Annotated in this window: 38 protein-coding genes; 18 read left to right on the forward strand and 20 right to left on the reverse strand. The window is 36.8% G+C overall.

What is annotated here, in order from left to right:
• The 6 genes from JEM65_RS00990 to JEM65_RS01015 form a co-directional block, all read left to right on the forward strand.
• Positions 1 to 2240: DUF7507 domain-containing protein (locus tag JEM65_RS00990; RefSeq protein ID WP_199596683.1), on the forward strand; the 2240-nt coding region annotated here is incomplete at its 5' end.
• 419 nt (positions 2241 to 2659) lie between these two features.
• On the forward strand, positions 2660 to 4567 hold the full coding sequence (locus JEM65_RS00995) for a S9 family peptidase (protein ID WP_199596684.1): 1908 nt from the start codon (positions 2660 to 2662) through the stop codon (positions 4565 to 4567).
• 186 nt (positions 4568 to 4753) lie between these two features.
• Complete coding sequence (locus JEM65_RS01000) at positions 4754 to 5047, forward strand: type II toxin-antitoxin system HigB family toxin (protein WP_199596685.1); 294 nt, start codon at positions 4754 to 4756, stop codon at positions 5045 to 5047.
• Between the two features lies 1 nt (position 5048).
• Positions 5049 to 5405, forward strand: a complete 357-nt coding sequence (locus JEM65_RS01005; RefSeq protein WP_199596686.1) for a helix-turn-helix domain-containing protein — start codon at positions 5049 to 5051, stop codon at positions 5403 to 5405.
• A 167-nt stretch (positions 5406 to 5572) separates the two neighbouring features.
• Positions 5573 to 7660, forward strand: a complete 2088-nt coding sequence (locus JEM65_RS01010; protein WP_233530469.1) for a S9 family peptidase — start codon at positions 5573 to 5575, stop codon at positions 7658 to 7660.
• A 242-nt stretch (positions 7661 to 7902) separates the two neighbouring features.
• Positions 7903 to 8331 carry an FKBP-type peptidyl-prolyl cis-trans isomerase gene (locus JEM65_RS01015; protein ID WP_199596687.1) on the forward strand — a complete coding sequence of 143 codons (429 nt, stop codon included), beginning with the start codon at positions 7903 to 7905 and terminating at the stop codon, positions 8329 to 8331.
• Positions 8332 to 8443: 112 nt separating this feature from the next.
• Here JEM65_RS01015 and JEM65_RS01020 read toward each other — a convergent pair whose 3' ends face one another.
• Both JEM65_RS01020 and JEM65_RS01025 read right to left on the reverse strand, forming a co-directional pair.
• Positions 8444 to 9799 (reverse strand): UDP-N-acetylmuramate--L-alanine ligase, encoded by a 1356-nt coding sequence (locus JEM65_RS01020; RefSeq protein ID WP_199596688.1) that lies wholly within the window; start codon positions 9797 to 9799, stop codon positions 8444 to 8446.
• A gap of 141 nt (positions 9800 to 9940) precedes the next feature.
• Entirely contained in the window at positions 9941 to 10894 is a 954-nt protein-coding gene (locus JEM65_RS01025; RefSeq protein ID WP_199596689.1) for a tetratricopeptide repeat protein, read from the reverse strand.
• A gap of 178 nt (positions 10895 to 11072) precedes the next feature.
• Between JEM65_RS01025 and JEM65_RS01030 the strand changes: the two genes are divergently transcribed.
• Positions 11073 to 17132, forward strand: a complete 6060-nt coding sequence (locus JEM65_RS01030; protein ID WP_233530470.1) for an alpha-2-macroglobulin family protein — start codon at positions 11073 to 11075, stop codon at positions 17130 to 17132.
• Positions 17133 to 17296: 164 nt separating this feature from the next.
• On the opposite strand, the gene JEM65_RS01035 is transcribed toward JEM65_RS01030, so the two are convergent.
• The gene (locus JEM65_RS01035; RefSeq protein ID WP_199596690.1) at positions 17297 to 18277 is read right to left on the reverse strand and encodes a PLP-dependent cysteine synthase family protein; all 981 of its coding nucleotides are present in this window, start codon (positions 18275 to 18277) and stop codon (positions 17297 to 17299) included.
• A gap of 300 nt (positions 18278 to 18577) precedes the next feature.
• Entirely contained in the window at positions 18578 to 19813 is a 1236-nt protein-coding gene (locus tag JEM65_RS01040; RefSeq protein WP_199596691.1) for an ABC transporter permease, read from the reverse strand.
• Between the two features lie 8 nt (positions 19814 to 19821).
• Between JEM65_RS01040 and JEM65_RS01045 the strand changes: the two genes are divergently transcribed.
• Positions 19822 to 21126, forward strand: coding sequence for a DUF1343 domain-containing protein (locus tag JEM65_RS01045; RefSeq protein ID WP_199596692.1), 1305 nt, complete (start codon positions 19822 to 19824; stop codon positions 21124 to 21126).
• A gap of 16 nt (positions 21127 to 21142) precedes the next feature.
• Here JEM65_RS01045 and JEM65_RS01050 read toward each other — a convergent pair whose 3' ends face one another.
• The 3 genes from JEM65_RS01050 to JEM65_RS01060 are packed head-to-tail and all read right to left on the reverse strand — an operon-like array spanning position 21143 to position 23390.
• Positions 21143 to 21982, reverse strand: a complete 840-nt coding sequence (locus tag JEM65_RS01050) for a sterol desaturase family protein (protein ID WP_199596693.1) — start codon at positions 21980 to 21982, stop codon at positions 21143 to 21145.
• Between the two features lie 4 nt (positions 21983 to 21986).
• Complete coding sequence (locus JEM65_RS01055; protein ID WP_199596694.1) at positions 21987 to 22886, reverse strand: hypothetical protein; 900 nt, start codon at positions 22884 to 22886, stop codon at positions 21987 to 21989.
• Positions 22887 to 22895: 9 nt separating this feature from the next.
• Positions 22896 to 23390, reverse strand: coding sequence for a YkgJ family cysteine cluster protein (locus tag JEM65_RS01060; RefSeq protein WP_199596695.1), 495 nt, complete (start codon positions 23388 to 23390; stop codon positions 22896 to 22898).
• A 65-nt stretch (positions 23391 to 23455) separates the two neighbouring features.
• On the opposite strand from JEM65_RS01060, the gene JEM65_RS01065 reads away from it, so the two are divergent.
• A complete protein-coding gene (locus tag JEM65_RS01065; RefSeq protein WP_199596696.1) occupies positions 23456 to 24151 on the forward strand; it encodes a class I SAM-dependent methyltransferase in 696 nt (231 codons plus the stop codon).
• 378 nt (positions 24152 to 24529) lie between these two features.
• A complete protein-coding gene (locus tag JEM65_RS01070) occupies positions 24530 to 24904 on the forward strand; it encodes a GxxExxY protein (RefSeq protein ID WP_233530472.1) in 375 nt (124 codons plus the stop codon).
• A 4-nt stretch (positions 24905 to 24908) separates the two neighbouring features.
• On the opposite strand, the gene JEM65_RS01075 is transcribed toward JEM65_RS01070, so the two are convergent.
• The 3 genes from JEM65_RS01075 to JEM65_RS01085 form a co-directional block, all read right to left on the reverse strand.
• Positions 24909 to 26525 (reverse strand): amidohydrolase, encoded by a 1617-nt coding sequence (locus tag JEM65_RS01075; protein ID WP_199596697.1) that lies wholly within the window; start codon positions 26523 to 26525, stop codon positions 24909 to 24911.
• Positions 26526 to 26666: 141 nt separating this feature from the next.
• Complete coding sequence (locus JEM65_RS01080) at positions 26667 to 28391, reverse strand: TonB-dependent receptor (RefSeq protein ID WP_199596698.1); 1725 nt, start codon at positions 28389 to 28391, stop codon at positions 26667 to 26669.
• 89 nt (positions 28392 to 28480) lie between these two features.
• Positions 28481 to 31501, reverse strand: coding sequence for a tetratricopeptide repeat protein (locus tag JEM65_RS01085; protein ID WP_199596699.1), 3021 nt, complete (start codon positions 31499 to 31501; stop codon positions 28481 to 28483).
• Between the two features lie 729 nt (positions 31502 to 32230).
• Between JEM65_RS01085 and JEM65_RS01090 the strand changes: the two genes are divergently transcribed.
• From JEM65_RS01090 to JEM65_RS01100, 3 genes are all read left to right on the forward strand, one after another.
• Entirely contained in the window at positions 32231 to 32914 is a 684-nt protein-coding gene (locus JEM65_RS01090; protein ID WP_199596700.1) for a cell division ATP-binding protein FtsE, read from the forward strand.
• A gap of 152 nt (positions 32915 to 33066) precedes the next feature.
• Positions 33067 to 33954: a glycosyltransferase family 2 protein gene (locus JEM65_RS01095; protein ID WP_199596701.1), complete on the forward strand. Its 888-nt coding sequence runs from the start codon at positions 33067 to 33069 to the stop codon at positions 33952 to 33954.
• The gene (locus tag JEM65_RS01100) at positions 33954 to 34901 is read left to right on the forward strand and encodes a glycosyltransferase family 2 protein (protein WP_199596702.1); all 948 of its coding nucleotides are present in this window, start codon (positions 33954 to 33956) and stop codon (positions 34899 to 34901) included. Before JEM65_RS01095 ends, JEM65_RS01100 begins: the two co-directional genes overlap by 1 nt.
• Here JEM65_RS01100 and JEM65_RS01105 read toward each other — a convergent pair.
• On the reverse strand, positions 34884 to 35279 hold the full coding sequence (locus JEM65_RS01105; protein WP_199596703.1) for a sugar 3,4-ketoisomerase: 396 nt from the start codon (positions 35277 to 35279) through the stop codon (positions 34884 to 34886). The genes JEM65_RS01100 and JEM65_RS01105 overlap by 18 nt on opposite strands.
• Complete coding sequence (locus JEM65_RS01110; RefSeq protein WP_199596704.1) at positions 35269 to 36111, reverse strand: glycosyltransferase family 2 protein; 843 nt, start codon at positions 36109 to 36111, stop codon at positions 35269 to 35271. The genes JEM65_RS01105 and JEM65_RS01110 overlap by 11 nt, the downstream gene beginning before the upstream one ends.
• Positions 36112 to 36167: 56 nt before the next feature.
• Here JEM65_RS01110 and JEM65_RS01115 point away from each other — a divergent pair, with 56 nt between their 5' ends.
• Positions 36168 to 37307: a glycosyltransferase gene (locus tag JEM65_RS01115; RefSeq protein WP_199596705.1), complete on the forward strand. Its 1140-nt coding sequence runs from the start codon at positions 36168 to 36170 to the stop codon at positions 37305 to 37307.
• On the opposite strand, the gene JEM65_RS22940 is transcribed toward JEM65_RS01115, so the two are convergent.
• The 6 genes from JEM65_RS22940 to typA form a co-directional block, all read right to left on the reverse strand.
• Positions 37304 to 37879, reverse strand: coding sequence for an acyltransferase (locus JEM65_RS22940; protein ID WP_306465073.1), 576 nt, complete (start codon positions 37877 to 37879; stop codon positions 37304 to 37306). The two genes, JEM65_RS01115 and JEM65_RS22940, sit on opposite strands and share 4 nt — an antisense overlap.
• Entirely contained in the window at positions 37876 to 39174 is a 1299-nt protein-coding gene (locus tag JEM65_RS01125) for an O-antigen translocase (protein ID WP_199596706.1), read from the reverse strand. Before JEM65_RS01125 ends, JEM65_RS22940 begins: the two co-directional genes overlap by 4 nt.
• A gap of 24 nt (positions 39175 to 39198) precedes the next feature.
• The gene (locus JEM65_RS01130; protein ID WP_199596707.1) at positions 39199 to 40503 is read right to left on the reverse strand and encodes an O-antigen translocase; all 1305 of its coding nucleotides are present in this window, start codon (positions 40501 to 40503) and stop codon (positions 39199 to 39201) included.
• On the reverse strand, positions 40503 to 41606 hold the full coding sequence (locus JEM65_RS01135; protein ID WP_199596708.1) for a DegT/DnrJ/EryC1/StrS family aminotransferase: 1104 nt from the start codon (positions 41604 to 41606) through the stop codon (positions 40503 to 40505). The genes JEM65_RS01130 and JEM65_RS01135 overlap by 1 nt, the downstream gene beginning before the upstream one ends.
• Positions 41603 to 42580, reverse strand: coding sequence for a GNAT family N-acetyltransferase (locus JEM65_RS01140; protein WP_199596709.1), 978 nt, complete (start codon positions 42578 to 42580; stop codon positions 41603 to 41605). Before JEM65_RS01140 ends, JEM65_RS01135 begins: the two co-directional genes overlap by 4 nt.
• Positions 42581 to 42771: 191 nt before the next feature.
• Positions 42772 to 44571 (reverse strand): translational GTPase TypA, encoded by a 1800-nt coding sequence (gene typA / locus JEM65_RS01145; protein WP_199596710.1) that lies wholly within the window; start codon positions 44569 to 44571, stop codon positions 42772 to 42774.
• A 436-nt stretch (positions 44572 to 45007) separates the two neighbouring features.
• On the opposite strand from typA, the gene kdsA reads away from it, so the two are divergent.
• The 4 genes from kdsA to JEM65_RS01165 all read left to right on the forward strand — a co-directional run bounded on the left by kdsA (position 45008) and on the right by JEM65_RS01165 (position 49299).
• The gene (gene kdsA / locus JEM65_RS01150; protein WP_199596711.1) at positions 45008 to 45826 is read left to right on the forward strand and encodes a 3-deoxy-8-phosphooctulonate synthase; all 819 of its coding nucleotides are present in this window, start codon (positions 45008 to 45010) and stop codon (positions 45824 to 45826) included.
• Positions 45827 to 45871: 45 nt separating this feature from the next.
• Positions 45872 to 46339 carry a GNAT family N-acetyltransferase gene (locus JEM65_RS01155; protein ID WP_199596712.1) on the forward strand — a complete coding sequence of 156 codons (468 nt, stop codon included), beginning with the start codon at positions 45872 to 45874 and terminating at the stop codon, positions 46337 to 46339.
• A 201-nt stretch (positions 46340 to 46540) separates the two neighbouring features.
• Entirely contained in the window at positions 46541 to 47095 is a 555-nt protein-coding gene (locus JEM65_RS01160; protein ID WP_233530473.1) for a SanA/YdcF family protein, read from the forward strand.
• A gap of 299 nt (positions 47096 to 47394) precedes the next feature.
• On the forward strand, positions 47395 to 49299 hold the full coding sequence (locus JEM65_RS01165; protein ID WP_199596714.1) for a TlpA disulfide reductase family protein: 1905 nt from the start codon (positions 47395 to 47397) through the stop codon (positions 49297 to 49299).
• Positions 49300 to 49350: 51 nt separating this feature from the next.
• Here the strand turns inward: JEM65_RS01165 and JEM65_RS01170 are convergent, their stop codons facing one another.
• Together JEM65_RS01170 and JEM65_RS01175 are read right to left on the reverse strand one after the other, a co-directional pair.
• Positions 49351 to 50553, reverse strand: a complete 1203-nt coding sequence (locus JEM65_RS01170) for an NAD(P)-dependent oxidoreductase (RefSeq protein ID WP_199596715.1) — start codon at positions 50551 to 50553, stop codon at positions 49351 to 49353.
• A gap of 255 nt (positions 50554 to 50808) precedes the next feature.
• Complete coding sequence (locus tag JEM65_RS01175) at positions 50809 to 51678, reverse strand: DMT family transporter (RefSeq protein WP_199596716.1); 870 nt, start codon at positions 51676 to 51678, stop codon at positions 50809 to 50811.
• Positions 51679 to 51857 lie beyond the last annotated feature (179 nt).

The following is a 51857-nucleotide window of genomic DNA, read 5'->3' on the forward strand; positions in this document are numbered from 1 at the left end:
CAGGCGGCAATGTGAGTAATAATGTGACAGCTAGTTCTGATGAGGCACCAGATGCAACAGATGACTTAGACATCCCAGTTACTCAGAATCCATTGATGACTGTGGTTAAGACTTCAACCACTACTGAAGTAACAGTAGCCGGTCAGGTAATACCGTATTCTTACTTAGTAACCAATACAGGAAATGTTACTTTAAACAACATCAGTTTAGTTGATGATAATGTAGATGCTCAACCAACAGGTGGAGTTACGACATTAGCTCCTGGAGCATCGACAACTTTTACTGCAGATTATACCGTAACCCAGGATGATATCGATGCAGGCGGCAATGTGAGTAATAATGTGACAGCTAGTTCTGATGAGGCACCAGATGCAACAGATGATCTGGACATCCCAGTGGTTCAGAACCCGGCGATCAGCATCGTGAAGACATTCGCAGATGATACCGTAACTGCCGGTGGAAACAGCAGTTTTTTTACCCTCGTTGTGACCAACGAAGGCAACGTGACGCTCAGTGATGCGTTGATCGAGGATGCGGTTGATGCACGACTTACAGTTATTAATGTTACCGGTACAGCTGGGGCCAATAATGACAGCGACGCGAACGCTCAAACAGTAGAGTGGCTTATTACGTCATTAGCACCAAACGCTTCCGAAACCATTACGGTTAGCTTTGAAGTTGACTCGGCAGTTGAAGAAGCAAACGGTGTCGGAGCACTAAATGACGAAGACAATGTACCGAACGATGTAACGGTTGTTGCTGAAGCGCCACAGGGTGATCCTACCGAATTGGATGATGATATCAAGGACGCGAGCGAAGACAATATTAATATTGTGGTCGACATCAACCTATCAATTGTCAAGACCTTCGATCCAACAGCGGTATCTCAAGGTACATTACAAAGCTTCACCATAGAAGTCAGCAATAATGGCCCATCAGATGCGGTTGACGTGTCGGTAACAGATATGGTCAATACTTCACTTAATGTTACTAGCGTCAATATAACTTCTGGTAGCGGAGACTGTTCGGCAAGTGCTGATCAGGATGTAGACTGTACAGTTCAAATCCCGACCGGTGAGTCAGCCACAATCACGGTTGAATACTTAACGGCGCCATTCTTTGATGATAGTAGCTCACCCTATGGAACAGTAACTGGGGACGACTTTTATTTCGTATTTGTGAACGGCAGCGTTCTCGAAGGTTCGACAGATGGTGGCCCAGTATATCTAGACGGTGTCGATATCACGACCGATGTTACCATCATTACCAGTTTAACTAAAAATGACATCGTATTTGACCCACCAGGATCCGATCCCGCATTTGAACTACATCTTTCATGTTCTGACCCTTTTACGGGCGGTTGGGGTCAGTCCGGTGGACCAATAAAAGATGTCGATACCAACTGGCAGATAGCATTCTTCAGGGTCAGTCGCTATAATAGTAAAGGCTTCTTAAAATCTTGCGGTAATGTGGTAAATGATTTTGATATTTCAAATACAGCATACGCAATGGGTGAAGACTCGTTCGAAACGCAAAATATATCTGATGATGCCATTGTAACCATTGGTCCAGGTATTACATTAGACCGCCTTCAAATTAAAGGTAAGCGCGTAACTGCAAGATTAAATAACTTGACAGGAGCTGATAAGATTATTGAAGATATCTCCGTAATATGGCCAAGTAATAACGGCAATATGACCACAATTCGACTTTCGGCCAATAATACAAGTACAACTATTTGGGAAGGAAATGCCAATCCTGTTGATGCTAATCTTAATGCAAGTAATCCAGGTTGGAACGGAGGCACGATTCAAACTGGCGAAGCCATCTTGAGATTCGATTTCAAGAATAAAATCACAGCGACTGGTTATACCATAAGGGTGAACTTTACAGATGGAACATTTCTAGATATAAACGTGCCCTTAGTGTTAGAAAAAGGCCAAGAATCACAGCTTGAAATAGTTAAGGAGGAAGAATTTATTGGAGAACCAAGGATGAAGATATATCCTAATCCTGCACAGTTTAGTTTCAAAGTGAGGTTAGAAGGCTTTCGCAGCGAGTTCGCAGATATCGTAATGTATGATGTTACGGGGCGTGAAGTTTTTAAAGTTAAGAAACGCTATCTTGCTAATAGGGATATATTGATTGACCTTCCTTCAAGTATGGATGCCGGAATGTATTTTGTACAATTATTAAATAATATTGAAGTGAAATCTGTTCCTGTCATTATAACGAAATAATATAATAATAACTTTTAATTTTAAAATAAAGAGGTTATCTGGTTAATTTCAGATAACCTCTTTATTTATAAACAAATCCTTATTTGAATTTTAGTCTAAAATCAGATTTATAATTTTATAATTATTGATTTTATAGAGAGGACAATCTTACTTTCCCTAAAGTTGTTAACTATGATGGCATGACAAGTTGTTTATAGGCTTAATTTTGAAACAGGAGTCAAGGCTTAACACTTATCTATTTATCCAATTTCTGCCATCATGATTTTATAGACCAACAATGCTCGTAATAAGCTTCAGTTCTCTCCCCAAACTCAAAGGAATTTTATAAATTTAGCATCTTTATGAAAATCTTATTTCCTGAAACACACCATAACGGTTTTCATACAGCAGTAACGACTCCAATTATAAACAAAACAATTATGAAAAAGGTACTCCTAATTATGAGCTTAATAGTAAGTGGTAGCACGGTGCATGCGCAACAAACAATGTCACCTGAATTATTATGGAAAGTTGAACGCATTAGCGTCAAGGGACTTGACAAAGAAGGTTCGAATATCCTTATAGAGGTTAAAACCCCTAATATTGAAGAAAACAACTTCGATTCTAAATTCTATAAACTACCGGTCAATGGCGGCGATTTAATTGCAATAAGCAAAGACGAGCTTAATGCAAAAGATAAAAACGTGTCGCCCGATGGCAACTACACCCTATTTCATGATGAAGTAGCTATTGAGAACATAAAAGGAAGTGACGTTTATAAAAACTTAGATAAATCTGAGGCTTATATTTTTTCAGATCTAGACATTCGTCATTGGGACACTTGGCAAGACGGCAAATATAATCATGTGTTCTATAAAAAAGTAGGCACGGAAAACACAGATGGCACTGACCTCATGCCAAATGAACCACACCACACCCCACAGCGTCCTTTTGGTGGCGACGAAGATTACATTTGGTCTCCAGATGGTAAGGACATCTATTATGTAAGCAAGAAATTAAAAGGAAAAGCCTATGCTACCAGCACCAATACGGACATATACAAATATAACCTCGCGTCTAAGACCACTACCAACATTACTGAAGACAATAAGGGCTATGATACCCATCCTGCTTTATCATCACAAGGTGCTTTGGCATGGTTGCAAATGAAAACTGATGGTTATGAAGCGGATAAAAACGATATTGTTGTACTAAACAATGGCGTCAAACAAAATTTAACCGATAGATGGGATGGTACCGTCAACAGTTTTTTATGGAGTAATGACGGCAACGATATTTACTTTACCGCCCCAATAGATGGCACAGTTCAAATTTTTAAAGTGAATTATCCTGATAAAAAACGTATCGCCCCTGTAGTGGAACAACTTTCAGAAGGCCAATTTGATATTACCAGCATTATTGTCCAAAAAGACCATACCCTGTTGGTGACACGAACTGATATGAACCATGCCGCTGAAATTTTCAGTTTCAATTTAAAGGACAACAGTTTTAAAGCATTGACAAACATTAACCAGAAATTATATGACAGTATTGAATTACCTAAAGTTGAAAAGCGCTACGTAACCACCACTGATGGTAAGCAAATGTTAGTATGGGTGATTTTGCCACCCAACTTCGATGCCTCTAAAAAATATCCGACCTTATTATACGCGCAAGGAGGTCCACAATCTGCACTATCACAGTTTTATTCTTACCGTTGGAATTTCCAATTAATGGCGTCTCATGGCTATATTGTTGTTGCACCAAACCGTCGTGGCATGCCCGGTCATGGTGTAGAATGGAATGAAGCTATCAGCAAGGACTGGGGTGGCCAAGTGATGGACGATTACCTTTCAGCTATTGATGCCATTGCTAAAGAACCGTATGTAGATAATGATAGATTGGGTGCCGTTGGCGCGAGCTATGGTGGTTACTCTGTGTTTTATTTGGCGGGAATTCACAACAAACGCTTTAAGACCTTCATCTCACATGATGGTGTCTTTGATACCAGAACTATGTATGGTACAACTGAGGAATTATTTTTTGTAAACCACGATTTTGGAGCACCGTACTGGGATAAAAACAACAAGGCCGCACAAAAAGTCTACAACGAATTCAATCCGATCACCAAGGTATCAGCATGGGACACTCCTATTTTGATCATTCAAGGCGGAAAGGATTATCGCGTACCGATTGAACAAGGTTTAAGTGCTTATCAAGCGGCGCAATTGTTAGGTATAAAAAGCAAATTATTGTATTTCCCTGAGGAAAATCACTGGGTGCTAAAACCACAAAATGCTTTGGTATGGCAAAATGAATTTTTTAAATGGTTGAAGGAAACCTTGTAAGCTTAATCAACAATAAATATGTATATTGATAAATTAAACAAACAGCGTTCCTCTATAAGAGCGCTTGGGACAATTGATTTAGGATAGCAATGTTTATCAGTTTGTTGCCCTTAATGCAAAAAAAAGAAACGATAGAAGTTATCATTTTGGTAACTTTTATGTTATCTTTGCGTCAAATCATTTAACGTGAAAATATTTTCGAGAGGGACCTTGCGGGATTTTTGGGAAAAGCACGGCGATTGTGAACTTCAATTGAAAACTTGGTATCGAGAAACTGAAAAATCGAATTGGACATCGATCAACGACCTGAAAAAAGAATATCCCAGCGCGAGTATTTTAAAAGACAACCGAATTGTATTTAACATTAAAGGTAACGATTATCGACTGATTGTTAAGTTTAATTTTGAATATCAACTCGCGTGGATACGCTTTATCGGAACTCATGGGGAATATGATAAAATTAACACAAACGAAATTTAAGATGAAAATAAAACCAATTAGAAACGAAGCAGATTACCAAAATGCACTTGAGCGTTTGGAAGTTATTTTCGATGCTAAAAGAGGAACCGAAGAAGGCGACGAGTTGGAGATTTTGGCAATGGTAATAGACAATTACGAAAAGGAGAATTTTCCAATTGATATGCCCGACCCGATTTCCGCAATTAATTTCCGAATGGAACAAATGGGCCTAAAACAGAAAGATTTGGTCAAAATGATTGGTTTCAAAAGTCGAGTGAGCGAAATAATGAACAAAAAGCGAAAATTAACTTTAGAAATGATTAGAAAACTGAACGCTGATTTAAACATCCCAACAGAAATATTGATACAAGATTATTGAGCAAGTTTCCCGGAGCACTAAGGCATCACGGTATAAACACATCTTTGTTCTTTATTCTTTGTTCCTTGTTCTTGGTTGGTTCGTAAATCTAAAAGCGCAGCGGTCTTAATTCTTTTATCTAAGCATATTTAATTATAAAATAAACTTTCAAATTAAAATATATTCAAATGAAGCTTAACCTTTTAAAAGCATGCATGCCCTTGTGCTTCCTGACACTATCATTAATAGGTTCGGTTAGCAAAAGTTACGCTCAAGGAAAAATCAAGAACATGCCAGGATACGATCAGTATCAAAAAATGGCTCCACAATTATATAGTTCGGTGCAAAGAATCTCACCAAATATAGTGTGGAGTGATGACGGTAAAAGTTTTACCTATCAAGAGAATGATATTGTGCACACCTTTGATGTCAAGAAAAATAAGGTTACTAAATCTGAAGCTTATAAACCAACACCAAGAACATCAAATAGCCGACAGCAAAGACCAGATAGAGGGCGGCAATATGCATCTGCAGTCTCGCCAGACTCTACTTTAATGGCGTTTACTAAAGATAGAAACATGTATCTGAGCAATCCTGATGGGTCTAATGCTGTCGACATTACCAAAGATGGAAATGACGAAAATCTGATAAAATACGGGATTGCAACTTGGGTTTATGGTGAAGAACTCGGTCAGAATACTGCCATGTGGTGGTCTCCTGACAGTAAAAAAGTGGCCTTTTACAAATTTGACGAGAAGGATACACTCATGTATTACGTACTGTATCATCAAACCAAAATCCAAGATTCGCTGGAAGTGGAAGCCTATCCAAAAGTGGGGGCTAAAAACCTACCGGTCGATTTAATGGTGTACGACTTAGAAACGAAAAAAACCATCACACTCGATACGCGTAACGGCAAACCCTTTAACGATGGTGCGCTTGGCACCTATTTATATGGGATAGAATGGTCACCTGACGGCAAAGAATTACTTTTTCATAGCACCAATCGGAAACAAGATATCATGGAATTTAAAGCGGCGAATCCGATAACGGGTAAAACTCGCGTCGTAGTTAGGGAAGAATGGCTTCCAAGTTTTACAGAGAATTCGCCAGAAATTTATAAGCTAAAAGACAAAATCCATTTTATTTGGGCTTCGGAAAGAAGCGGATTTAAAAACTATTACCTCTACAATTTTAATGGCACCTTGGTCAACCAATTGACCAATCATGATTTTGAAGTTCAGCGTATTGTTGACGTTGATGAAGCTAAAAATCAGGTCTATTATATGGCAGCAAGTGGAGACAATCATATGAAAATGCAATTACACCGCGTTAATTTTGATGGGACTAATGACATTCGCTTAACAGATCCTGCATACAATCATAACGTCAACTTATCGCCTTCGGGCAAGCACTTTATTGATATTGCCCAAACCCATAACTCACCTCCTGTGATGAGCCTAGTGGATGATAAAGGAAATGTTAAGAAGGAGCTTTTAAAAACCGACTTGACAAACTTTAAGGAACTAGGGTTCAAAACGGTGGATGTGTTTGAATTCACTTCTGCAGATGGCGAAACCCAATTACACGGTATGATTCATTTTCCATCAAATTTTGATCCTTCAAAAAAGTATCCTTTAATTTTAAGTAATTATGGTGGCCCTGGAGTCAATGCTTTTAGAGAAACATTTCAACTTCCAAATGTCATTACTGAATTCGGATTTTTAGTGGTCAATATTGACGGCAGAAATGTTGGTGGGAGAGGTAAGAACATGCTCGATAAATTATACGGTAATTTAGGGATTGTGGAAATGGACGATTTTGCCGCAGGCGTCAAATCGTTATACAGTCGCCCGTATTTTGACACAACAAGAGTTGGTGTGTATGGCACATCTTACGGCGGAACCGTAGCAGCGATGAGTCTGTTAAGATTCCCTGATGTCTATCATGCGGCGGTTGCCAATTCTGCGGTAACGGACTGGAGAAATTACGACAACATTTACACGGAGCGCTATATGAATCTTATTGAGAATAATCCAAAAGGCTACGAAGCTTCTAATTTGATGAATTATGCCAAAGATTTACAAGGTGAATTAATGATATTTTACGGCACCAACGATAACAACGTGCACCCGTCCAATTCATTGCAATTGATACAAGCCTTGCAGCAAGTAGAAAAAAGTTTTGAAGTACAAGTTGGTCCAGACAAAGGCCATACATCGGTAGATTTCAATAGAATGATGGAGTTTTTTATTCAACATCTGATTCTGAAATAGCAGTTTATAGTGGTGGTATTTGAATATCTTAGATTTTTATAAGCCTCTTTTATAATGCAAATTGCAACTGGACTTTACACACCACTAAAAGTAATTATTGACAAATAAGCTCAACTAAAATCATAGTAAATCAGGAGATTACGTTAAGCTTTTCTTAATTAAACCCAATTAAAAGGTCAAAGCCTTGGCTTTCACTCTATAAATCATACTTTTGCATTATATAATAACATTAAAAAGGATTTATGAGTCAAGTAAAGAAAAACGATACGGTAAAAGTACATTACACAGGAAAATTGACCAACGGACAGGTTTTTGACAGTTCATTGGAGCGTGAGCCATTAGAAATTACTATTGGTGAAGGTAAATTGATTCCTGGTTTTGAAAACGCCATTCTTGATATGAAGGTTAACGATAAGAAAACAGTTGAGATTGCAAAAGAAGAAGCTTATGGTGATGTTCAGCAAGAGCTTTTCCATCAAGTACAAAAAGAGCAACTTCCACAAGATATCCAACCAGAAGTTGGTATGGGCTTAGCTTCTAAAGGTCCTGACGGAACAGAGCACCAATTTAGAGTGGTTGACATTAAAGAAGATCACATTGTTGTTGATGGTAATCATCCATTAGCGGGTCAAGATTTAGTTTTTGACTTAGAATTAGTTGAGATTAAATAAGATCACACGATCGTATATAAAAAGCCATTTACAGATGTAAATGGCTTTTTTTTGTTATGTTCAATGTTTTCTGAAGCTCTTTTTTAATATCAAAGACGATTGAGAAATGATCTTAAACCATCATCTTTTTGACATCATTAAAATCTAATCCACCATAAGTTCCGGAGCTCATCAATAATAAGGCTTTGTTATCAAAATCCTGTGCGAACAAAAAGTTTTTAAAATCGTCAGGATTGGTGTAAATAATTAAATCATCACGCTCAAAAGCGGTGGCAATTTGTTCTTGTGTGACTTCTTTCAGTTTTTTAATTTCAACCGCATGTGGTGAATAAAAGACTACGGCTACATCGGCAGCATCAAGTGTGCCTTTATATTCCTTTAAAAACTCAGCGTTCAAACTGCTAAAGGTGTGCAACTCTAAGCACGCGACAACCGTGCGGTTTGGGAACTGCTCCTTCACAGCATTTGTGGTCGCCAGCACTTTACTGGGAGAATGGGCGAAATCCTTAAAAGCAATACTAGTACTGCCCTCTCCTATTTTTTCTAAACGTTTGCTCGCCCCTTTAAAACTGGCAATGGCTTCATAAAAATCATCTTCATCCACGCCCATGTGCTGGCAGATCCATTTGGCGCCCGAAAGATTATTCAGATTATGTTTTCCAAACACCTCAATTGGCAGTGGACCTTCTGGCGTTTCCAAAAGTGTTTCGCCGTCTCCAACCGTGTATTCCGGCGTATGATACGCTAATTTTCTAATGGTGTTATCAGATGCTTCCACCACTCTTTTCACTTCTAAATCTTCTTCATTGTAAGTGATACTTCCTCCGTTGACAATACTGTCTACAAATATTTTAAACTGCTCAACATAATTATCGTAAGTTGGAAATACATTAATATGATCCCAAGCAATGCCACTCAATAAGGCGATATTGGGTTGGTAAAGATGAAATTTTGGCCGTCTATCAATAGGTGAGCTCAAATATTCATCACCTTCCAAAACGATAAAATCATTATCATTGGTCAACTTTACCATCACATCAAAACCTTCCAACTGCGCACCAACCATATAATCAACATCTCTATCATGGTAATGCATCACATGCAAAATCATAGACGTAATAGTCGTTTTACCATGACTTCCGCCAATTACAACGCGCGTTTTGTGCTTGGATTGTTCGTATAAAAATTCAGGATAACTGTAGATTTTCAAGCCCAATTCATGTGCTTTCAAAAGTTCAGGGTTATCTGCTTTGGCATGCATCCCTAAAACAATAGCATCTAATGACCTATTTATTTTTTCAGGAAACCAGCCAAAATTTTCTGGCAACAAGCCCTTAGCTTTTAATCTTGATTTTGAAGGTTCATAAATTTCATCATCACTCCCCGTAACCTGTTCTCCTTTATTGTGCAACGCTATGGCAAGATTGTGCATGGCACTGCCGCCAATAGCTATAAAATGTACATTCATATGTTAATTTTGAAAGGATCAAAGATAGTTTTTTTGATGCGAAATGACGAATGATTTTATAGATGAAGCTGGAAAGCTTTAGCCGATAATTTATCAGATAAAATCGCACAATCATTGGAGTTAATACTTATTGAAAAAGCTTTAAAGTTTCAATATCGCAACGCGTTCTTTCTTAAAGGCAACCGCTCTTGGTGATTCGCCAATTGCCAAATCGATATATTTTAAGGCCTCTACTTTATTTTTTTGAAGTTTGTGGATTTGCGCCAATCGGTAATTAGCCCACGATTTTGAAATTCCATCTTCCTTTTCATAATTCTCAAGATAGTGTTGAAGATGCATCGCACCTTTATCCAATTGAATTTTATAATCTGCCGAAACCTTCCCAATTTGGTAGTTTAGCGCATTCGATCTATGCTTGTTCAAGGCTGCCTGCATAGTGGAAATCATTAATTCTGGCTGGTTTTTAGCTTCATATAAATTGGTCAATTGCTCATAGCAATGCAATGAACCTCCTTCTGTAACCGCAAGTTTATAATACTTTTCAGCAGCGTCAAAATCCTTATCATATTCATAAATATAACCTTTTGCTAAAAACCCATCCACTTTAGAAATACGATACAACTCCTCCGCGTATTTTAACGATTTGTTTTTGCTTCCCCCGATAATTCCCGGGAGTTGCATGTACAATTCTACCAACGCCCATCGCGTTTCAATATGTTTAGGATCTAATTCTGCAGCTGTGGTAAATGCCTCTTTAACATCACCAATGATTCCTAAAGCTTGTATCTTATTTACAGACAAGGCTTTCATACCCAAAGCACCACCATATTTATAATGGTAATTTGCAGTTTCTGGACTCAACTCCACCAAATTTTTATAACTCTCGATGGCTTCATCCCATTTTTTCTGATGCCCATAAGCATCGCCCAATAATTCAATGCCCGATAAATCATTAGGATGGGACTTCACATAAGAAATCATAAGGTTTTCCGCTTTACTAAATTGTTTAGTTGCGAAAAATTGTTCCGTTTTTTGAAAGTCTGATTGACCAAAGGCCACTAACGAAAAAGAGAAAAAATAGAGTGTAAATTTCATACGAATAGTTATGAATTCAAAAATAGGCATACTTATGGTATTGTTTTTGCAAATTGTTAAAAAGCAAGAAAAGTTAACTTCAAAATATATTAACTTCACTGATGCAAATGTAAGTTACGTGCATATCATCTCGTTGATTGAGATTTAGAAAGTTGCTTACAAAAAATTCTATATAGGAATGAAAACATTCAAAATGATGAAACACGTTATAGCAGTCTTTATGGTCATCCTCTTTTCAAATTTTGCGCAAGCACAAACAAATTCTTATGATAACCTCTGGAAAAAAGTAGATAAACTTGACAAGGAAGGGTTGCCAAAATCGGCTTTAGAAGTGGTAGAACAGATTTCTAAATTGGCACTGGCCGAAAAGAATACCTCGCAAAACATAAAGAGTTTACTGTATAAAGGTAAATACGCGCTCATTTTAGAGGAAGATGCACAACTGAAGATCATCAACGATTTTAAATCTCAAATTTTAATAAGCAAGACTCCGACAAAGAATATTCTAGAAAATTTGCTCGCCAATTTATACTGGCAATATTTTCAGAATAATAGGTATCGGTTCTACAATCGGACAACAACAGAACATAAAGTAGTTGCTGACGATTTTAGAACTTGGGATCTCAGCACACTGTTTGAAGAAATTGATGGGCACTATCAAAATTCGCTTAAAAATGAAACAATACTTCAGGAAACAGCATTAGCCAATTTTGATGACATACTACTTTTACAAAAAAACTCAAAGCGCTACCGCCCTACCCTTTTTGATTTTTTAAGTCATAATGCTTTGGACTTTTACCAAACCGATGAAAACACCATTACCAAACCGGCATATAAATTTATAATTGATACGCCTGAATATCTTTCTGATGCCAAAACGTTTTTAGAATTGCAAATCACCCATCGCGATTCTTCGTCTTTACAATTGAAAGCGCTCAAAATCTACCAGAATTTGATTGCCTTACATCTACAAGACAAAGAACCTTATGCATTATCAGATGTAAATATTGAGCGACTGCATTTCGTAAAAAACAAAATTATTTTAGCTGATAAGGAACTGCTTTATTTAAATACGCTTAAAGAAGTTGCCGAAACTCATAAAAGTCATGAGGTCTCCGCACTTTATAATTTCGAAATTACAGCACTTTACAAAACTCAAGGTGATCGTTATCATCCTAAAACGAACACAGAAGATCGTTGGAAGCTCAAAGAGGCCTTAGCCCTTTGTGATGCTGTAAAGCAACAATTCCCTAGGAGTATTGGAGCTGAAAAATGTGATGTTTTAAAACAGCAAATTTTAAAGCCAACCTTACAACTCACCGCTGAAAATAACATTCCTATTCAATCCAATTCTCTGTTGTTGGTGCGGTATTCAAATCTTAACAGCTTATCATTTAAGACCTATAAATTGTCAGAAACGGAATTGAATAACTTTAATAAAACATATAGACAAGATGAGCGCCTTGCATTTATAAAAAAACTAAAAAATGCAGAAACATGGCAAAGTCAATTGAAAGATGAAAACGATTACCAACAGCACACCACGGAAATCGTCATTCCGAAATTATCCAATGGTCAGTATCTTATTGTAGCCACCTCAAATAGTTTAGATGAGAGTTCTTATGCATTCCAAACTATTCAAGTGACCAATATCGCATTAGTAACAAAATCGGACGTTGATAAAGAATTATTTCAACTTATAAATAGAACTAATGGACAGCCTCTGGTGGGCGCAAAAGTAACCGTCAAATATCAAGAAAATTATAACAACAACTTTAAATCAGAAAATTTTGTTACAGACACCAATGGCGAATTTAGTTTGAAGAATTCAAAGAAGCGTTATTATAATATGGATCTTAATATAGAGCACCATGGAGTTGTTGCCATTTTTAAGGATTATTACAGTAACGGCCATTATAACGAAAATGACTCACCTGAAAAGATAAGCTACACACCTTTTCTATTTACAGATCGCAGTATTTATAGACCTGGGCAAACGGTCTATTTTAAAGGCATTGCAACAAAAACTGACAATGGAAAAACACTGGTGTATGCAAATCAAGAAGCAAAGATCAGTTTAAAGAACGTCAATGGTGAACTTTTAAAAGAAATGCTTCTTAAAACCAACGATTATGGTTCTGTTTCTGGCGAATTTATTTTGCCAAACGATGGTCTCAACGGGAATTATTCATTAGAAATGTTTGCCGGCAGTCATGGCTATACGAGTTTCTCGGTTGAAGATTACAAACGCCCTAAATTTGAAACCGCCTTTAAACCAATCACAGAAACCTTTAAAGTTAACGATTCTATCACCATAAAAGGTACTGCATTGGCTTATGCTGGCAGTAGCGTCACCAATGCTAAAATAGTGTATCGCGTGCATCGTAAAGTACAATATCCACGTTGGTATTATTGGTTCAGACCTTCATTTAACAGTGAACCTCAAGAAATTGCCTACGGCGAAAGTATCACAGATAAAGAGGGGAATTTTGAAATCACTTTTAAAGCCATTCCAGATGCCAGTGTCGACAAATCAAATCTGCCAATTTTTAACTATGAAATTACTGCTGATGTTACAGATCTCAATGGCGAAACACGAAGTGCCACTACCATTGTAAATGTGGGCTACCACGCGCTTCTGGCAACTGTTAATGTTGATGATCAATTGGATAAAAACAAAAAAGACCATCACTTAACCCTAACCACAAAAAATTTAAATGGCGAATTTGTACCAGCCACAGGCACTTTAAAAATATACAAACTCAAGGCACCACTAGAGGTTTTGAGACCACGCCCTTGGGCTGCGCCAGATTATCAGGTCTTATCTCGTGAAGAGTTTAAAACATTATTTCCACATGAAGCCTATCAAGAGGAGCACAATCCTGAGACTTGGGAAAAAGGAGCCGTCGTTTTTGAGGCCGATTTTGACACTTCAAAATCGAAAATAATCGAATTAGGACCCCTTAAAAAATGGGAATCTGGAACTTATGTGGTCGTTTTAGAAAGCAAGGACAGATTTGGTCAATTAGTGAAAGATGAAGTGCGCACTTTTGTTTTTAGTCCAGATGACAAAACACTTCCAGACCACCAATTATTTAGTGTATCCACTGATCAATCGTCTTATATGAAAGGTCAAAACGTGATAATTACTTTTAGAAGTGCTGCTGAAAACATTATGGTTACTGTAGATGTTGAGAAAGATCAGAACATCATAAAAACCTATTTGGTGCCTTTGAGCAACAACAAAAAGACAATTGCTATTCCAGTAACAGATGACGATTTGGGCGGATTTGCAATTCATTACAGTTTTGCGGCTTTCAATAGCTTTCATTCGGGAACAAAGACTGTTGCCGTTCCGTATCCAAAATCTGAATTAACTATAGAAACGAAGACGTTTAGAGATAAATTAGAACCGGGAACTGATGAAACGTGGAGTTTTAATATCAAAGGACCTCAAGGGGATAAAGTGAGTGCTGAGTTATTGGCCAGTATGTATGATATGTCTTTAGATCAATTTACGCCACACCAATGGCAATTTAGTCCGCTGCACCAGCCCTTATACTATAGCCATAATCAAAGAAGTGCCATAAAAAGTTTTGGAAACGCTAATTTTTATGTGTATTTACCAAACAGCAATTTCAATTTTCCAAACCAAAATTATGACCAGTTTAATTGGTTCGGATTCTATTTTGGTAATGGTAGAAATTATCAGAATATCATGTTGAGAGGGAAAGCTACTGGTGTACAAATTGTTGAAGATCAAATGGAAATTCAAGAATCTGCTATGCTTGAATCTGGGGCAAGTTTGGATGAAGTTGTTGTGGTTAATGATGCAGAGGTTGATAAAAATATAGTGTCACTTGGCAGTGCTGAGCAAACAGAAAACCGAGATGCTGTTGCCATTCGTAAAAACCTTCAGGAAACCGCGTTTTTCTTCCCACAGTTACAAACGGATACCAAAGGAAATGTAACCTTTAGCTTTACGACCCCTGAAGCCTTGACCAAATGGAAATTGCAGTTGCTAGCGCACACAAAAGAATTGGAAAGTGCAACAACGTCTTTAGAAACGGTGACACAAAAGGAATTGATGGTGATTCCTAACGCGCCTCGTTTTTTACGTCATGGGGATGCGATTTCTATCAGCACTAAAATTGCCAACCTTACGGAAAAAGCCTTATCAGGAGACGCTATGTTACAACTTTTTGATGCTTTTACTGGAAAAACCATTGACGCGAAACTCAATAATTCCGACAACCGAAAATCTTTTTCTGTGGATGCTAAAGGAAATACACAAATCAGTTGGAGTTTGACTATCCCTGATGATGTGGATGCGGTACAATATAAAATAATTGCTAAGTCTGGCGATTTTAGTGATGGTGAGCAAAATGCACTTCCTGTCTTATCGAACAGAATGTTAGTGACCGAAACCTTACCGATGTGGATTCGCTCCAATGAAACGCGAACCTTCACTTTAGACAAATTAAAGTCGAACACCTCTTCCACACTTAAAAACCATAAACTGACTTTGGAGATGACTTCCAATCCGGCGTGGTATGCCGTTCAGGCTTTACCTTACTTAATGGAATATCCGTATGATAACAATGAGCAAACCTTTAGTAGATATTATGCCAATGCCTTGGCAAGTCATATTGCCAACAGCAATCCGAGACTGAAAGAAGTATTTGATCAATGGGGTTCAACTGATGCGCTGCTCAGCAATCTGGAAAAAAACGAAGCACTAAAAAGCATTTTGATTGCCGAAACGCCTTGGCTGCGAGATGCCCTATCTGAAACTGATCAGAAGAAACGGATTGCCTTATTATTCGATATGAACAAAATGAGTAATGAGCTGCAATCTGCGCAACGTAAGCTTCAAAACAGCCAAATGACCAATGGTGCTTGGGCCTGGTTTGAAGGTGGACGGCCAAATCGTTTCATCACACAACAAATTATTGCTGGTTTTGGGCACTTAAAGCAGTTGGATGTCACCCTGAGCGCAGTCGAAGGGTCTTCGGATACCATCATCAACAATGCAATTACCTATTTAGATGCTGAATTTGTTCAAGAATATAAAGACTTACGTAAATACGATAAAAAGGTTGACTTGACTAAAGATCATTTGAGCTATACCCAATTGCATTATTTATACATGCGCAGCTTTTTTACAACTATTCCAAAAAGCAAAGAGGTAGAATCTATAATCTACTACTACCAATCTCAAATTCAGAAGTATTGGTTGAAGCAATCATTATATGCTAAGGGTTTAATGGCGCTAGTGTCGCACCGTTCAAAAGATTCTAAAACTGCAGAAAATATTTTAAAATCGTTAAAAGAAAATAGTATTACTTCTGATGAATTGGGGATGTATTGGAAAGACAATCAAGCATCCTGGTTTTGGTACCAAGCGCCAGTTGAAACTCAAACCCTTATGATTGAGGCTTTTAGTGAAATTCAAAAGGACACAAAAACCGTCGACGATCTAAAAATCTGGTTGCTTAAAAACAAGCAGATTAACAGTTGGAAAACTACCAAAGCGACTACTGAGGCGGTGTACGCTTTATTATTACAAGGCAACAACTGGCTAAGTGTTACCGAGCAAGTAGATGTTGCACTGGGCGGTAAAACAATAGAACCATTAAAATTAGAAAATGTCAAAATTGAAGCAGGAACGGGATACTATAAAACCTCATGGGCAGCGTCGGAAATACAACCAGAAATGGCCGATGTGACCCTAACAAAAAAAGGCGATGGCATTGCTTGGGGCGGTTTATACTGGCAGTATTTTGAAGATTTGGATAAGATTACGTTTGCCGAAACGCCATTGCAATTACAGAAAAAACTATTCTTAAAAACTAATACGGATAAAGGCGAACAAATTTCCGAAATCAACTCTGAAACAGAGTTGAAAGTTGGCGATTTGGTACGCGTGCGCATCGAATTGCGAAGCGACCGAGACATGGAATTCTTACATATGAAAGATATGCGCGCCGCAGGCTTTGAACCGATTAATGCCTTATCTACCTATAAGTATCAAGATGGACTGGGCTATTATGAAAACACTAAAGATGCGGCTACCAATTTCTTCTTCGACTATTTACCGAAAGGCATTTATGTTTTTGAATACGACTTACGAGTAAATAATAGTGGAAACATGAGCAATGGCATTACAACCATCCAAAGTATGTATGCACCTGAGTTTACCAGTCATAGTGAAGGGATCCGAGTACATGTGAAATAATCACATCAGACCTTATAAAAAAGCGTCATGAATTATGTTTCATGACGCTTTTTAAATTTATAACTCAATTCACTTCAAACTCCTAAAATAAAATCTCTATTCCCTATTCTAACAGCGAAGCGTTCTCATTTCTATTCTAAATTATAGTGTAAGACTAATTACAACTAATCGATATACCCCATCTTCTTCATCCAGTCATCATTGAACATTTTGCCAACATAACGGCTACCATGGTCATGAAATAGAACCACAACAACATCATCTTTTGTAAAATGCTCTTTCAATTGCAATAATCCTTTAACGGCTGCACCTGCAGAGTTTCCTAAGAACATGCCTTCTTCTTTTGCCAATAATTGCGTGTAGACTGCTGCATCTTTATCGGTAACTTTGGTGAAACCATCAATAATATCAAAATTGACGTTTTTAGGCAAAATATCTTCACCGATACCTTCGGTTACGTACGGATAGATTTCATTTTCATCAAAAATTCCCGTTTCGTGGTACTTTTTGAACACACTTCCATAAGTGTCAATTCCCCAAATTTTAATATCTGGATTTTGTTCCTTCAAATATTTACCAACTCCAGAAATAGTACCTCCTGTACCAACGCCAACCACAAAATGGGTGATTTTCCCATCCGTTTGGTTCCAAATTTCAGGACCTGTACTTTCATAATGCGCTTTGGTATTGCTCAAATTATCGTACTGGTTCACATACCAAGAGTTTGGTGTTTCTTCGCCTAAACGTTTGGATACAGAATAATAACTTCTCGGATCTGTTGGTTCGACATCTGTAGGACAAACGATAACCTCAGCACCAACAGCACGAAGAATGTCCATTTTCTCCTTAGATTGTTTATCAGAAAGCACAAAAATACATTTGTAGCCTTTAACGATCGCCACTAATGCCAATCCCATTCCCGTATTTCCTGAAGTGCCCTCAATGATCGTTCCTCCTGGCTTTAAAAGACCTTCAGCTTCTGCATCTTCAATCATTTTAACCGCCATCCTGTCTTTTACAGAATTCCCTGGATTGAAGGTTTCGTATTTGGCCAACACCAAACATGGTAAGTCTTTGGTCAATTTATTGAGTTTGACCAATGGGGTGTTCCCAATGGTTTCAAGTATATTTTCTGCGTATTGCATCTGTTTCATTTTAAGACTGCAAAGGTAAGGGGATTTTTTGATTTATTAAATTGGGAATTGCACAGAGTTGCACGGAGACACTTTGATTGTCGTAACATGTCAATTTGGTTGAATCAGATATAAAAATCTATTTCACAAAGCTGTACGAAGAAGAAAAACATTTCACAAAGGGTTTTTCACATGATATTTATCAATAAGGACTGGAGGATCATCTGCGTCAATCTGTGAAATCCGCGGGAGAAATTTTAATCTATTTAATGAGCTACTGAAGACCGAAGACTGCCTACTGAAACCTGCCAGCTAATCAAACCGCATCGCCTTAACCGGAGATATTTTGGTAATTATTACTGATGGAATTAAAAGCATTAACATACACACGATAAAGGTTCCTAAATTGAGCATTAAAATATAATCGAGGCTGAGATATACCGGGGCTTCTGTTACGTGATATTCTTTAGGATTTAAAGCTACTAACCCAAAATACTTTTGGGCGAACAACAGTCCCAGTCCGATTAAATTCCCCCAAAATAATCCAAGACCAATCAAATAAGTAGCGTTATATAAAAACACCTTTCTGATGCTCCAATTCGTACTACCCAAAGCTTTTAGAATTCCAATCATTTGGGTGCGTTCTAAAATCAAGACCAATAACGCCGTAATCATATTAATCCCTGCTACAAGAATCATAATCCCGATAATGCCATAGGTATTGTTATCAAAAATACTGATCCACTCAAAAATAGAGACGTATTTTTGCTGTACGGTAATGGCATCCAAATCTGACGGAATTGTATCGTAAATTTCCATGCCTTTGGTTTCAATTTGATTGAAATCGTCAATAAACACTTCAAAGTTCCCTACTTGATCCTCGTTCCATTTATTCAACCGCTGTACATGACGGATATCGCCCATCACAAACTTTTCATCCATTTCTTTCATTCCAGAATTGTAAATCCCTACAATTTCAAAAGCTCTTAAAAAGGGCATCTGATCGATACGTTCTTTCTTAAAAACAGTCTGAAAGCTGTCGCCCAACTTAAATTGCAATCGGTTGGCCAAATATTGGGAAATAAGCACTTCATTGCTCATCTCCCCAGAATAGTCCGGAAGTCGTCCTTCAGTCAGAAACTCTTGAAAATAATGCCAGTCATAATCAGAACCCACTCCTTTTAAAACTACACCTTCAAAGTCCGTTTCTGTACGAACTACTCCAAATTTTGTAGCGGTGGCCTGCACATGACTAATCCCTTCAACATTTTTAAATTCAGGGTAAAATTCTTGGTTTTTACTGATTGGAATTTCAGACTCGTCAGAAGCGTTGCTATCAAAGTTGGTGATGGTGACGTGACCATTAAAAGCCACCACCTTATCTCTAATCTTTTGCTGCAGTCCGATACCTGTAGCAATAGCAATCAGCATCACCACAATACCGATAGCGATAGCAGTAATACCAATTTTTATAATCGGTGCTGATACACTACTTTTATACGCTTTACTGCCTATAATACGTTTAGCTATAAAAAACTCGTAATTCAAAATTTAAAATGCGATTAAAGATGTTCAAAAATACGTCTTTCCCGATAATAATAGGACTTGTTTTGATTTTGATTTCTTGTGGAAATGGGATGAAGAGTATCAAGTATCAAGAACAAAGTATTAAGACAGATGACGGAGGGCCGATGACTGCGGAAAGCAAATCACCAACGGCAGACTTGAGTCAGGAGCCACTAAAAATTGGTGCCAATCAAACAGAAAATTATATTAAACTATTACGAGGAAAACGTGTGGGCGTTGTGGGCAATCAATCGAGTGTGATTTTTAAAGATGGCAATCGGAAGAACGCTAAAGGCACAGCCTATACCCATCTTGTAGATTCATTACTTAGTTTAAATATTAATGTGAAAAAAGTTTTTTCTCCAGAACATGGGTTTAGAGGTACTGCCGATGCGGGAGAAGAAATCAAGGATGGCTTAGATCCTAAAACAAATTTGCCGATTGTTTCATTATATGGCGATAATAAGAAACCAACACCTGCCCAACTCCAAGGTTTAAATATTTTAGTTTTTGACATTCAAGATGTGGGTGTGCGGTTTTACACTTATATTTCCACCTTGCATTATGTGATGGAAGCCTGTGCTGAGGCGAATATTCCTTTATTAATTTTAGACAGACCCAATCCGAATGGTCATTATATAGACGGTCCAATTTTAGAAAAAACCCATACCAGCTTTGTGGGCATGCACCCAATTCCTATAGCCCACGGAATGACTATTGCTGAATATGCCCAAATGATTAATGGCGAAAAGTGGTTAAAAAATGGCATTCAGTGCGCGTTAACCATCATTTCAATGGAAAACTATACGCATCAAATGCCTTACAGCCTACCTATAAAACCATCGCCAAATTTACCGAATGATCAATCGATTGCTTTATATCCAAGCTTGTGCTTTTTTGAAGGCACCAATGTGAGTGTCGGTCGAGGCACGGACACGCAGTTTCAAGTTTTTGGAAGCCCTGAATTAGATAAAAATCAGTTTAAATATCGATTTACACCACAATCTACGCTAGGCGCTAAAACACCACCTCAATTAGGCAAACTTTGTTATGGTAAAGATTTAACCCAGACCAACGTAGCACCAGGTATAAACTTAGAATATGTGATTAAAGCGTATGCACATACAGCAAACAAAACAACATTTTTCAATTCGTTTTTCGTGAAATTAGCAGGAACATCACAACTTCAAAAACAAATAGCGCAAGGGCTTTCTGAAAAAGAAATTAAAGCAACCTGGGCAACAGGTCTTGAAAAGTTTAAAAAAATCAGAGAACGCTATGTTTTATACCCATAAGTGTGAAGTGGTAGATTTAGTCGACCGTTTCAACCGGAGTAGGTTTTCTATAGGTATGGAATGGTTGTTTTAGTAATTCGCCAATATTTCCATTTGCAACTTCATCAGGAAAAGTGTCCACACCATAGATAATTTTTTCTCTGTCCAAGATCATGAACGTACCGAACAATCGGTCCCAGATTGAGAAAATATTACCGTAGTTAGAATCTGTAAAGGGTAAAACATAGTGGTGGTGCACCTTATGCATGTCTGGCGACACCAACACATAGCTCATAATCCTATCCAATTTTCTTGGCATCTTTATATTCGCGTGGGTAAATTGTGTAGCGATTAGCGACATAGATTGGTACAAAAAGACCAACGCTATGGGCGTTCCAATAACAAATACCCCAAAAAGCGTAAAAGCAAAACGGATGACGCTTTCTAAGGGATGATGACGGTTAGCCGTGGTCGTATCTACATTATGATCTGTATGATGCACCAAATGGACCATCCATAAGAGTCTTACTTTATGTTCCACATAATGCGGCACATAAGCGCCCACAAAATCTAGTAACATGACACCCAATAAAGCATATAGCCATAAGGGCATTTCAGGCAACCAATTAATGATTCCAAAATCGTTAAGTTTAACCCAGTCTGCTGTGTGCAAGAGCAAAAAAGCCAACCCAAAATTTATCACTACCGTGGTTACCGTGAAAAAAATATTGGGAAGCGCATGATTCCATTTCTTATAGCTAAACTTAAATAATGGCACAATGCCTTCCAATACCCAAAATACAGTAATCCCTCCTACAAGAATCAAACTCCTGTGAAGTGGCGGAATGGTTTCGAAATAATTAATGATGCTTTCCATAATATTACAAATGAATATTAGAGATTAATTGCGATTTTTTCAAATTTATAGCAGAAACCTTGCTTTTCCACTGCTCTGCATTTTTTTCGTCTTTCTTTAAAAGATAAGAGGTATAATATAGAAATGCAAGTAAATCTGTATTGGTCTCATCAATTTCAGAAAGATCCATTTTTTTTAATGCGCGGAGCACCTTTTTAGGTCGGTCTTGAAGAAGATGTTCTGATAATCGTAAAAATTCGCTTTTACGTGCTAAATGAACTTTATCGTGTGGCGCACTTTCTAACAGATAGTTGTCGGCTTCATCTAAGTACATCGTAGCAACCTGAATAATATCCTTTCTGATTTTCTGATTAACCAAAATTGCATAATCCAAATATTTTGATGCTAGCCGGAAAGCGGTATTAAAATCTTGCCGCTGGGAATAATTATCTAATTCGCCCTTTAAATAAGCCGTATTTAAAGCATAGGCTGTAATAAAATCTGTTAAATTAAAATATGCCTCTGGTGAGGTGGACGTATTGATAATCATTCCATTAATATCCATGATTTTGATGTTATCATCTTCAAATTGACGGATATAACTGCTCGTTCTGGAATCTTTTATATTATCGTATAATTCTGCATATAGATGCTCACTGACTTTTACAGGTACAAAATATTCCCAAATGATTTGGTTTATTTCAACATGATCAAATATATTTTCAAACACTATTTCATTACCGCGCTCATCATTTAAAATTACGGGATACGGAATTAATGCGGCCTCTTCCCATATCATAAATAACATCTTATCCTGAACTAAAGCAATTCGCTTGGCAGCATCAAGAGATGTCATCCATTCTTGAGAAAAGCTAGAACCTGAAGCCGCTAGGGTGATTGCTAAACAAATAATATATTTTTTCATGGGGCAATTTTAAAGTTTTATACGGCGTTTCATTTCCTCAACAATATTAAATGCTGCGGGACAGATGGCGACGTTTTTTAATGTAAGATATGAAATCTGTTGAAATTTTTTTCTATCTGTGTGAGGAAACTCTCTACATGCTTTTGGTCTAACATCGTAAATTGTGCAATAATTATCGGCGCCCAAAAATGTACAAGGCACACTTTGCAGCACATAATCCTTATCTTCGTCGACTCGGAGATACTGCTCAATAAATTGAGAGGGCTTTAACCTAAAGTGTTTGGCAATCCTATCCACATCTTTATCGGTAAACAATGGCCCTGTCGTTTTGCAGCAATTGGCACACGTCAGACAATCTGTTCGTTTAAATTCATTTTCATGTAAGTCTTGCATTATATAATCCAGCTGCTTGGGTGGTTTCTTTTTAAGCTTCGTAAAGAAGATTTTATTCTCCTTATGCTTATCTTTGGAGAGCTTTGGAAGATTTTGAAGAAGGTCTTGCATCCTGTAAAAATAATACATTTAAATCTTAAGATTTCCGTCTATGCGGAAATGAAAACACTTTTTCAATGAAAGATCTTTTCGGAACCGCTTTACTAGATTATTATAACGGAAATTTCACAGAAGACATTGTTACTTCTACCAATATTTCTGAAGAAGATGAACTGCCTCTCACCTACTTATTTAGGGACTACCAGGACATGTCCAAATTGGAACAAAAAGCCTTGCAACTTACCACAGGAAAGGTGCTTGATGTAGGTTGTGGTGCCGGAAGTCATAGTTTGCATCTACAAGACAAAGGTCTTGAAGTGAAAGCCATTGATGTGTCTAAGGGCGCTGTAGAAGTCACTCAAAAACGAGGGGTGAACAATGTAACTCTAATTTCTGTTTTAGACGAAACGGAAACCTTTGATACCATTTTATTGATGATGAATGGCACAGGCATTTTTCAAGAGCTCGCAAAAACGCCAAACTATTTGAAACATCTTAAGACGCTTCTAAATCCTGGAGGTCAAATTTTGATAGATTCTACAGACATCAAATACATGTATGAAGACGACGATGGCGGATTCTGGCAAGATTTGCATGCCAATTATTACGGTGAATTAGATTATCTGTTGAGCTATAAAGGTGAATCCGAAATACTTACAACCTGGTTGTATTTAGATTTTGAAACGCTGGCAACGTCTTGTGTATCTGTGGGGTTACAATGTGAATTGGTGATGGAGGGTGATCATTATGATTATTTAGCGCGGATATTTTAATAATATATAGTGCGGTTGCTGTGCCACAAAAAACACAAAGTTGACACAAAAAACACAAAAAATTTGTGACTTCTTTGTGTTAATAAAATTATAAATAATTGTCGCTATAAATCTTGCTTGTAAGTTCTACTCGGCTCAGTTTTCGAAAAACGCGAAGTCGAAAAAAGACCAAACAAATCTCCATATAATACCTTAGTGAAACTTTGTGACTTCTTTGAGCAACTTTGTGTAACAAATTATGGTTTTAAAATCATTATTGAGGTGATACGCGCTAAAACTTTATTAGCGCAAATAAAAAGAAATACTTATTTAAATTTCCATGAAACTTTGCGACTTCTTTGAGTAACTTAGTGTTACAACTATTTAACATTTAAAATAATGATAATAGAAAATGAATTATCCAATAAAATAATTGGTTGTGCAATTGAAGTTCACAAACAACTTGGTCCTGGTTTATTAGAATCAGCCTATAAAGAATGTTTACTGCACGAGCTTTTATTACACGGGCTCAACGTTCAAAAAGAAAAACCGATGCCAATTATTTATAAGGATGTAAAACTAGATCACGGCTATAGAATTGATTTACTAGTTGAGAATAAAGTCGTCATAGAAATTAAAACCGTTGAAGGGTTTACAGATGTCCATCTCGCTCAAGTTATAACTTACTTAAAACTCGGAAATTACAAGTTAGGGCTGTTACTAAATTTTCACGTGACTACACTACGAAATGGTATCAAACGAGTTGTACTTTAATCATTTATTGCCTCACCCCACCCACAAAAGTTTTCTCCACTTTAATGTTTGGTATGTCATGCACCTCCATAGTCATGATGTCTTTATCAAGAATGATAAAATCTGCGAACTTTCCTTTTTCGATGCTGCCTTTTTCTTTTTCCTCAAAATTTGAATAAGCGCCCCAAATGGTCATCCCTCTTAAAGTTTCTTCTCGGGTCAATGCATTTTCCATTTGATAGCCTTCTTTTGGATATTTATCCAAATCCTGACGCGCAACAGCCGCGTAAAACGTTAAAAACGGACTCACCTGCTCCACCGGAAAATCAGTTCCCAAGGCCACTTTGCCATAGGCGTCCAATAATTGTTTAAAAGCATAGGCTCCTTTAATACGGTCTGGACCTAACCGATCTTCTGCCCAATACATATCAGACGTGGCGTGGGTGGGTTGTACGGATGGCATGATGTTTTTATACATTTCAAAATCTTCCGGAGAGATAATTTGTGCGTGTTCAACACGCCAGCGTCTGTCTGCTTTGTTCTTTAATACTTTGTTGTAAGTTTGCAAAACCGCATGATTGGCAGAATCTCCAATAGCATGTGTGTTCATCTGAAAGTCAGAATTGGCTATACGTTGTGCGGCATTATTAAACGTTTCCAAATCTGTAACCATTAATCCATAATGATTTGGTTTATCATTATAGGGCTTTCTTAACATGGCTCCTCGTGATCCCAAGGCGCCATCAGCATAGAATTTAAAACTACTCACGTTTAATTTGTCTGTTTTACGCGTTCCTTTTTTTAAATAATAATCTACGTTTTCTTTTGAACCGGACACCATCGCATACACCCGGATGTTCAAATCTCCTGTTTGCTGTAGGCTATCAATCAACTCAATGGCTTGTTGGGATAATCCGGCATCATCAACCGTGGTCAATCCGTAGTCAAAACATATTTTTTGCGCGTCTAAAAGCGCATTGATCATCTCTTGCTGAGACGATTTAGGCCAATAATTCATTACTAAATTTTCTGCATTATCAACCAATACTCCTGTAAGCTGTCCGTCTTCAATCACTACTTCACCGCCATCAACTTTACTAGCCACGGTTACTTTACCCAAATTTAAGGCCGCCTGATTTACTAAAATAGCATGACCATCAATACGTGTCAACGCAATTGGGGTGTCTGGATACAATTCGTCCAACAAGGCTTTATTAGGAAATTCTTTGACTTCCCAATTGTTTTGGTCCCAACCGCGACCTAAAATATAATCAAGGTTTTTCTCATTTTGAAAAGAACTGATGCGCTCAATAATTTCTTCAAAACTCTTTGTACCTACTAAATTAACGGATTGTTGGTTTAATCCCATTCCTAAGAAATGGCAGTGGGCATCAATAAAACCAGGCACAATGGTTTGGCCATTGGCATCAATGATATTCTCTGAAGCAAATTTATCTTGAATAGCCTTTGAACTCCCGATCTCTAAAAACTTACCGTCCTTAATGGCAAATGCTTCAGTTTTTCCGAAAGCGTCATCCACGGTATATACATTTCCGTTGATTACAATGGAATCGACTTCAATTTTTTCGTTTTCACAAGAAAAAATGGTGGCAATAAGAAGTAAGATAACTAGTTTTTTCATTTTAGAGATTGGTTTCTATTAGTCATAGTTGTTAGGTAAAAATAAGAAAAGCATCCAGATCTTGGATGCTTTTTTGCTACAATGTCACTTTGACATTGATTTGTTGTACTTAAATGGGATCCCCGCTTTCTCGGGGATATATTAAAAATCAAATTGATAGGTTGCTCCTGCCAAAGCCTGAATACCTTGCACTGGAGTATGCAACCAACGCTGGTAGTCTTGGTTGCCAATATTGTTGGCCTTAATATAAAATGAAAGTTGATCATTAAGTCGGTATCCCACATGCGCATTGGCATCAAAGTAACTGTCTAGTGTCATTTTCTGCATCATTGGCGATGTCAAGTCAGCAACATAAAATTGATCTTTACGCTCTCCAACATAAAATAAGCCAGCACCTGCAAACCAATTTTCGTCAATTTGGTAATCTAAAAATAAGGATCCTTTAACATCAGGGAGGTTCCACGCTTCTGCCTGAGCCGTTGTATTGTACGAGAAATATTCAGCCTTAATCCCTAATTTGAAGTTTCTATTCACATCTACATTCACTTCGCCAGCAAAAGATACTGTTTTTACATCATCATAGACTACACCAAAAGAGTTACCATATTGGTAGTCTTCCGTAGCACCAATTATAACCGGATTTGCCATATATAAAGCTTTGTTAGCCTCGTTCATATAACCACCGCTCACACTGTACCCAATACTGTTGGACAATTTTCCCTTTAAACCAACATGCCCTTTATATTTTTGATCGGTTGGCGCAATGGTAAGTGTAGGCGACACATAAGGATTGGCTTGTGCAAAATCATAATATGAATTTTGGATTAAACCACCTTCAATACCACCAAAGGCAATCATCAAATCGTCCACCAATCTGTACGTTGCTGTAATATTTGGATAGATATAAAAACTCCCGTCGCTTGCTTCAGTATCATTCATATAGACCAAATTAACGCCTAAATTAAGCGTTAAATCATCTTGGGTGAGTTGATAGCTTGGGGCAACACCGAAGGATACATTACCATAATTTAACTCAGTATTGGTATACAAATCTCTTTCGAAAGTTCCACCAATATAATCGACAGTCACCTCGGTAGAAATCAATTCATCTTGAATCGGCACATCTGCGGATGCTTTTACAACAAATCTATTTTCTCCAGAACCTTGATTATCTCCAAATCTTCTATAGCGTGCACTAGCATCTTTAAATAAATAATCATGCAATTTTACTTTTCCGCCCACATTACCGCCGTAAAAGGCGTGACTTCCATCAATATTCACGGCCGTTGCTGCATTAAAATAAGGTTGTGGTAATCCGTACCAATTGAATTTTTGATAGAGTCCACCGGCATCAACCGTCCAAGATAAATCACGAAGTTTTTGGCTATAGTTGACGTTTAATTTGGTATCAATAAAATCATCATCCATCAGCACTTCTTCAATGCCGCCACTAGAAGAGTGATGTGTAAGAGACCCACCAATATGTTCGCCTCTACCCAACTCATGATTCAGATATACTTCACCTAAAATGGTAGTGTAGGTACCTAAACCTAAAGACGCATAATTATCATATAATTTGACGGATTTCGCTTTGTTAACCGTTGCTGCCTTTCCTTTGGCGGGCGTAAATGTTGACGCTACAGGAATGGAAAATATATTGTATTTGATTTCTTTTTTGGTCGTATTGGTATCATCATCCAATACTGGAGTTTCCTTTATTTTAAAGGCGTCTGCCACAGTTGGCGTGTAAGCCTTAACAACAGTAACCACTTCAGGATCTAAAGTGTCTTTTGTGCGTTCTTGTGCAAATGTGGCAGCACTGGTTACAACTGCGATGGTGAAAATATATTTGATTTTTTTTAGCATTTTTATAAGTATTAAATTCCGAAGTTAATTTTCTAAATCCCTAGAGTTAATGGCACAACTCATTTGTGAATTATAATTGTTCTTTGAAATTAATTGTCAGTATTGATTGATGAATTTGTTTTTGCTTCTTCGGCTTTTATGATGCTCAATTGCGTTTTGGCTTCTTGAACCACATCCTTAAATTCTGGAAAGTTTGAGATCACACTTTCTAAAATATAAGTGGCTTGAAAGGCGTCCTTTAACGCATAGAAATTTTTGGCCATTAGCACCAATCCTTTAGCGCTATAGTATTTATAGCTACTAAAATCTTTTGCCAAGCGTTGCGCAGTGGTATTAGAAGCTTCATAACTGCCCTCTTTATTTTTAAAGTAGGCGTTGTAATACAGGGCTTCTGCCGCCAACGCACCAGTAGCTATTTTTTCAACGGTAGCATAAGCTGATTTTGCTTTAGATTGATTGCCAATCTTAATTGCGGAACGTGCAATAATAATTTGGGCATCACTTTTTACTTTGTTATCCAATTTTGAATTTGACAATACTTTTTCAGCATAATTTTCAGCCTCATTGTACTTCTCCAATTGATAATATGCGTTCATCAAATTGGATTGGGCGTAGATGATGTTCTGCGGATAATCGGCCTCAACTTCCAATTGTTTTAAAAGCGGAATGGCTTTGTTCCATTGTGAACTGTTCAAATAAGTTTCTGACAGTTTGACGATAGCTTGTTCTGTAAATTCACTTTTTGGTTTATTGACGACAAACTCATAATGAGGACGTGCATTTTCTGGCAAGGATTTTTTAGAATATAATTCCGCCAAGTAGAAATGCGATTTCAAAGCATGCATTCCGTTAGGAAACTGATTGAGATAACCATTAAACTGTTTAATGGCATTATCGGTTTTGTTTTCTAAATATTGCTTTTCGGCAGCTAGGTAGGTGGTATTGTCCAAATCTGAATCTGACACTTCCATATAATCTAAGGTTTTAACCCAAGCCGCATACTCATCAACTCTTCCCAAATCGATATAAATTAAACGTGCTGTAGACACTGCCTGAATGGCTTCTTCACTGCTCGGATAATTTCTAGCCACATTTTTAAATTTCGCTAAGGCAAGATCATTTTGGCTTGCATTATAATAAATAAGGCCTTGTCTCAATACTGATTTTGAATTGAACACCGAGTTTTTATACTCTGCGTTCAATCGGTCATACATGGTGATGGCTTTATCATTTTGATTGGCTTTGACATATGAATTGGCCAGCTCATACATAGCATCGTCTCTTAAAGACGATTTGCTATATCTATTGATAAAATTATTTAACTCTTGAATTTTAGTATTGCCCTGACCGATATAGCCATAACTCATGGCCTTTTGAAAATCAGCATAATCAGGTTCAATTTGTTTTAGGGCGATGGCTTTATCGTAGGCTGAAATAGCAGCTTGATAATCTGAAGACACAAAATAACCATCTCCCAATCTTAAATATGCATCGTTCAATCGTAATTTATCATCCTGACGTTTGTTCACAAAACTCTTGAAATGCTCTGTCGATTTTGAATAGTTTTTCTGTTTAAAATAGGTATAGCCCAAATTATAATCAATGTTGGTCATTTCAGGAGATCCTGCAGCTTCATTTTGTTGCATAAATTGTTTGAAACCAATCAAGGCATCGGCATAATTCCCAATGTTATAATCGGTTTCGGCTTTCCAAAAGGTAGATCTTGCTGTAAACTTAGCATCACGTGCTTCTTTGATTGCTTTTTCAAATAAGCTTTTTGCTTCTTTGTAATCCCCTTCATTATAAACCTCAATCCCTCTGTAAAACGCCACTTTTTGAAAAGCTACTTTGTTTTCGAAGCTGGTTTTACCTTCCAATAATCGCAAGGCTTCCTGATAATTTTTTGAGGTGATATAAGAATCAATCAATAACGTCTCAATCTCAGCTTTGTTAGCCGCCTGAGGATATTTCTGTAAATAACTGGTCAATACTTGAGGGACTGATTGGTATGGATTACCAATTTCATAACTCAATTTTGCATAATTCAACCAAGCATCTTCTTGAATTTTAAGATCAAAATCCATTTGTGAAGCATTTCTGAACGCATTCAGGGCTTCTTGTTTCTTATCTAAATTGACATAACTTTCACCCAAATGGTAATAGGCATTTTGAGCCACACTGTTATTACCGCCAATAATTTTATTGAATTCAGAAACGGCTTTTTCAAAATCATTTTGTTTGTAATACGCGTACCCCAATTGGTAATAATCTGTATTGCTCCACTTTCCTTTTTTACCTTTATAGGCCGTTAAATACGGAATAGCTTCCTTATACTTCTGCATATTGAAGTAGCTTTCTCCTATAATTTTGGAGAGTTCTGATTTTTCAGTAGGGTTGCTCTTTTTCATTTGAGCCTCAGCAAGCTCTATGGCTTTGTCGAATTTGCCTAGCTTAAAGTTTAAATCTGCCTGATAATAAGATAGTTTCTCTTGATACTTCTCATTATCACTAACTTGCTCAAAATATTCGTTGGCTTTATCATAATCATCGCCTTCATAAGCCATAAATCCAATATAGTATTTCGCCTGAGACCCATATTCTTGAGAGTTTACCACACGACTTAAATATTTTTGTGCATTAACCTCATCTTTGGTAGTGTATAAACTGTAGCCATAATTGAAGGAAAAACGATCGCGTTCAGCTCTACCCATATTGCCTTCATCCACTTTTTCGTACCATTTTCTAGCGTAAGCATATTTACCATTATCAAAATAATAATTGGCTACATCTAAAAAAGCGCTATTGCGTTTGATGCTTGTTGGGTATTTTTCAACAAATTCCTCAACCAGTGCATCGGCATTCAATTGGTTGAGCCGCACTGCACAATTAGCGTAGTAGTAGGTACATTCTGCTTCCAGTTGCTCGTTGTCAGTGGCATCTTTTACCTTATCAAACATGCTTTGTGCAGCTTGATATTGCTTATTATTATATAATGTTAGTGCTTTTTGGTAATCGACCAGGTCATTTGTATAGGTTGCCGACTGTTGGGCGTAAGAATATCCTATTAGCAACAGGAAACTTACTAAGAATGTTATTTTTTTGTGAGCCATTAAATCAGTTTTTTTTTGACGATCAAAGATACTTGAATCTTGAATCTATAACGAAGGAAAAATCTTTTAATTATACACGGAGTTATTAAAAAAAAGTCTTCAGCATACAGTCTTCAGTATGCAAATAATAAAAACTGAATGACCTTAAGCAAATATATTGATTTTGAATATATTATAATAAGCCCTGCAGCACGTGTTCTAGATGTATACTGATTGATTTAAATGTTTTACAATAATATGCGTCTTCTATTTATAACATTAAACGAAAGCGCAATTCTGAACGTACACTTCTTTATTTCTCTATTTACTATTTGTGATTCGATATTCTTCTCTATTCTCTATTCTCTATTCTCTATTCAACATTCGTGATTCGATCCTACTTATAATCAAGATAAAAACCACCTCGTCTCCTGCTTCTCTCCTGAAGCAGAATCCACTCCTCCTTCACCAGGAGGAGAATTAAAGATTGTGATAAAATATTAAAATAAAGTAAACAAAATAAAGGTCAACGTCATCCTACCTCACTATTCACTATTCGTTATCACTCTCTTCTCTCTTCTCTCTTTTCTTTTTTCTTTTTCCCCAATCTCCAATATCCAACCATTCTCTACTCACTATCCCAATATCATTTTACTTCCCTCCTATTGACATTCTCATAATTACAATGGTATTTGGCATTTGATTAATTTAATAATACATTTACAACTCTTAAAAAACGTACGTACAAAAATGTCTCAAACTGTTTTAGAATTAAAGGATGTCTCCATATATCAAGGAGACAGCATGGTGTTATCTGAAGTGAATGTAGAAATGCAAAAAGGAGATTTTGTATATCTCATTGGTAAAACAGGAAGCGGAAAAAGTAGTTTTATGAAAACTCTTTACGGCGATTTGCAATTAACGGAAGGTGAAGGGCATATTGTAGATTTCGATTTAAAAACGCTAAAAGAAAAAGACATTCCGTATTTGCGACGAAAATTGGGTGTGGTATTCCAAGATTTTAAATTGTTACCGGATAGAACCGTCAATAGCAATTTAGAATTTGTATTAAAAGCTACGGGTTGGAAAGACAAAAACGCCATTACAGAGCGCATTGAAAAGGTACTGGATAAAGTGGCGATGAAAACCAAGGGTTTTAAATTTCCGCATGAACTTTCTGGGGGTGAACAGCAACGCATCGCTATTGCAAGAGCGCTTTTAAATGATCCTGAACTGATATTGGCTGATGAGCCCACCGGTAATTTAGATCCGCAAACAAGTATTGAGGTTATGGAAGTGTTGCTAGAAATCAATAAAAACGGCAATACCATTTTAATGGCAACCCATGATTATGCACTTCTGTTGCGTTACCCAAGCAAAACCCTAAAATGTGATGAGAACAAGGTTTTTGAAGTTGTGCAGCGGAAAGGTTAAATAAAACCGTGCTTTTATAAGGATGAGTTTATTTCGAAAAAATGATCAACATTAGTGTATCTTGTCAATGAACTTGGAAGATGTGAAAAATCTTTGATTTCGAAATTCATATGCTATATTAAAAAAGATCATATAAAGTCCTATTTACTGATATGCTATCCATTCTCATACCCGTATATAACTACAATGTTGTTCCTTTGGTGGAAGAAATACATTTCCAAGCAACGGCACTTCATATCCCTTTTGAGATTTTAGTTTATGATGATGGCTCCTTCTCAGTTCTGAATAAAAAGAATCAACAAATTAATAGATTAACTGGCTGTCAATTTATTGAAGCCAAACGCAATAGAGGGAGTGCTGCTCTGAGACAGCATTTAGCAGTACAAGCTCAATATGATTGGTTACTGTTTTTAGATGCGGATGTGATGCCTAAACACGCAAACTATCTTCAAACTTATGTAAACATCATTTCAGAAGAACAAGATGCCATTTACGGTGGTTTTGCCTATCAGGCTAAAACGCCAGAGCACGATTATTCTCTAAGATGGCGCTATGGAAAAGCAAAAGAAGAAGTGGATGCGGCCATTAGAAATCAAAAACCCTATAAAATTGTCATCTCAGGAAACTTTCTGACTAAAAAGCACGTATTCATAACCGTTAATTCAAAAATGAAGGGACACAAGTATGGGTACGATAATTATTTTGGGGCGCTCCTAAAGGAATATAGCCACAACGTAAAACATATCAATAACGAAGTCTACCATTTAGGACTTGGCAAAAATCCAGACTACTTAAGAAAAGTGGAACATAGCGTGGACACCTTATTGGAATTGCACAAAAACAATAAAATTACTGAGAGTGACAATGATCTTCTAAACACCTTTAAAATCTTTAAAAAGATTAAAATTCATTATTTGTTGGGCTATCTTTTCAAACAAAAAAAACCCCGATTAATCACTAATCTATTAAGTCCAAACCCCTCCGTTAGAGGTCTGCAATTTTACAAATTGGGCTACATGTGTTATAAAGACGCCAATTGATGAGGCCATTTTTCTCCATAATCATTCCGCTTTACAACAAAGAAAACCATATTAAAAGTACTTTAGAACATGTTTTAGCCCAAACTTTTAAAGACTTTGAAATTATTGTTATTAATGATGGCTCAACGGATAAAAGTAAGACTGTTGTTGAGCGTATTAAAGATGATCGCCTCAAACTTTTGAACATAAAAAATCAAGGCGTTTCTCACGCACGAAATTATGGTATTGAAAAAGCGTCATCAAATTTAATCGTGTTTTTGGATGCCGATGACCTTTGGAGAAACAACCATTTAACAAATCTGAAAGCACTTTACACGGCTTTTCCTAACTGCGGACTCTACGCCACAGCATATCAGAAAAAAAATAATAAAATCACAATTTCTTCTGTTTATAACCATATTTCTTCCACAAAAAACTGGATGGGTATTGTGGACAATTATTTTGAAAGCAGCGTTGTAAACAGTATCGCATGGACTTCAGCCGTCATGATTCCAAAATCAATTTTTGAAACTATTGGCAATTTCAATGAAAATATTACGTTGGGTGCTGGTGAAGACACAGACTTATGGATTAGAATTGCTCTAAAATATCCTGTGGCTTTTAGCACTAAAGTAACAGCTATCTATATTTTACATTCTGATAATCGCATCTCTAAATCCAATACAAGTTTGAGGCAATTTCTTGATTTGGATGTTTATGAAAACGAAGCCAATTGTAATGCGAGCTTAAAGAAATATTTGGACTTGAACAGGTTTTCTATTGCCATTCAGTATAAATTAGCCGGCAATCCTAATAAAGCAAAATCTTTGATTGATAAGATAGATGCCACCAACTTAAACACGAAACAGCGTTCTTTATTAAAATTAAACAGCACAGCTTTAAAATGCCTATTAAATATTAAAAACAGACTTCAGAACTCTGGAATTTTATTAAGTAGTTATAAATGATTTAAAGACGTCATAATCCCTGATGTAATCCTTTTCATAAAAAACATCTGAAGCTAAAACCAAACATACTGAACAAGAAGAAAAATTCTGTAGCTCTCGCCAAACCATGGCAGGGATCAACAAGCCTATGTTTGGTTTATTAAGCATCACCGTTTCTTCATGGTTCCCATCTTTCAAAACCACTTCAAAACTACCACTTACGGCAATTAATAGTTCGTATTGCACTATATGGGCATGTCCTCCTCTATAGGCATCACTGGGCACGTCATATAAATAATATACCCTTTTAATTTCAAATGGCACAGTTTGATTCTCAAGAACTGAAAGATTTCCTCTAGGGTCTTTAATTTTCGGAATTTCTATAAGTCTATAAGTCATAAATTTTATTAATTTCTCCTAATTTACTAAGCGTTTTATATTTGGAAATCCCAATTAAACCCATTTTATATTTAAAAGGAATTTGGTTGAAGGTGATATAATTATGACGGTATATAAAAAAGACATATTTCACTAACCAAAGATAACTGAAGTTGCCATAAAACCTATACGCCACTGCTGATCTTGCAACTAGCGCATGGTCACTACCCATAAGTTTGCCCGAGTTCTCATTGGGGTGTTGCACGATGGTTTCAGACACATGTATCATTTTTAAACCTTGATCAAACGCGTTGCGCAAAAAAACATATTCCTCTTCCCCGTTAAAAGCGGCGCCAAAACCAAAATGAAGATTATAAAAAACAGTGTTTTTAAGAAATAGTACTCTTCTAAAAGAAATGACCCATGTGTAAATTTTTTTTAATGATTTCTTAGTGTGGTGACCTGCCGGAAAATAGTTAGTATACATAAGACCCTCCTCATCTATAGCTTCAAAAGAGATCATGGCGGCATTAGGATATTTGAGATAGGCCTCAGCAATCATCGTTTTCAGATGTGGTTGATAGATAATATCATCATCTGCCATAAGACAAACATCTGCAGTGGCGTTAGTAATGGCAAGATTTCTACTTTTTGCAACACCAAACTCGAAACTATTAATGACCTTGATGTACTCAAATTCGGAAATCAGAAGCTTGTCCGGAGTGGTTTGGTTAACTATTAAAATTTTAAAATCAGTGTGGTTATTATATTTTAACATGTCCCATAGAAATTCCATAGAGACCCGATGCATCGTTGCTACAAGAATTTCAATACTTGGTAACTTAGTGTCCATTATTAACCTTAAAACAGTTCCTATTAATTATTTTTGAAAACAAATGTAATAGTTTTATGCGGATTCTATTGGTTGGCGAATATAGCCGGCTTCACAACTCATTAAAGGAAGGCCTGACGGACTTAGGCCATGAGGTCGTGTTGATGGGCAACAAAGATGGCTTTAAAGGTTATCCAGTAGATATTTACATTAACCACTCGTTTCAAAACAGGGTATTGCACAAAATTAAAGTTGGTGCTTATAAACTGACAGGACTCGATTTAGGAAGTCTCGAAATAGTGCATAAAGTAAAAAAACAAGTGAACTCCTTAGCGCGGTTTGATGTGGTACAACTTATCAACGAATCTGCCTTTAGTATTCAGCCAAAAGCCGAACTAGAATTACTGCAATTTCTAAAAACGAAAACTGACAAACTGTTTGTCCTTTCGTGCAGTTATGATCATGCGAGTGTGAAGTTTATGCTCAACAATGGCTTTACCTACAGCGCACTGACGCCCTATTTAGAGAATAATTCTTTAAAAGACCATTATAAGTTCAAGCTCCAATATTTAAATGAAGACTTTTCGTTACTGCACCAATATGTTGTAGACCATAGCAATGGCATTATCTCTACAGATCTGGATTATCATTTGCCGTTGGTGGGCAAACCTAATTACTTGGGACTTATTCCCAACCCTATCAACACTGATAAAATTAGCTATATACCTATAAAAACAGACGGTAAAATAAAAATATTTCATGGAATTAATACACATGCCTCGCTCACCAAAGGAAACATGTTTTTTACGAAAGCGTTAAAAATCATCGAAGAGAAATATGCGGATAAGGTTGAAATTACCATTACCACCAACATTCCATACAAGGAGTATATTCAGCGTTATAACGATTGTCATATTCTGTTGGATATGGTCTACGCTTATGATCAAGGCTATAACGCTCTCGAAGCGATGGGCAAAGGGAAAGTGGTTTTTACTGGCGCAGAACAGGAATGGTTAGGGCATTACAATTTGGAAGCAGATGCTGTGGCTATAAATGCCCAACCAGATGTGGCTTATTTAGTGGAAAAGCTGAGTTGGCTGATTGAACATCCTGAAAAAATTAAAGAGATCTCATTACAAGCCAGAGCGTTTATTGAAAGGGAACATTATTATAAAAATATTGCGCAACAGTATCTTGAGACGTGGAGCATAAATTAAGATAATTCTCTGATAATTTTTGCCGGATTTCCACCAATAACAACATTCATAGGAAAACTTTGTGTAACTATTGATCCAGCGGCAACCACACTATTTTCCCCTATCGTAACTCCTTTTAAAATGGTGACATTATTTCCGATAAATACATTGTTTTCAATACGCACTCTTTTAGGATTTGGATCGGTTTGGTGGCGCTTGTTTTTTTCTAAGTCATGAAAGTTACTGTCATAAATGCCACAGTTCAACCCAATAAGCACATCATCTCCTATATCTATAGATTGTTCTGAAACTATGGTACATTGGTTATTAACGCTCACATTGTTACCGAAAGTTATGGTTGCTTGTGCGTTTCGCGCCTCAATATAAGTGTAAGTGTTGTAAAACATAGGCGAATCGACCACTCCAAATTTCACATGATGACCAAAAACAATGCGCCCTTTTCCTTTTAAAATCACAGGCTGAATGGCTTTGTAACTGCCTTTAACCTGCGTATTGGTTGAGGCAAATCTGTAAAATAGTTTCTTTAAATACAGGACTACCGCTACCATTTTTAGTTTTAATGCCTTCTTCATATTTCGAAATTTTCCCGACTAAATAACAACTTTTTAAACACCATCACAATTACTATAGTATGAAGGGCGAAGTTAACAAAATGAGCTATAACAGCACCTTCAACGCCATAAACATCAATAAAATAAATACTGGCTAAATATAAGGTCACAATTGAAAACAGCTCAACTCCTATATAATAGAACACCATCTTCTTTGCGATCAATTGATAGGCAATCACAGATGAGATGACCTTAAGAAAATCGCCCAACAGTTGCCATTTAAAGAGATGTTCAACAGGTTGAAACTCGTCCGTGAATAACACCTGGACTATAAATGATCTCAAAAAATAAATACTGATCAACGCCACTCCAAAAATTGGCATCACCGTTTTATAAAAGTGAATCACTTCCTGCCTAAACTCGAAAGCATTTTTAATTTCTGAAAATCGCGGTAATATATAAAGTGCCAGCAAAGAACTCACGAACATTAAATAATAATTGGAAATGCGCCTCATAGCTTCCCAAAAACCAGCGTCCTTTAAACTGACATGGTCAATTAAATAATTTCTAATAAACACAAAAACAAGAGGCATTACAGCTGCAGAAAACAAGGCCATTATTGAATAAGAACTCAAACTTCTGAGAAATTTCAGTTTTACGCCTGAAAGTTTCAGCGTTTTAAATACCTCCTTAATCTCAAAAAAACTGAACAATGTCACAAAAAATAATAGTCCAGGAATGATCACTGCCGCAATCAAAGCGCCATCCAATTGTACTTTCCAAATTAAGAATAAGGTAATGCCTAGACCAACTACTTGACTGTAAATATTGATTTTAACTACAGTTTTATATTTTGACAACCCGTTGATGATGGCAATCAAAACTACATTAAGAGCATTAAAAGGTAAAGCAAAAGCAAGCAGCTTTATGACAAAGCCATATGATTGCCGTGAACCAAAAACCCATTGACTAAGAATATCAGCATTAAAAAATAACAGTATTGAGATAATGAGGGTAGTAATCAGAACAACGGTTAAAACAGTACCTACAGCTTCATTTAGTTTTGGATGGTCTTCTTTAAATTCAGCAACATATTTAACAATGCCATTTGAAAACCCCAAAGTTGAAAAGGACTCCGCTGTGGTTAAAAAATTTCTTAAATTTCCAATCAAGGCCAATCCTTCTGCACCAATATAAACCGCTATGGCTTTAGAGGTTATAAATCCAGCCAACATTCTAAAGACAACAGCTACTGAATTATAGGACGCTATTTTAAGAAGCAGGTTGCTGTTTATATGATGTAGAATTTTTTTCAATAGCTATAGGTCTTTGGGCACCAATTAATCTTCTTTGGCAATAGGAAGCACCCCAAAAAGCGAACTGCTAAAAATCAACAAAATAATACCATAGTGCATCAAATAACTTACAAAATGTCCGATAACCGCGCCTTCAACGCCAAAAATATCAATCAAATAGATACTCGATAAATACATGACAACAACCAAGAATATTTCAATAATTATAAAATGGGTAAACATTTTTTTTGCGATGAATTGATAGGCAATCACAATGGAAAGTACTTTTACAAAATCTCCCAAAAGTTGCCATAAAAACAAGTCCTCAGTGGGTTGAAATGCTTCAGAAAATATAAGAGAAACCAAAATTGAACGCAACACATAAATAATTACCAACCCTATGGCGAAGATGGGAATCGTCGTTTTATAAAAACTAAATACTTCTTTCCTGAATTCTTTTTTGCTGTCAATCTCACTGAATCTCGGCAAAAAATAAAAAGTCATCAAGGAGTTGATAAACATTAAATAGTAATCTGAAATACGCTGCATTGCTTCCCAGTGGCCAGCTTCCTTAATCCCAACTTCGACAATAATATAATTTCTAATTAATATGGAAACCATAGGAATAGCTACGGTCGTAACAAGACCCATGATGGCAAAAGGGGCAAATTTTTTTATTACTCCAAAATTGACGTTGGATATTTTTACTGAAGATGCCAAACTGCGTTGGTTAATAAATCCGACAACAGTAATTAGTAAAATTAGCGACGGTGCAATTACGGCTGCAACCAATGCGCCATCAATATTGTTCTGAAAAATTAAAAGCAAGGTCACCAATAACCCTAAAACCTGTCCAATAATGTTTATAATAAGTAAAATTTTATACTTAAAAAATCCATTCATTATAGCAAAACTGAACATGTTCAATGCATAAAACGGTAATGCTACCGCCATGATCTTTATGACATACGCATAGTTATAATTAGCAGAAAACAAGAATTGATTAACATATTCTGCATTATAATAAGTAAAAAAAGCAAGCAAAATAGTTGATATAAACCCTAAATAATATGCCGTTGACAAGGTTTGACTCAGTTTCAGGGCATCGTTTTTAACCTCTGATATTGATTTGACAAAACCATTATAGATACCTAGAATTGAAAACGTGTGGACAGCCCCTATAAAATTACGAAGGTTTCCAATGAGTGCCATGCCTTCGACACCAATAAATATGGCGATAGCTTTAGAAGTCAAAATACCCGCCGTCATTTTAATTATGATGGTTATGGTATTAAGATTGGCTACCTTAAATAATACATGATCATTGATATACCTAATAAATTTATTCATCAATAAGTGTTTAGAATTTCAACAACCTTAGAGACCTCATCATCCGTCATTACCGGACTTATTGGAATGCTTATAATGCTGTCATGAATAACTTCTGTAATTGGGGCGATTTGATTTTTAAATGCTGTCAGTGCTTTTTGACGATGTGGTGCAATTGGATAATGTATTAAAAAATCGACGCCACGAGCTTGGAGGTACTCCAAAAACACTGAACGATCAGCAGTCCTAACAACAAATACATGAAAGACATGGTCTTTGGCACCTGTATAAAACGGGAGTATTAGTTTTTTATTTTTAATCTCTTCAAGATAACGTTTAGCAATACTTTGACGCCTGTCATTATCAGCGTCAAGCAATTTTAACTTTACATTTAAAAAGCCAGCCTGAAGCTCATCTAACCGACTATTGACACCGATGATTTTATTCACATATTTTTTAGAGCTGCCATAATTACGCATCATTTTGAGCGTTTCTGCTAAGTCTTTATCATTGGTTGTGACCGCTCCTCCGTCTCCCAAAGCGCCAAGATTTTTACTGGGATAAAAACTAAACGCTGCCGCATGTCCCAAATTCCCAGCTTTCTTCATGCTGAAGTTTTCAATTGCGCCATGCGCTTGAGCTGCATCTTCAATAACCAATAGCCCGTGCGTCTGGGCAATGGTATTAATAGCCTTCATATTGGCTAATTGACCGTACAAATGCACTCCCAATATGGCTTTCGTTTTCTTTGTAATGTGTTGTTCTATTTCTGTGGGAGAAATATTATAGGTCTTCAATTCAGGTTCCACAAAAACGGGTTTTAATCCCGCATTTATTACAGACAAAATGGAAGCAATATAGGTATTGGCAGGAACAATCACTTCATCATTGTATTCCAAACGTCCTAAATGCAAGTAGCCCTTGAAAATTAAGGTAAGTGCATCTAACCCATTCGCGGTCCCCACACAGAACTCAGTACCACAATAGGCAGCGAAATCAGCTTCAAAACGAGCTACTTCACTACCCAAAATATAATGTCCAGCATCTAAAAATTGTTTGAATTTCTCCTGAAATTCCGTTTCAAAATGGGCGTTGATTTTATTTAGGTCTAGAAACTTTATCATGACAACACCCCGTTCAATTTATTGTGATTTTTCGTCTCAATTATATAAAAATCTTGTGTGATTGTCCGCGCTCCAAATCCTTCCTTCCAAAATTGAAGACCGTAATTTATATTTTTACCATCATTTTCATTGGAGCTGCCAAAATCAAAATAGCGTTTTTCAGCATAGACTTCATTTATCAAATAATCGTGCAACACATCCAAACTGCCTAGCGTATTTTTATCTGCATTTCCAGAAATATACTGACAATGCGCCACCCGTGGGGTTTCAAATATTGTGGCACCCGCAACAATTTGCCCTTCATGATATACATTGAATTGTTTAATGTTATCAGGAAACCTGTCCTTTAAATATAAGATTTCCTTAAGTGAATGCACCGGAGTCACGTTGTGCTTTGTATCCAGATTAGGCTTCAGAATTGAATTCCAAACTGCCTTAAAATCATCATCATTTACAACTCTTAAATGATGTTTTTGTGCGCGTTTGATGCCCTCTCGCCTACTCCTCGAGAATTTTAATTTTTGGCTGGTATCAATAACGGACAAGACCTCTCTCTTTTCCAATTGTGCGTTGAGAATATAATAGAGATAGCGAGCTTCTTCCGAAGGAAGGCGATGGTAGATGGTAGGGATATCTTTAATAGACAATGACTGGATATGGAGTTCAGACAAAAATTTTAGGAGCAACTCAAAGCTTCGCAATACGGTGTCAAACTTAATATCTGCTGATAATAGCAGTCCTCCGTAGGTTAAACCTTGATGGGAATAAAGCTTATCTCCTGCCCTATTTGCTGGTAATAGACCTACCAAGATACCATTCTTAAATAGCATCAATGAAAAATCCTCAAACCGATGTTGATGGTATTCCATAAAATCACGCTGAAATAAAAATGTAGCATTTTTGCTTTGAGACACAAAAGCATCCCAAATAGACTTAAATTTAGGTTGATATATTTCAATTGAATAGTTTTCCAAATTCAACGCAGATTATAAAATTTTGGCATTCAAATCAGCATCCAAATTACAATATTTTTAGTGAGGCTCTTAAACTTGCGCTTTAATATTACTGACCAGACATACAATTGATACTTTAAAACCATCGGTAGAAACAAAAAAAGGAACTCCAAATGGAATTCCTTTATATATAGTTAATTAAAAGACTGATTTTAGTTGGTCTTATTTCTTTTACGCTCAACTTCTGTTAAGTAAATTTTACGCAAACGAATATGATGTGGTGTAACCTCTACGTACTCATCTTTTTGGATATATTCCAAAGCTTCTTCCAAAGAAAATTTTATGGCTGGTACAATACGTGCTTTATCATCTGCACCAGAAGAACGCACGTTACTCAATTTCTTGGTTTTTGTGACGTTAACTGCCATATCATCGCTACGGGAATTTTCTCCAATAACCTGCCCTTCATAAATATCTTCTCCCGGATCAACAAAAAACTTACCTCTATCTTGCAATTTATCAATAGAATAAGGAATTGCTTGACCTTTTTCCATAGATACCAAAGAACCATTTTGACGTTCTGGAATACCACCTTTAAGCGGTTGGTATTCTGTAAAACGGTGAGACATGATTGCTTCACCCGCTGTAGCGGTCAACAATTGGTTACGCAAACCGATAATTCCACGCGATGGGATAAGGAATTTACATACCATACGGTCGCCTTTAGCTTCCATACTCAACATTTCACCTTTACGAAGCGTCACCATTTCAATGGCTTTACCTGAAACAGATTCTGGTAAATCGATAGTCATTTCTTCAACAGGCTCACATTTAACACCATCAATTTCTTTAATGATTACTTGAGGTTGACCAATTTGAAGTTCATACCCTTCACGACGCATTGTTTCTATCAATACAGATAAATGCAAAACACCACGACCAAACACCATAAACTTATCAGCACTATCGGTTGGATTAACACGTAAGGCTAAGTTTTTCTCAAGTTCTTTTGTCAAACGGTCTTTAATATGACGAGAGGTTACAAATTTTCCATCTTTACCAAAAAATGGCGAATCGTTAATTGTAAATAACATACTCATTGTAGGCTCATCAATTGCTATAGTTTGCAAACCTTCTGGATTTTCAAAATCGGCAACAGTATCGCCAATTTCAAATCCTTCCAATCCAACTAAAGCACAAATATCTCCAGTTTGAACTTCTTCAACCTTTCTACGCCCAACACCTTCAAACACGTGAAGCTCTTTAATTTTAGATTTCACGATTTTTCCATCGCGTTTCACTAAAGAGATATTCATTCCTGTTTTTAGGATGCCACGTTGTAAACGTCCAATTGCGATTCTACCAGTAAATGAAGAGAAATCTAAAGACGTAATCAACATTTGCGTAGTACCTTCTTCGGTTTTATGAGAAGGGATATGCTCAATAACCATATCTAATAATGGTTCAAGAGAATCTGTTGGATTTTTCCAATCTGTACTCATCCAATTGTTCTTTGCAGAACCGTATACAGTAGGGAAATCTAACTGCCATTCTTCAGCACCCAGTTCAAACATTAAATCAAAAACTGCTTCATGTACTTCTTCTGGGGTACAGTTTTCTTTGTCAACTTTATTAATAACCACACAAGGTTTTAATCCTAAATCAAGAGCTTTTTGAAGCACAAAACGCGTTTGCGGCATTGGACCTTCAAAAGCATCAACCAAAAGCAAAACGCCATCGGCCATATTCAATACACGCTCAACTTCACCGCCAAAATCCGCGTGACCAGGAGTATCAATAACATTAATTTTTGTATCCTTATAAATTACGGAAACGTTCTTAGAAGTAATGGTAATACCTCTTTCACGCTCTAAATCGTTATTATCAAGAATTAAATCACCTGTGTTTTCGTTTTCACGAAACGTTTTACAGTGGTACATAATTTTGTCAACCAAGGTGGTTTTACCGTGGTCAACGTGTGCAATAATTGCAATATTTTTTATCTTTGCCATATATATGGTGCCATTTTTCAGCGTGCAAATGTACGTTATTTTTTTTTCACAAGCCGTTACCATAACCTCCGATTTTTCATTTTTTTTTAGATCCTATAAAAATTTCCCACTTAATAAACCCATCACAATTTATTGAACCACATAATTTTAGGGATTTCTTGTTCTGTTTAACATCATTTTATGAGCATTTTCAAACACCATAATGCCATCGTTCCAAACCTTACTTTACAGGATGAGCGTACTTAATATTCGCTGAATAAATGGAAAAATATAGGTTGTCTCTAATTTTTGACCTCACACTTCACATATTTTACATGTAATTATATCATCTAATCAAGCATAGACGTCCCTTACCTCTACTATAGAAAAACACAATAGCCCAGGTAGCGCTTCACACATTATTTCCGTAACTTTGCATTTTTATAATACATAGCAAATGACTCTTAACGACGTTCCTAAATTAAAACATATTACAGCTGATAATTTCTTTTTACTCTGTGGCCCTTGCGCCATAGAAGGTGAAGAAATGGCCCTTCGTATTGCTGAGAAAGTAGTGCGGATTACCAATGATTTGCAAATTCCTTATATTTTTAAAGGGAGTTTTAAAAAAGCGAATCGTAGTAGAATTGACAGTTTTACGGGAATTGGTGACGAAAAAGCGCTAAAAATATTGCGTAAAGTTTCTGAAATGTTTGACGTTCCAACAGTGACCGATATTCATGAAATTTCTGATGCAAAAATGGCAGCAGAATATGTAGACGTATTACAAATTCCAGCGTTTTTAGTAAGACAAACGGATTTGGTGGTAGCTGCGGCAGAAACCGGAAAAGTGGTCAACCTTAAAAAAGGACAATTTATGAGTCCTGAAGCCATGAAGCATGCCGTGCAAAAAGTAAAAGATGCAGGCAATGAGAAGGCCTGGATTACAGACCGAGGGACGATGTTTGGTTACCAAGATATGATTGTGGATTTTAGAGGCATTCCTACCATGCGCCAATATGCACCAACTGTTTTAGATGTGACACACTCTTTGCAGCAGCCCAATCAAACTATAGGTGTTACCGGTGGCAGACCGGATATGATCGAAACGATTGCCAGAGCTGGCATTGTAAACAACGTGGATGGTTTGTTTATAGAAACCCATTTTGACCCTGCAAACGCTAAAAGTGATGGTGCCAACATGCTCCATTTAGATAATTTAGAGAAATTGTTAACCAATTTGGTGGCGATAAGAAAAGTAGTCAACACTTTATAGTGCTCAGAAATAAAAATAAATAATAGCAGTAGATAATATCACATTTTGGATATACAAATTAGACAAGCAACAGTAGAAGATTTACCCGAAATTACCTCTATTTTCAGAGATACAATTCGTAATATAAACAGTAAATATTATTCAGAAAAGCAGATTGAAGTTTGGTCTTCAGGTGCTGATGATATTGAAGACTGGAAAGAACGCATTGAAAATCTCTATTTTATTGTAGCCGAAGCCAAAAATCAAATTGTTGGTTTTTCTTACTTAAATAAAGGTTATAATTTGGAAGGTCTATATGTCAGTAAAAATTACCTGAGACGCACTGTTGGCTCAAAACTGCTGCGTATTATGGAATCTAGGGTATCAATCAATGGTCTTGATGTAATCAAGTCCGATATTAGTATTAATGCCCTCGATTTTTTTGACTCCCATTATTATGAAGTCGATAAAAAACTGAAAAAGAACATAAAGGGTTTAGCGTTCCAGAACTACACGGTATCTCGAGAATTATAAGCGCATATTGTAAATTTTATTTCCTTAACTTTAGGCACCGCCAAAGATTTCGATTGTTGTTTTCTACACCCTAACTCCCGGCATTCTCATACTTTTAAATGCTAACATTGTGCTTTTCCTATGGTCATGAAATTCTTCAGAATCCTGCTCCTTCTTTTTACCCTCCTAATTATTGGAATTGTTGCCACCAACTACTGGATCATGTATAAAGCAAAAGATCAGGTGTACAGCCATAGTTCTGAAGTTCCAAAACACAAGGTTGGCCTGCTTTTAGGCACCAGCAAGTATGTCAGCACAGGGAGTATTAACCTTTATTACGCTTATCGAATTGATGCTGCAGTGGCGCTCTTTGAAGCGGGAAAAATAGAGTATATTTTAGTCAGTGGCGATAATGGAAGTGCGTATTACGATGAGCCTTCTACGTTTAAAAATGACCTCATTGCAAGAGAGATCCCGGAAGACCGAATTTTCTTGGATTTTGCCGGATTCAGGACGTTAGATTCTGTAGTCAGGGCAAAAGAAATCTTTGGACTCTCTGCATTTACAATCATTTCACAACAATTCCATAACGAGCGCGCCATCTATTTGGCTCAACACTTTAATATTGATGCCGTAGCCTTTAACGCTAAGGATGTTACAAACAGCTACGGATTCAAAACAAGAATCAGGGAATATTTAGCACGGACCAAAGCTGCCGTAGATGTTATTTTCAATGTGCAGCCCAAATACTTAGGAAAACAAATAAAAATCGAATAAGACCAACAGACTTTTTAGATGGGCCATTTTTTCATATAGATTTTTTACCTCCCAGAGAGTAGTCAAATCTTCTGTTTCATTAGAGAAATGTTTTCTTACACTTATTTTTAACGTACTCTTTTTAGGAATTATCTAAATCAGTTTCTTAAATTCTTTTGTTTTAAACGAACGTAAATGTACGCATTTTAATTATATGCAGAAAACACCTACTGTACAACGTATTGAAAATCATGGATAAAAACTATAGCGTTTAACGAATATTCTCTATTTTTAGATCCACATTAACTTAAATATTCCACATGAAAAAAATTACTTTTTATCCGTTTTTAATCCTGTTGGTATGTTTTTCCTGTAAGCAGGAAGAAGAAAAGAAAGCACAACCACTTACTATGGGCCAATTGACTATCTCCAGTGAACATCCTAAGCCAGGAGACAATTTAGACCTTACATACATAAGCGATAAAGAAGTCGAGGCTTTTTACGCCTATATGGTAGGCGATAAAAATTACCCTCTCGACATTGAATTTTCACAAAAGGATGGCGAACACGAAGGGTCTATAAAAATTCCTGATTCTGCCGTTGCACTTGCTTTTATGATAAAAGTGGATGACAAATTTGATAACAACAGCACAAAAGGCTATCTGTTTCCCTTATACACTAAAGATGGTGAACAAATACAAGGTAGCAACGCTGCCACATCTTTTTACGCCGTGAGGTACGGTAGCAATTTTGGTATTGAAATAGATGAAAAGACCGCTTTTGAAGCCCTTAAAACGGAAATGACCACGTATCCTGAGCTCCAATCTGACTGGAATAGTGCCTATTTACAAATGGCGTTCAAAAATGACAAAGAAGAAGGCAAAAAACTTATTGATGCCTATGCTGCTTCCATGGAGAAAAAATCTGATGTTTCTGAAAAAGAATACACATCAATGCTCCAGGCTTATTCAATGATCGGAGAAGAATCCAAGGTGGATTCTATAAAAAAAGTGACGCTTCAGAAATATCCTAAAGGAAGTACTGCAAATTTTGAAATGATACAGCAATTTCAGGAGGAAAAAGACTTAGGAACAAAAACGGAAATCTTCAAGAATTATACTGATGCGAACGTAAAATTGGACAATTTAGGAAATTACATGGCTGGTACTTTGGCAAGAGCTTACTACCAGCAAAACGACATGGAAAACTTTGAGAACTATGTCTCTATGATAGATGATAAAACTAGTAGAGCTTCAACATTAAATAACTTGGCTTGGCCAATGGCTGAAAAAGGTGATAATCTTGATCAAGCCGAAAAAATGTCTAAAACATCTCTTGACCTCATCACCGCTCTAGAAAAAAACCCGAAAGACAAGCCTGATTATTATACTAAAAAACAATACGAAAAAAGTCTCAAATCGTCATACAATATGTATGCAGACACCTACGCTTTGATTTTATTCAAACAAGGCAAGGTAAAGGAAGCCATCACATATCAGGAAAAAGCACATGACCCCAAAGCACAAGATCCTGAGGCTAATGCACGCTATATCGAGTATTTAATGGCTGACAAGCAGTATGAAAAGGTTAAGGACAAAACTGAAAATTTCATTAAATCGGGCAATGGCAATAAAAAAATAAAAGAAGCCTATAAAACGGCGTATCTTAAAGTGAATCCGACAGCTGAAGATGTAGATGATAACCTAGCCGCTTTTGAAAAAGACGCCTACACTACACAAGTAACTGATATTAAAAAAACGATGCTTGATGTAGAAGCGCCATTATTTACTTTAAAGGATATGAAAGGAAAAGATGTTTCTCTTGCTTCACTTAAAGGAAAAACGGTGATCTTGGATTTTTGGGCAACGTGGTGTGGACCGTGTAAAGCATCTTTCCCCGGCATGCAAGAGGTTGTAACAAAATATAAAGACGATGACACCGTAGCCCTTCTATTTGTAGACACTTTTGAAAAGGGTCCAAACAGAGAAAAAATGGTTGAAGATTTTATTAAGACCAACAACTATAATTTTCACGTGGTTTATGATCTCGCAATAGAAGATAGTAGAGATTATGAGGTTGCCAAAAAATATAATATTTCAGGAATTCCTACCAAAATTGTCATTGGTCCTGATGGTAGAATGAAATTCAAATCTGTTGGCTATAGTGGCTCTAACGAAAAGCTAGTGAACGAAATGGATATTATGATTGCTATTTTAAAATCATAAGCCCTCCAATTCATCAAAAAAGCCTGGAATTAGATTTTCAGGCTTTTTTATTCAATGTTCTTTAAGGTAATCCTCTAGATAACTGAATCGTTCTGTAAGTTGCCCACTTTGGGTGATTCTCGCACGTTTAAGAATTCCGCGTTCATCATTATTAAAGAATGCTGGAATCACATTCTCCAAAAACATGTCTCCAAAGCCTTCACTCGCATCTTTTGGGAGTTCACAAGGTAAATTATCAACGGCCATTACCGTAATAGCATCTTTAGCATCAAAAGCAACTTCACTTTCATTTTGGGCATCGTAGCCATAAAATGGATTGGCTATTGTGGACGGCCTGATGGTTGACGCTACGGGACCATTAATATCGCAACTAATATCTGCCACAAAACTGATCTTAAATTCTGCCGATTTTGCATCTTGACGAGTATAGAGATACGGGGCATTGTTGCCATAAAAATGGCCTGCAATAAACATGTCAGTCTCTTTAGCGTAGGCCATAAAATTACTTTCATAACCTGTTGGATCTTTATAAAACTGCTGTTTATTTCCAACCTTTCCATCAATGCGCTTGTTGTACTCCATCACATCTACCATGCAATATACGGGCTCCGTAAACTTAGATGTTAAATAAAGTGCATCACTTACTTCTTTAATCTGTAAATGATCCAATATTTCTTTGGCACCATAGGCCACTTTTCCGGTACCCGAAAGTAAAATTTTAATGCTTGGAATCTGTATTTTGTCCAGTTCAGCTTTGACGCCATTTAAATCAGAAAGCGTTTCTACTTTTGGCAAGTTGAACAAATTATCACTCAAACCTAAGCCCCTAAACCCATTGTAAGCTCCAACTAATCCCGCATAACGCCCAAAACCAATAAGTCGGGCGCCACTCTTTTTAACAATGGTTTCATGATCATAAAGTTCAATGTTTTTATCGAGAATTGCTTGAAGCAAATTCCTATTATAAGGTTGCTTCTTTATGGTATGTGAAAAGAAAAAGTATTGTTTATTTGGGATCAAGGCCTCAATGGGAACTTCTTTTACCCCCATCATGACATCAGCGCCTGAAATGTCATCAGTCACTTCAAAACCCAGTGCCCTATATGCTGAATCTGGAAATATCCTAATATCACTAGCCTCTACAATAAATTCTGCTTCGGGGAATTGCATCCTTGCTTCCGCTAATTTTTCTGGTGAGAATACGACACGTCTGTCTGGCGGATTTTTACGTTCTTTAATGATGGCAAATTTCATTGACAATACTGATTATGAATAGTTTAGATATTGAAAACTTGAGTTTATAGTTCGATTGAACCAAGCCAATGAACTCACTATAAATACAATTGCCACGAAAATAAGCTGATTTGCAAGCTTTAGCAAAAAATTAGATACTAAAATATTTACAAGACTTATTCAAGAGGATTTTCAGGTATGAAAACACGGTCACCATCAGTGTGTTTTGCATATCCTGCTTTGTACTATTGATCCTAAATGCTTTGGGAGACGGTTCTAAGATTTCGTTTTTAAGAAGGGCTTTTCGTAAAACGTAAGTCGGATGCCAAGAAGCAATACAAAGCCGCCAATAACCATTTGTAGCGAGATCTGTTCATCGAGTAACCACCAGGCTAAAATGGATGCCAAAACCGCTTGCCCCAATAAACTTACTGACACTCTTGTGGCCCGCATATGCTTCGTGGCAAAACTAATGAGTAACCAGGCCAGAAGTTGGCACACTATACCTTGAATTGCCAACACCAGCCATCCGTTATATGAAAACCCACTGAATGGTTCTCCTAAAGCATAACTTAAAATTCCCAGCGCGACCACTGAAGACAGCAAACTTATGGTCATAAAAGTCATGACCTCCAATTCACCCAAAATCCGTTTACTGGTCAACATATAGATGGCGTAGAGCATACCTGACAAGATTCCAAAAATGAAGGCCAAGTTAAAATCGAAATTGAGAAACAGGTCAAAGCCCACTAAGAGCACCATGCCAATGATAGCCACTACGGTACCAATCCAAAAATTCTGCTTTGGTTTATCCTTCAAAAAAAGAAACGCACCTATGCCCACCCAAACTGGCGAAAGGTTAGTGAGCAAAGTTGCTTGAGTAGCAGTTGACTGTTGAATAGCTATATTCCAGACCCCAACATCCAAGCCAAAAACAACCCCACAAATAACTGAAAGCCAAAATGCTTTACGGGACGTGATCTTAAATTGTTTTTTTACTAAGACGTAAGGCACAAGAACCACGGATGCGATGGCCATTCTATAAAAGGCAGACACTAATCCCGGTGTTAAATTCAACTTTACCAAAATTGGAAAGATTGAAATAAATATAATACCAATAGCGAGGGCAATTCTTGGTTTAGTCATGGGTTATTTGTTTAAATATGAAGCGCGCAAAATTAAGATATAAACCCCGTCTTTAATTATATAAAATTAGCTATTTTTAATACGATAGTATCCCAAAATGTCTAAACATAGAAACTATTTGGAAATACGTGTAACATTCTTATTAAATCATTATTGTTCGATAAAGAATTAAGATCGCT

This window comes from Gelidibacter salicanalis, from assembly GCF_016469035.1.
Lineage (GTDB): Bacteria > Bacteroidota > Bacteroidia > Flavobacteriales > Flavobacteriaceae > Gelidibacter > Gelidibacter salicanalis_A.

Bases quoted from the DNA above. Each gene is read 5' to 3' on its own strand.
- JEM65_RS00995 (WP_199596684.1), top strand. From the start codon at position 2,660: ATGAAAAAGGTACTCCTAATTATGAGCTTAATAGTAAGTGGTAGCACG.
- JEM65_RS01005 (WP_199596686.1), top strand. From the start codon at position 5,049: ATGAAAATAAAACCAATTAGAAACGAAGCAGATTACCAAAATGCACTT.
- JEM65_RS01010 (WP_233530469.1), top strand. From the start codon at position 5,573: ATGAAGCTTAACCTTTTAAAAGCATGCATGCCCTTGTGCTTCCTGACA.
- JEM65_RS01015 (WP_199596687.1), top strand. From the start codon at position 7,903: ATGAGTCAAGTAAAGAAAAACGATACGGTAAAAGTACATTACACAGGA.
- JEM65_RS01020 (WP_199596688.1), bottom strand. From the start codon at position 9,799: ATGAATGTACATTTTATAGCTATTGGCGGCAGTGCCATGCACAATCTT.
- JEM65_RS01025 (WP_199596689.1), bottom strand. From the start codon at position 10,894: ATGAAATTTACACTCTATTTTTTCTCTTTTTCGTTAGTGGCCTTTGGT.
- JEM65_RS01030 (WP_233530470.1), top strand. From the start codon at position 11,073: ATGAAAACATTCAAAATGATGAAACACGTTATAGCAGTCTTTATGGTC.
- JEM65_RS01035 (WP_199596690.1), bottom strand. From the start codon at position 18,277: ATGCAATACGCAGAAAATATACTTGAAACCATTGGGAACACCCCATTG.
- JEM65_RS01045 (WP_199596692.1), top strand. From the start codon at position 19,822: ATGCGATTAAAGATGTTCAAAAATACGTCTTTCCCGATAATAATAGGA.
- JEM65_RS01050 (WP_199596693.1), bottom strand. From the start codon at position 21,982: ATGGAAAGCATCATTAATTATTTCGAAACCATTCCGCCACTTCACAGG.
- JEM65_RS01055 (WP_199596694.1), bottom strand. From the start codon at position 22,886: ATGAAAAAATATATTATTTGTTTAGCAATCACCCTAGCGGCTTCAGGT.
- JEM65_RS01060 (WP_199596695.1), bottom strand. From the start codon at position 23,390: ATGCAAGACCTTCTTCAAAATCTTCCAAAGCTCTCCAAAGATAAGCAT.
- JEM65_RS01065 (WP_199596696.1), top strand. From the start codon at position 23,456: ATGAAAGATCTTTTCGGAACCGCTTTACTAGATTATTATAACGGAAAT.
- JEM65_RS01070 (WP_233530472.1), top strand. From the start codon at position 24,530: ATGATAATAGAAAATGAATTATCCAATAAAATAATTGGTTGTGCAATT.
- JEM65_RS01075 (WP_199596697.1), bottom strand. From the start codon at position 26,525: ATGAAAAAACTAGTTATCTTACTTCTTATTGCCACCATTTTTTCTTGT.
- JEM65_RS01080 (WP_199596698.1), bottom strand. From the start codon at position 28,391: ATGCTAAAAAAAATCAAATATATTTTCACCATCGCAGTTGTAACCAGT.
- JEM65_RS01085 (WP_199596699.1), bottom strand. From the start codon at position 31,501: ATGGCTCACAAAAAAATAACATTCTTAGTAAGTTTCCTGTTGCTAATA.
- JEM65_RS01090 (WP_199596700.1), top strand. From the start codon at position 32,231: ATGTCTCAAACTGTTTTAGAATTAAAGGATGTCTCCATATATCAAGGA.
- JEM65_RS01095 (WP_199596701.1), top strand. From the start codon at position 33,067: ATGCTATCCATTCTCATACCCGTATATAACTACAATGTTGTTCCTTTG.
- JEM65_RS01100 (WP_199596702.1), top strand. From the start codon at position 33,954: ATGAGGCCATTTTTCTCCATAATCATTCCGCTTTACAACAAAGAAAAC.
- JEM65_RS01105 (WP_199596703.1), bottom strand. From the start codon at position 35,279: ATGACTTATAGACTTATAGAAATTCCGAAAATTAAAGACCCTAGAGGA.
- JEM65_RS01110 (WP_199596704.1), bottom strand. From the start codon at position 36,111: ATGGACACTAAGTTACCAAGTATTGAAATTCTTGTAGCAACGATGCAT.
- JEM65_RS01115 (WP_199596705.1), top strand. From the start codon at position 36,168: ATGCGGATTCTATTGGTTGGCGAATATAGCCGGCTTCACAACTCATTA.
- JEM65_RS22940 (WP_306465073.1), bottom strand. From the start codon at position 37,879: ATGAAGAAGGCATTAAAACTAAAAATGGTAGCGGTAGTCCTGTATTTA.
- JEM65_RS01130 (WP_199596707.1), bottom strand. From the start codon at position 40,503: ATGAATAAATTTATTAGGTATATCAATGATCATGTATTATTTAAGGTA.
- JEM65_RS01135 (WP_199596708.1), bottom strand. From the start codon at position 41,606: ATGATAAAGTTTCTAGACCTAAATAAAATCAACGCCCATTTTGAAACG.
- typA (WP_199596710.1), bottom strand. From the start codon at position 44,571: ATGGCAAAGATAAAAAATATTGCAATTATTGCACACGTTGACCACGGT.
- kdsA (WP_199596711.1), top strand. From the start codon at position 45,008: ATGACTCTTAACGACGTTCCTAAATTAAAACATATTACAGCTGATAAT.
- JEM65_RS01160 (WP_233530473.1), top strand. From the start codon at position 46,541: ATGTATAAAGCAAAAGATCAGGTGTACAGCCATAGTTCTGAAGTTCCA.
- JEM65_RS01165 (WP_199596714.1), top strand. From the start codon at position 47,395: ATGAAAAAAATTACTTTTTATCCGTTTTTAATCCTGTTGGTATGTTTT.
- JEM65_RS01170 (WP_199596715.1), bottom strand. From the start codon at position 50,553: ATGAAATTTGCCATCATTAAAGAACGTAAAAATCCGCCAGACAGACGT.
- JEM65_RS01175 (WP_199596716.1), bottom strand. From the start codon at position 51,678: ATGACTAAACCAAGAATTGCCCTCGCTATTGGTATTATATTTATTTCA.